This window comes from Gemella haemolysans (genome assembly GCF_028308085.1).
GTDB classification, from domain to species: Bacteria; Bacillota; Bacilli; order Staphylococcales; family Gemellaceae; genus Gemella; species Gemella haemolysans_D.
Genome location: NZ_JAQMFS010000055.1, coordinates 57672 through 115342, shown reverse-complemented (window position 1 = coordinate 115342; position 57671 = coordinate 57672). Strand labels below are relative to the sequence as shown.

Here is a 57671-nt window from a genome sequence, read left to right as displayed (position 1 = left end):
ACGTTTTACATCATCGATTGTTTCTTCTTCTATTTCGCTATTCCATAATCCTTTTTTCTCAAGATATTTTCTTAATCGAATTAGTGGATCTTTTTTCTGCCATGATGATACTTCTTCATCAGTACGATAACGAGTTGGATCATCTGACATAGTGTGTGGTCCTAGACGATAAGTAAATGCTTCGATTAGAACAGGTCCATGTTCAATTGCATATTCACGTGCTTTAGATACAGCGGCATACATTGCCAATGGATCCATACCATCTACTTTTATACTAGCGATACCAGCAGCAACCCCTTTTTGTGCTAGTGTAATTGACTTAGTCTGTTTAGATATAGGAGTAGAGATACCATAACCGTTGTTTTGCAAAATAGTAATTAAAGGAGCATTATACACTCCAGCAAAATTTAATCCTTCATAGAAGTCCCCTTGAGAAGATCCACCATCTCCACAAAATGCTAGTACAACATTTTTTTCACCTTTTAGGCGTTTTCCAAAAGCAACACCAGCAGCATGTGGCATTTGTCCACCAACAATAACTTGAGGAGAGAAGGCGCATAATGATTCAGGATATTGGTTAGCTTTTAAATGACCTTTATACCATAAAAAAGCTTGTTCTATTGTTAAGCCGTGAATAAGTAGTGGAGGGATATCGCGATAGGTAGGAACAAGAAAATCATTTTTTTCAAGGGCGAATGTTGTCGCTAATTGACTAGCTTCTTGACCACCGGCAGGTGGATAGTTACCTAGAGCCCCTTGTCTATTTAAAATAATTACTCTCTCGTCATATGTTCTACCGAAAACTAGAACTTTCATTAATTCCACTAGTTTTTCATCACTAATATCAGGAAACAAATCTGGATTAGTAACTTCACCATCTTCGTTTAGAACTTGATACATAGGAAACAATTCAGCTGGTTTCTTTATTGAATCTTCGAATGTGAATGGTCCTTGTTTAACAATTTTCATAATTTATCACTCCTTAAATTTTGTATTATTGAAAACGATTTCTACACTTTAATTATAATGGATTTACACAAAATTTACTAATTGTATTTTTTTATAGTAATATTAAAAAAATTTATATTAATCAATTGCTACTTAATGATACAGATTAATATTTTTGAGGATATAGCTTTGAATTGTCTTTGATATTTCAATAGATGAATAGAGTGTGGTATAATATTTAAGTGAAACAAATAGGAATGATTTAAGAGGTTTGAACTATTAAAATTATATAGTTTATATCTAAGTTGATAGCGAGGTGATTGAATGAGTAAAGTTTCAGGTAAGGTAACAAAGGTTGAAAGTAAAGGACTGTATATAAAACTAGAAAATGGTAAAGATGCATTTTTACCAAAGGAAAATATGTTTATAGGTAAAAAGAAAAAGTTAGAGGAGATTTTTTCTGTTGGTTTTGTTATTAAAGCAGAGGAGAAAAGTACGAAGGATTCTTTAGTGATCTTAACACAAAAAGAGTTAAAACAAGCTGAAGTTGAGAAGAAAAAAGTAGAGAAAAACTCTAAAGAAAAACAGAATAAAAAGAAAAACAAACCGAAGACACCGATTAAAAAAGAAGTCAAAGAGCAACCAGAGGCTCAGAAAAAGCAAGAAGTACAGGAAGAAAAAGAAGAGCCTAAGCAAGAGACAAAAACTCTAAAAGATTTGAAAAAACTTCAATTTATAGGTAATATGAAGATTTCAGTAGGAAAAGGTAAGAAGAGCAATATTACCGAGCTGTCTGAGGAAAAAGAAGAGAAAAAAGAAATCCCCCCAGCACCAGAAGGACTACTAGAAAATATAATCTTAACGACGAAGCAAGCTGAAGATAAGTTTGAGAAAATCAAAAAAGGTCTTCAAGAGAGAGGTTATCTAGATGGACATTAATCTTTTATGGCAAAAAACTGATAAAATAGCACTAGGTCTGTCAGGAGGGGTAGACTCTATAGTTTTATTTCATCTACTTGTAACGAAGTATAAAGAAAGTTATAAGGAACTAGTGGCATTTCACATAAATCATGGACTAAGAGAAGAATCTTACGAAGAAGCTGAATTTGTAGAGAATTTTGTTAAAAACTATAACGTGAAATTTTATAAAAAAGAGCTAAATATGAATGGCTTAGCAAGGGACAGCCACACATCAGAGGAAATGCTCGCAAGAAAACTGCGTTACGAAGCATTTGAGGAGATGTCTTCGTTTGAAGGTGGAGTGAAGTTAGTAACTGCTCATCACAAAAATGATCAGGTAGAAAATATTCTTATGAGACTACTTAGCGGACGTAGTATGGATTATAACTTGATGATAGAAGAGCAGACTACTATCGGAAACTTAGAAGTTTATCGTCCGTTATTAAATATATTAAAAATTGATCTTGAGCAGTATGCTGATAAAAATAACTTGAAATACTACGTTGATTCAACAAACTTAGATACTGACTACACTAGAAATAATATAAGGCACAACATTGTACCATTGTTGAACGATGTAAATGCTGCGAGTTTTGATAATCTGATTAATTTTTCTAGTTATTATCAAAATATTAATACGGAGCTAAAAAACAAAGTATTAGAAGCTAAAAATGACTATGTAATTTCTGAAGAAGAAGGTAAGGTTGAATTAAACAAAGAAAAGCTATTAAAAAATACTAAAGAAGAAGTTTATTTTTTACTAAGAGATATATTAGCAAATAATTTTGGTATTTTTGATGTGAAACAAAGAGCCCTATTTACAATAATAGATGACTTAAAAAACAGAAATAACAATAAAAGTTATGATTTGAAAAATAATTTAAAAATAATTAGCGAATATAATAGTATTTATATTCATAAAATCGAAAAAAAATGTTATAATGATAGGATAGAATTAATAATAGATGAAGTGGATATAAATAAAGTTTATACGTTTCATCAGAGTAATTTTCTAATAACGACAATGAATAATTCATCTGAAGTAGGATTTAACAGGGAAGACTTGCCGCTTGTAGTTACTACTAAGAGGGATGGAGATAGGATTCAAAGAGGTAAAGTTAGTAAAAAACTTTCCCGTCTTTTTATCGATGAAAAAATCCCTAGAGAACTTAGAGATAAACTTCCAGTAATTCGCAATAAAGATGGGGTTTTAGGAGTTTTAGGAATAAATACTAAAGTCAACAAAAATAAAAAATATGATTATTATATAAACATGAAAGGATAAAACAGTGGAAAATTTATTAAAAGATATCGAGAAAGTTCTATTTACACACGAGGAAATCGTAGTTGCTAGTAAAAGAATCGCTAAACAAATTGAAGAGGATTATAAAGATAAATCTCCTGTTCTAATTTGTACATTAAAAGGTGCATTACCTTTTATGGCAGAACTTATGAAGCATATTGATATTCATATAGTTACTGACTTCATGGATGTGTCTAGTTATCACGGAGGAACTGAATCTTCTGGTGTAATTAAAATCAAAAAAGATTGTGGAATGGATATCGAAGGTCGTCACGTAATTATCGTTGAAGACATCGTAGATACAGGAAGAACTCTTAAAGCTCTTATTGAAAACCTAAAAGGAAGAAATGTTGCTTCTGTAGCATGTGCTTCACTAGTAGATAAACCTGAAACTCGTGTAGTTGATGTTGAAGCTGACTACATCGGAATAGTTTCACCAAATGAATTCCTAGTAGGGTTTGGTTTAGACTATGATGAGAGATATAGAAACTTACCTTATATCGGTGTTCTAAAAGAAGAAATTTACTCATAATAATATTTTAATCAAAAAAGGTCAAAATATTAGTCAAACTTTAGTTACATATGGTAAAATAAATTATGTTTAGAAAAATGATAGGAGGAAGATTGTCTATATGAATAATAAAAAAAGGCAAAACCCTATCCTTGGTATGCTTGCGTTAATCGTTATTGCGATTGGATTATTTGCTTATTGGCAACAAGATTTACCTGGGACAACTGAAAAAATAGACTATGCTAAACTTGTTCAGACTATTAAAGATGACAAAGTTAAAGAAATAAGTCTACAAAGAAAAGATGAGAACTACAATGTTAAAGGTACTTATACAGATGGTAATAAGAACTTCGAGAGTGTAGTAGCGGCATCTGATTCTGAAGTACAAAAACAAATTAATGAAAAAGCTAAAGATGGAAAGCTAAGTGTAGTAGAATATAAACCAGCTGAAAAAACTGGAGCAATCTTATCATTCTTAGGTAATATTATTCCATTTATCTTAATGATGGGACTATTAGTTTTCTTTATGTCACAAATGCAAGGTGGCGGTGGAGGCAAAGTAATGAGCTTCCAAAAATCTAAAGCTAAAAAAATAGATGGCGGAGAAGCGAAAGTTACATTCAAAGATGTAGCTGGAGCTGATGAAGAAAAACAAGAACTTGCAGAAATGGTTGAGTTCTTAAAAGATCACCGTAAATTCACTAAGATGGGTGCTAGAATCCCTAAAGGTGTCCTACTTGAGGGTCCTCCAGGGACTGGTAAAACTTTACTAGCTCGTGCTGTAGCTGGTGAGGCGAAAGTACCATTCTTCTCAATCTCAGGATCTGACTTCGTTGAGATGTTCGTAGGGGTAGGGGCAAGTCGTGTTCGTGACCTATTCAAAGAAGCTGAAAAAAATGCACCATGTATCATTTTCATCGATGAGATTGATGCTGTAGGACGTAAACGTGGAAGCGGAGTAGGTGGAGGAAATGACGAACGTGAACAAACTCTTAACCAACTTCTTGTTGAAATGGATGGATTCGATGGTGAAAAAGGTATTATCGTAATTGCAGCTACTAACCGTGCTGATGTATTAGATAACGCCCTTAGAAGACCAGGACGTTTCGACAGACAAATTAAAGTTTCTACACCTGATGTAAAAGGTCGTGAAGCTATTCTTAAAGTGCATGCTAAAAACAAACCACTTGCTAAAGGTGTTGAACTTCGTTCATTAGCAGAAAAAACTCCAGGATTCTCTGGTGCTGACCTTGCTAACATTCTTAACGAAGCAGCATTATTAGCAGCTCGTGAAAACAAATCTAGTATTGATAAAGAAGATCTAGATGAAGCTATGGACAGAGTAATTGGTGGTCCAGCTAAACGTAGTAGAGTATATACTCCAAAAGAAAAACGTTTAGTAGCTTACCACGAAGCAGGTCACGCAATCGTAGGTATGGTACTTGATAGTGCTGATAAAGTGCAAAAAGTTACTATTATCCCACGTGGTGATGCTGGTGGATATAACTTAATGATTCCGGAAGAAGAAAAATACTTCCAAACTCGTACAGATTTAATCGACAAAATCTGTGGATTACTTGGTGGACGTGCTGCAGAGCAAATCTTCTTTAATGAAGTATCTACAGGAGCTCATAACGACTTCGAACGTGTAACAGCTATTGCTCGTGCGATGGTTACAGAATACGGTATGAGTGAAGCTGTAGGTCCAATGCAAGCTCCATTCCACGATCCATACGGTGGACGTCAACTTTCAAGTATCGGTAACTACTCAGAAGAAATGCTGAAAGAAATCGATAAAGAAGTTCGTAAAATTATTAACGAATGTTACTCAAAAGTTCTTCACATTATTGAAACTCACAGAGAACAATTAGAACTTATTGCACAAACTCTTATCGAAGTTGAAACAATCGATAGAAAAGAAATCGTTGCTCTTTACCAATTTGGAAAAATGCCAAAAGACTTAGATGAAAGAGAAGCAGAACAACTAGATAAAGTAGTTAATAAGAAATATTACGAAGAACAAGCTCGTAAAGCCAAAGAAGAAGCTGAGAAAAAAGCTCAAGAAGAGGCCGAAGTAGAGAAAGAAAAAACTGACTCAAACGACGATAAATCTTCAGCCGAAGAATAATAAAGAAACCCTAGATTTGGAACTAACCAAGTCTAGGGTTTTTGTTATACTCTTTTAGTACTATTATAGTAACGTTCAGTGAATGCTCATACTCAAAAATGAGCGATAAATGAGCGATAAATGAGCGATAAATTGTTATTTATGATATAATAATAAAAAGAACTTGATAGGAGAATGCTATGAAACCACCATTTACCATTACGAGTACAATTCTTAATTATCTTATAGAGATTTCTAAAGTATTAGGTAATCTTGAAATAGAAACAAAGAAAAATTTGCATCTAAGAAAAGAAAATAGAATCAAGTCTATCCACTCATCTTTAGCAATTGAGAATAATAGTTTGTCAATAGAACAGATTACAGCAATTATCGATGGAAAGAGAGTTCTGGGAGATCCAAAGGAAATTAAAGAAGTAAAAAATGCATATGAAGCATATGAAAAAATATTGAACTTGAATCCATATAGTGAGAAAGATTTTTTACTCGCTCATAAATTATTAACTACAGAAATAGTGGGACAATCTGGAAAATATAGGAATTCAGATGTAGGGATTTTTGATGAACAGGGGAATATGGTTCATCTAGGAGCAAGACCCCAGTTTATTGGTCATCTAATGGGAGAATTATTTGACTGGGGACGTAAAGATGATACTCCAGAACTTGTAAAGAGTTGTGTATTTCACTATGAAATAGAGATGATTCACCCTTTTGAAGATGGAAATGGTAGAATGGGAAGGTTATGGCAAAATGTTATTTTAGCTAATTGGAATCCATTATTTAGTTGGATTCCCATTGAAACTATAATATATGAAAATCAACAGCGATATTATAAAGTTTTAGCGCAGGCAGACAGAAACAATAATTCAACAATATTCATTGAATTTATGTTAGGTGTCATATTAGAAACGCTACTAGCATATAAGGAACCTGATGATAAGATAAAAGAACTGTCTAAAGCAGAACAGGATGTTTTTGAAAAAATAAAAGAATACTTGAAAAATGAGAAATATATTACTGTGACAATAGCTTGTAAATTAATCGAAAAATCTAAGCCAACTGTTAGAAGATATATTTCGAAATTTGTTGAGTATGAGCTATTAGAATCTCATGGAGAAAATAAGGATAGAAGATATTCGTTGAAAAAATAAATAAAAAGATATCAGAGAGAAGTATGAAAATAGATGCTAGATTCTATTAATGCTCTGATATCTTCTATTTTTTATTTGATTTTTCTTCTCGTAAAGAAGTGGACTGTTGAGATTACTATTGCAAGTATAATTATATAAATTATTTGAGAAAATACTAATGGTGTAAAGTGATTTTTCAGGATAAATATATTAACTCCCACACCTATAATTGCAGCGATACTTAACATAGAAAGTAGTGCAACTTTATATTTGTTAAGAGGTAAGCTGACTTTTGCAACCATACATAATCCATTTATTAACGCAAGAAGGAAACAGATGAATTTTGCTTGTGAATTATCTGTGATGGCAAAGTTTGTCAGTAGTACTGTAGCTACTAAAATACCACCCCCGATTGCAGCGTTTGTCAGTATATCCTTCATGAAGTTATTGCTTACTTTTTCCTTATTCGCTTCAAAAGTTAGGAAGAATGATGGAATACCGATTGTTATCGCTGAAATAATCGTAAATTGAATCGGTATAAATGCAAACTCCAAGGCGAAGATTACACTAAGTATTGAGAAGACAATCGAGAAGAATGTCTTTGTTAGGAATAGAGAAGCTACCTTTTGAATGTTATTAATAACACGACGTCCTTCCATAAGTATATCGTAAAATACTCCGAAGTCATCTGTTAAAAATACGATATTTGATACACTTTTTGCAGCGCTAGTAGCACCATTCATAGCAAAACTAATATCAGCCTTTTTCAAGGCAAGAACATCGTTAACACCGTCACCACTCATAGCGACAGTCTTACCGGCTTTTTGTAATACGTCCACCATTCTTTGTTTTTGTTCAGGAGTAACACGTCCGAAAATATCATTCTCAAGAACAGTTTTTTCGAAATGCTCGTCAGTTACTTTAGTCATATCGATAGCCTTAGCATCTTCTTTGAAACCAGCTTTCTTAGCTACACCGTAAACAGCTATATGGTTATCTCCGCTGATTATTTTCACTTCAACACCTTGTGACTCGAAGTATTTGAATGTTTCTTGTGTATTTTCTTTAATTTCATCCGATAGAACTACATGTCCCACAAGTTTCATATTAGTAGGGACGTTTGTACTGTCTTCAGTATAGGCTAACGATAAAATTCTATAACCTTCTCTTTTTAGATTTTCGTAATATTCATCCATTTTATCTGAGAAACCTAAAAATTCATATGCCCCGAAGAAATATGTTCCACCATTTTTTAGCTTTATAAATGAATATTTATTTTTACTAGAAAAGGCTCCTAATTCCGCTATATCCCACTGTTTTTCACATGTTAAATAATTTTTTAAAGCCTTAGATGTCGCATTTTCATCATCGAAGTATGCAAGATAGCTTGATAGTTTTTCTGCAACTTCTTCATTAATTTCTACCACATTCATATTACCTGTAGTGATAGTTCCTGTTTTATCGAAACAAAGAACATCAACTCTAGCAAGAGTTTCCACGCAGTATAATTCCTGAACTAGAACTTTCTTTTTAGCGAGTTTCATCGCAGCAACTGCAAGAGAAACGCTGACAAGTAGGATTAAACCTTCAGGAATCATACCTACTAAAGCTCCAGCACTACGCAAGACTATTTCTACATAACCACGTCCCAGACTAGCTCCACGCATATACAGCATAATTGCGACAGGAACTAATAGAATAGATATAACTTTTAAGATTTTATCCATATAGTCACGAAGTTTAGATGGATATTTCTTAAACTCTTTAGTGCTTTTAGCAAGCTTATTGATATAGCTATCTTCACCAACAGCAATAGTTCTTACTAAACAACTACCACTTACTACGTTGCTACCACTCATTACTTTATCACCAGCAGTTTTAAAGATATTGTCACTTTCACCAGTTAGCAGGGATTCATCGACCTCTATACTACCCTCAATGATTTCAGCATCAACAGGAATCTGATCACCGAGATTTAAGTGTAAATATTCTCCAAGGACGATTTCTTCAGAATCTATATTTATTATTTCATTATCACGATTTACTCGATATTTACTTCTCCCTAGCAAACTGAGCTTTTCAAGGGCATTTTTCGAACGAACTTCTTGAAAAATACCAATTGCAGTATTTATAGTAATTACACCTAAAAACAACATATTTTCAAATCTAAGTGTCGTGGCTATAAATGCTGCTAAAACTAAGTTCATAGCATTGAAAAAAGTAAAAATATTAGAAAAGATAATCTCTTTTGTAGTTTTATAAGGTTTTATATCACTAATATTTTTTTTCGCTTTAGTTATTTCTTCACTAGTTAAATATTTCATTCTACCTCCGCCATAACTATATTTTTTAATTAGTTTCTATTTTATCACACTTTAGTACAGTTTGGAAAATTAAAGGATGATGTATTAAAAAATATAGTGGTAGCTGTGGTTAACTGATATTGAGTCTATTAAAAAATAATAAGGAATAATTAAAAACATTATATCTATTAGTTAATTTTACTTGTATATCTGAATATTAATTTTGATTTTCAGAAATTATATGTTAAAATATAGAAATATACTTTAAATATACTTGAAAAGATAGGAGATGAAGAAATGACGCTGGCTAAGAAAACAGCAGTAAGTGTGCTAAGTGCAGCATTACTACTAGGAAATATCAGTACATTTAATTATGGAGTACCATCAAAGATAACACTAGCTCAAGAAGAAAAAAAAGACGAGCTATCAAATGTTTCAAAAAGTGAAGAACATAAGTTCCAGAATGATGATAAGGTAAAAGTTATTGTTAAGTTAAAGGGTGATGTTGATCCTAACAAGTTAAAAACCAAAGAAGGAATTAAAGAAGTTACAGAATCAACAAAAGCACCTAGAGAAAAGGCATTAAAAGATATTAAAGATAAAGGTATCGAGTATAAAAAACTGTTTGAGTACGATACATTGATGAATGGTTTTGCCTTAGAAACTACATTCTCGAATGCTAAAAAAATTCAAGAGTTAGACTTTGTAGATACTGTTGAAATGAGTGTTAGCTACAATAAACCAGAAAATGTAGCAAGTAAAGAAGAGAAGAAAGAAAGCACAGAAGCTAATGATTTTTCTAAAGCTTTAGACAGTTATAATCTTATTAATATACAACCTCTTTGGAATAAAGGATACAGAGGACAAGGAAAAGTTGTCGCTGTATTAGATTCTGGACTTGATCCTAATCATCCAGTGCTTAGATTATCAGATAATTCAAAATCTAAATACAAATCTAAAGATGAAATTGAAAAAATAAAAAAAGAAGCGGGTATAGACTACGGTAAGTGGTATAGTGAAAAATTACCATTTGCATTTAACTATAACGACTGGAATAATGATATTAAACAAAGTGCATATAAATCACATGGGATGCACGTTGCTGGGACTGCAGTAGGTAATCCTAAGGAGAAATTCACAAATGGTGATTACGTAACAGGTATAGCACCTGAAGCACAGTTAATTTTTATGCGTGTATTCTCAGATACTAAAAATGCTGGAACAGAGTCTTATATTTATACAAAAGCTATAGAAGATGCTATTAAATTAGGTGCAGATACTATAAATCTAAGTTTAGGTTCACCAGCTGGTTCAGTTGTAGAAGTGGGTGATGGTCTAGTTCGTGCAATGGATGTCGCGAAAAAAGCCGGGGTTAATATAGTCGCAGCGGCAGGGAATAATGCATTCTTTGCTAGTGGACAAACAAACCCAAGTGCAGCTAATCCTGATTATGGAACTGTAGGAAGACCATCGGTTTCTGAAGATGCGATTTCTGTAGCGAATATAAGCAACAGTGTTCTTAACAGAGAAATAGCGAATATCGAGCAGCTTAAAGATAATGCTGATTTTGATAATGGAAAAATGCCAATTTTTAGTTATACTAAACAATTTGAGAAAAAAGCATATGACTATGTATATGTTGGAGTTGGTAAAGCAGAAAACTATGCTGACAAAGATTTAACTGGGAAAATCGCCCTTATTCAACGTGGTGGTAATAGCTTTGAAGAAAAAGTTAAATTAGCTAAACAGTACGGAGCAGCTGGAGCGGTAATCTACTTCAATGAAGGAGACACAATCTACAACTTAACGTTAAATGGTCAGGATAAAGATTTCCCTGTAGTAACAACATACTATAAATTTGGTAATGAACTTTCTACTCATGAAGGAGAATATAAAATAACATTCAATGGAACATGGGATAAACAAGATAATCCTAAAAAAGGTGAATTTGATGAATCTACTGGTTGGGGAATGAGTGTTGATGGATACTTAAAACCTGACGTAACAGCACCAGGAGGAGATATACTATCATCTTATAATGATGGAAGATATGGTCTAGATAGTGGAACAAGTATGGCTTCACCACACGTTGCGGGAGCTATAACTCTTGTGAAACAAGTATTATCAGAAAGATTCCCGAACTTAAGTGCAGAAGAAATTCAAGGATTAGCGAAGAGATTAATCATGAGTACAGCAAATCCTCAGGTATACTCTGATGGTTACACAACAGCATATAGATCGCCACGTCTTCAAGGTGCAGGTTTAATAGATGCGAATAAAGCAGCATATGGAGATCTTTATGTGACTGGAGAAAACAACTACGGAAGTGTTTCTCTAGGAAATGTTGGAGATAAATTTACTTTTAAATTAGTATTACATAATCTATCAGATAAAGCTCAAAACTTACAATATGCAGCTCACCTTACTACAGATAATTATTATGGTGAAGATGCTGGAGTAGATTGGAATGGTAAACTTACAATGACTCCTAAGAAGTTGTTGACAACTGATTGGGCTACTGTAGAAGTTCCAGCAAAAGGTGAAAAAGAAGTAGAAATTACTGTTGATGCTGCAAGTTTCAAAGAAGAACTAGAAAAAGTATTCACTAATGGATATTATCTAGAAGGGTTTGTAACTTTCTATGATGAAGAAAGTGCATTAAAAGCTAATATTCCATTTGTAGGATTTAAAGGTCAGTTCCAAAATCTACCTGTACTAGAAAAACCAATTTATTCTATGAAAAATGGAGAAAAACCAACATATGAGTACGGTTATACTTCAAACCCTAATAACTGGGATTCATTAACAGAAATGAACTTCACAGGAATGTTAACAACTTATAAAGAAGATAAAAAAGATAAGAGAACACTAGCAGGAGCATATGTAAATCCTGTTACTGGTGAAAGATTCTTTACTGATAAAATTTTCTTTTCACCAAATGGTGATGAGAATTATGATGAAATAGGAATGAGAGGGGTATTCTATCGTAACTTCGAAAACTTAAAACTTTCAGTATATGCTAAGGATGATGTAGAACGTAAAAACCCACTTTACCAAAATGGAAATGGTTCTGGTAATAAAAACTTTTACAACAACACAAGTAAAAAATACACATCATTAACTATGACAAACTGGAAAGGTGTTGACAATAACGGTAACCCTCTTCCGGATGGAGAATATCAATATGTAGTTTCTTATAGCGCAGCAGTAAGTGGTGCAGATATGCAAGAGACAACATTCAATGTAGTAATCGATAGAAAAGCTCCGAAAATCACAGGTGCTAACGGTGGTTACTATGACGAAGTAACTCGTAAATTCACACCATATCCAGTACTAGAAGATGGAAGTGGAATATTCTACAAAAAATTAAGCTATGGTAAAAATACTATTGCAGCAAATGAAGATGGAAGTTATACAATTCCAGAAGGTGTAGAATTAAAAGATCTTACTTTTGAAGTTAAAGACTTTGCAGATAACAAGGATAGTATTAATTTATCAAATGTTGAAGGTAATGGTAAAGGAAGCCTAGAAGTAGAAGTTAAGAAAGGTGATGGAACTGGAAACAATTCACGTCGCTTGCGTTACAAGATCACTAATGAAAAAGGTGAAATTGTAGGGGAAGACTTCTCTAGAAATAAACGTACATACCAAGCATTACCATTCGGTAAATATACTGTTGAAGTAGTAATGGTAGATGGAGAGTACAAACTACTTACACCATCAAAAGTTGACTTCGAAATAACAAAAGATAAACCAACAAAAGAGGTTGAATTCAGGGTAGATGAAATTAGCAGAAATGCTACAGAAATCAGTTTCGACAAACAAGTTCCAGAAGGAACAAAAGTTTATGCAGTAGCTCAAGATGGCACTAAAGTATTACTTCCAAAAAGTTTATATGGAAAAAATGCCTTCCAGAAAAACTTAGAAAATGGAACATACACAATTCAAATAGTGACACCTGAAGGATATACTCCAGCAGAAAACAATTTTGAATTAGTAGTAAAAGATGGGCATAACAAAAAGCAAGTTGTTCTGAATGTTGCAGAAAAAGTAGTAAGTGTAGGGACTACTGAGAACTCTAAAGCACAAGGTACAGTAGATTTCACTGAGAAAAAACTTTATAATAATTACAAACTTGTTGTAACAGAACCAACTGCAGAAGAGAAAGCAAATATTCAAAAACAATTAACAGAAGGTAATGTAGACTTAAGAAAATATGATGTTGAATACTTTAACATTCATATTGTAGATGCAACAGGAAAAGAAGTTAAAGTTCCTGGTGATAGAGCGGTAACTTTAGATTTAGCGAAAGCTCCAGAGCGCTTCTTCCATGAAAAAGATGGGAAATTAACAGCTGTAAGCAGTGTTAATTATGCTGATGGTAAGCTTACATTTACTACTGATAGCTTCAGTAACTTCGTAGCATTGACTCCAAAAAATGCTCCAGTTGAGAAAAAAGCGGAAGTGAATAAAGCAGAGCTTCAAAAAGCAATAGAAGCGGATAAAGCGTTAGATGAAACTAAGGAATACAAAAATGCAACTATCGAAGCTAAAGATGCATATAATAAAGCATTAGAGGCAGCTAAGAAAGTTTTTGAAAACGAAAATGCAACTCAAGAGGAAGTAAACAGTGCAGTAGCGAGTCTAAATGAAGCTAAAGTAACATTAGCTAATTCACAACAACCAGAAGTGAAAAAAGAAGTAGATAAAGCTAAATTAATCGAAAAATTAAAAGAAACTGAAAAACTTCAAACTGAGGTTAAATTCAAAAATGCAGGACAAGAGAAAAAAGATAACTTTGTAAATGCTATAAAAGAAGCGACAGCAGTTCTTGATAACAAAGATGCAACTGTAGAAGAAGTTACAGCAGTGTTAGAAAAATTACAACAAGCTGAAAATACTCTTGACGGTAAAGAAGTAGAAGTTCCGAAAAAAGAAGATCCAAGACCAGCGACTGAAACACCGAAGAAAGAAGATCCAAAACCAGCAGTTGAAACGCCGAAAAAAGAAGAGCCAAGACCAGTGGTTGGAGAACCTAAGAAAGAAGAATCAAAACCAGCAGTTGAAACTCCGAAAAAAGAAGAGCCAAGACCAGTGGTTGGAGAACCTAAGAAAGAAGAATCAAAACCAGCGGCTGAAACACCGAAGAAAGAGGAGCCAAAACCAGCAACTGAAGAACCTAAGAAAGAGGAGCCGAAACCAACAGCTGAGGAACCTAAGAAAGAAGAAGGCAACAAACCTCAACCTGAAACACCAAAAGTAGATAAGAAAAAATTAAATGAACAATTAAGTCATTTAGCAGAGGTTAAAGAGAAAGATAGTTTTGAAAGTGCAAGTTCAGAAGATAAGAAAGCTTATTTAGATGCAGTTCAAAAAGCACAAGAACTATTGGCTTCAGCAACTTCTACTCAAGAAGAAGTAGATAAAGCATTAGAAGCATTAAAAGAAGCTGAGAAAAAAGTCTATAAAAAATCAATAAAAGATATTCTAGGTGGTTTTGTTGGAAAAGAAGCTAAGAAGGAAAATACATTTAATGTAGATGAAGATTTCGGAAAAGTTTCAAAATCTAATTCACTATTAGCAAAAACAGGATTAGATAATAATGCGACAGCTTACGCTGGAATAGCAGTTCTAGCCTTAGTAGGATTAACTGTTTATGTAAAACGTCGTAAACAAAAATAAAATAAAATATATCGACTTCATAAGTTAGGATTTAAACCCTGGCTTCTGAAGTCGAATTTTTATATCAATAAATCACTGTGTAAATGAGTTCTCATATAACATTTTTAAAATTTAGAGTTACCTACTAAGTCTATAAAAAATTATAGTGTGACTTTATAATAGACACGTATCTGGGTAGGGTATATAATAAAAACAAGTGACATGGAGGAAGCATTTAGAACATGGAAAAACTAGATTTTTTAATAAAAACACTAAATTCAGAAATAGAAATACCAGAAACGGAAAAAGAAAAGAAAGATTTATTTAGAACACTGATGAACACATGGAAAGTGTCGGAGCTACCGAGTGAATTCTACGAAGTTCAAGATGAGTACTTGCAAGGAGTTCTAAAAGTTAAAGGAATAACAAAGCTAGAAGAATTAACTGAGATTGAAGAAAATATTTACTTATGGCAAGGTGATATTACTACATTGGAAGTAGATGCTATAGTCAATGCGGCAAACAAAGCTTTATTAGGATGTTTAATTCCGCTACATAGATGTATCGACAATGCTATACACTCGCAAGCAGGATTACAACTCAGAAAAGAATGCGATGAAATAATAAAAGAGCAAGGAAGTTTTGAGAAAACGGGACAAGCGAAGATAACAGCGGGATATAACCTACCGGCTAAACATGTTATTCATACTGTTGGGCCGATAATATATCGTGTTGTTGAAGATGACGATAAGGAACTTCTCGCATCATGTTATAGAAATTCTTTAAAATTAGCTTTAGAGAATAATCTTAAGAGCATTGCTTTTTGTTGTATAAGTACGGGAGAATTTAGATTCCCGAATGATCTTGCAGCTGAAATAGCGGTAGTTGAAGTTAGGAAATTCTTTATAGAAAACCCTAATGTTAATTTAAAAGTAGTATTCAATGTATTTAAAGATTTAGATAAAAAATTTTATGAAAACATATTAGGTTAAGGGATAATAAAAAGAAGATTATAGGATTGTAATTCATCAAATTGATGTTGCTGTTCTATAATCTTCTTTTGTTTGTTTTATAATAAAAGAATGTTTAATTATTTCTACGTTTAAATATTGAAAGGCCAATAATTGATAAAATTATAGTTCCAATAGTAGCCACAGTTGAGCTTGATTCTATACCAGTATTTGGTAGAATTTTTTTATTGTCTGGTGACTTGTTTTCTTTTGGATTTAGTTTAGTTGGGTTAGTAGGTTTATCTAATTTTGGTTTTTCTGGAGTAGATTCTTTGGGAGCCTCTGGAGTGTTTGGTTTTTCCGGAGTTGGCTCCTTAGGAATCTCAGGAGTGTTTGGTTTTTCCGGAGTAGATTCTTTAGGGATGTCAGGAGTATTAGGAACCTCTAATTTTGGTTTGTCCAATACTGGAGGATCAATAGGATTGACTCCACCATTAAATTCAGGCTTTTCTAATACTGGAGGATCTATAAGTTTGTATCCAAACTCAAACTCTGGTTTTTCCAATACCGGAGGATCAATAGGCTTAGCACCACCATTGTATTCTGGTACATCATTAACTGGAGAGTCTTTTGGAACCTCGTGTACAGGTGCGCCGTAGAATCTAACATATTGATAAATTCTGTTAATTACAGTCCCAGCTGCTCCTTGTTTGTAGTTGATGACCCTAACAATTTCTTTAGAATACCCCTTTTCTTTGTTAACTAAAGGTACGTCGGGACTCTTCATTCTTACTGCTGTAATTCCATCTTTATCAGTGAATTTTTCAGCAAATGGGAACTGTTCGATGAAACTTTTGTTTATAGTTTCGCTCGTAGTTCCTGTAGTGTTATCTGCTGCCTCTACTACAGTAAGAGAGTTAAGGCCAAAACCTAATGCAATTGCCAATGTGCATTTTGTAAAATTATTTATCTTCATAAAACCACCTCTATCTATATAATTGTAACTTTAAAATAGTTTAACAATCTAGAAGCGAACGTTTTCACTCCTATCTTTAATTATATCACTGTAAAAATTTGAATTCAAGAAATTGGCTATACTACTTATATAAATAGTGAAATATGTTAGATAAAACTTACTAGTACGTGTCTTTTTTTATGTATAAAAAATATGATATAATAGTAAGCGTAATAGATATTGTAAAAGTAGTGAAGGAAGGGAATAATTAAAATAAACTAACTAGAATTAGATAGTTAGTCGAAAGGTTATTAAGAAATAAGACATGAATAGAATAAGAAAAAAGTATAATAGAATAGGTAATAGTCCCCAAAATTTATCCAAATTTTGGGGATATTTATTATGAAATTAACAGATGAAAATAAGATAGAAATGTATAGACTTAAGAAAGAAGGGTACTCAAACAAAGAACTATCTAAAAAGTTTAAAATAAATCTTAGTAATGTGAACTACATAATTAGATTAGCTGATTTACATGGTGAGCTAATACTGATTAAAGAGAAAAATACATATTATCCACCACGATTAAAACTAGATATAATCAATGAAGTGTTAATATTTGGAAATTCTATACACGCTACTTCATTAAAGTACGCATTACCAAATCATGGTTTACTATGTAATTGGATTTTAAAGTTTAAAGAAAACGGGTATACTATACTAGAGAAACCGAAAGGAAGACCTAGTAAGATGAAGAAAAATAATAAAAATATTGAAAATAAAGAATTATCAAAAGTTGAACAATTAGAGAAGGAACTTGAGTACTTACGTGTAGAAAATGCAGTTTTAAAAAAGTTGAGGGAGATAAGGTTAAAACAATCTCAAACGAAGAGAAAACAAAAATAGTAGAAGAATTAAAGAAAACATATAAATTAAATATACCATTAGAAATTTTAGGCTTATCTCATTCATCATATTTTAAAAAATTCTTGACTAAATAGTTTGAAAAATTTAAAATAACTGTAAGGAATGAAAGTCACTAAAAGTAATAAAATTTACTGACTTTAAAGTTTAAAACACTAAACAAAAATAACTTAATATTTTGTCCAATTTTTTGGGTGCAGGACCCACTCATTATGAGTAAAGATGCTTCTTACTATATATAAATAAAAGAGGAGTGAGAATTATTATCTATTTTGTATATTTTAGTTTAGGAGATTTGTAATTCTTTTAATTAATTTTTAATAAATGGGAGTATAGTTATAATATCAATTTACATAAGGGTGTAATATAATAATTTAAAGATAATGGAGGATTTTCCAATGAAAAGACATAGCATTTTAAATGATCCGTTCCTTAATAAAGGAACTGCCTTTACACAGGAGGAGCGAAAGGAACTAGACCTTATTGGGTTATTGCCCCCTTATATTCAAACTATTGAAGAACAAGTGGCACAAACCTATGCGCAAATGCAAACAAAAGTAAACGATTTAGAAAAACGTCTATTTTTGATGGAGATTTTTAATACAAATCGCACGCTTTTCTATTATTTATTTTCTCAACACTTAGAAGAGTTCAATCCAATTGTGTATGACCCAACAATTGCAGATACTATCGAGGGTTATAGCGATCTTTTTGTTGAGCCACAATATGCAGGATATCTAGATATTAATCATCCTGAAAATATAGAAGAAACCCTTAAAAATGCAGCAGATAACCGTGATATACGTCTAATAGTAGTTACTGATGCAGAAGGTATATTGGGGATAGGAGATTGGGGTGTTAATGGAGTAGATATTTCTGTAGGTAAACTTATGGTCTACACAGGAGCGGCAGGAATTGATCCTTCTATGGTTCTTCCGTTAGTTATTGATGCAGGAACAAATCGTGAGGAATTACGTAATAATCCGAATTATCTAGGTAATCGTCATGAACGTGTACGAGGAGAGCGATATTATGAGTTTATTGACCAATTCGTCCAAACTGCTGAACGTTTATTCCCTAAACTTTATTTACATTGGGAAGACTTTGGACGAATGAATGCGGCGAATATACTGGAAAAATATCGAAAAAACATCCCAACATTTAATGATGATATTCAAGGGACAGGTATCGTAACTCTAGGAGGTATTTTTGGAGCTATGGATATTACAGGTGAAAAATTAGTTGACCAAGTATATCTTTGTTATGGTGGGGGAACCGCAGGTGCAGGAATTGCATCACGTGTGCTATGTGAGATGGTAAGTCAAGGGTTATCTGAAGAAGAAGCATATGAACGTTTCTTTATGGTAGATAAACAAGGGCTTCTCTTCGATGATATGGATGATTTAACTCCTGAACAAAAACCGTTTGCTAAAAACCGTGCTAATTTTCCAAATGCTGATAAATTAACAGATTTATTAGAAGTTGTTAAAACTGTTAAACCAACTATTCTAGTAGGAACTTCGACACAGCCGAATACTTTTACTAAGGAGGTAGTCGAAGCTATGTGTCAAAATACTGAGCGTCCATGTATATTTCCGTTATCAAATCCTACTAAATTAGCAGAAGCATCAGCAGAAGATTTGATTGTTTGGTCTGATGGTAAAGCGTTTGTAGCAACAGGTATTCCTTCTGATAATGTTATGTATAAAGGTGTAGAGTACATTATTGGTCAAGCTAACAATGCCCTTATATATCCAGGGTTAGGGCTTGGAGTGTTGGCATCAGAAGCTAGCCTTTTAACAGATGAAATGATTGGTGCAGCGGCACACTCATTAAGTGGAATTACAGATATTACTAAACCTGGAGCTCCAGTGTTGCCTCCGTTCAAATATGTTGCAGATGTTTCTATTAAAGTAGCAGAAGCGGTCGCTAAAAAAGCACAAGAACAAGGATTGGCTCGTGCTCAAGAAAAAGATATGGCGAAAGCGGTTCGAGATTTTAAATGGATTCCAAAGTATAAATAATTAAAAAGAAGTATCTTAACTCATTATGAGTAAAGATACTTCTTTTTAAAATATAGATTTGTAAAATTCTCCCCAGTCATGCATACTCTTAATAATGGGGTCTAGAGTTTTCCCTAAATCTGTAAATCTGTATTCGACGCGAGGTGGCACTTCTGGGGGCACTTCTCTTTCTATAATTCCTTTCTCCTCTAACGAGTAAAGGTTAGCAGTTAATACTTTTTGGCTGACTCAATTAAGTGATTTTTTTTATTTTCCAAAACGTTTAGTACTGGTAAATAAATCTCTTAAAATTAGTATCGTCCATCCGCAAAAATCTGTGTAGCTCTTACTGCGCGTTTCCAACCTTTATATAGTTTTTCTCGTTCTTCTTTTTCCATAGTAGGAATGAATAGTTTCCCTGCTGTATTTAGGTTTTTTAGTTCATCTAAGTTTTTCCAGTAACCAGTAGCAAGACCTGCTAAAAATGCAGCACCTAATGCCGTTGTTTCGAGATTTTCTGCACGAGCTACCTTAACACCTAGTATATTAGCTTGGAATTCTAACAAGTAATCGTTGTTAGCAGCTCCTCCATCAACTTTAAGAAGGGGTATTTCTACATTCGCATCAATTTTCATAGTATCGATAATATCGCGTACTTGATAAGCGATAGATTGTAACGTAGCTTTAACTAGATCTTCTTTTGAAGTAGCACGTGTTAGACCAAAAATAGTTCCACGAGCATTTGGATTCCAATAAGGAGCGCCTAATCCTGTGAAAGCTGGCACTAGGTATACTTCGTTGTTATTTTTAGAATTGTATGCTAATGATTCTGTTTCAGATGATTTTTTAATTAAACGTAAACCATCTCGTAGCCATTGAATAGCACTTCCTGCAATAAAAATAGATCCTTCTAAAGCGTAATAAACTTTACCATTTATTCCAAAACCAATAGTTGTTAGCAGGTTATTTTTAGAAAGTTCCATATTTTCTCCAGTATTCATAATAATGAATGATCCTGTACCGTATGTATTTTTTATCATTCCTTTATCAAAGGCAAGTTGTCCGAAAAGAGCAGCTTGTTGGTCTCCGGCAAGCCCGCTAATCGTAACTTCCCCACCGTAGAAATGATAGTCTATGGTTTTTCCGTATACTTCTGAGTTAGATTTTACTTCAGGTAATAGAGATTCGGGTATATTAAGAATTTCTAAAATTTCTTTATCCCAAGTTAAATCTTTGATATTAAATAACATCGTTCTAGCTGCGTTTGTATAGTCGGTAACGTGAGTTTTCCCACCTGTAAGTTTCCAAACTAGCCATGTATCGATAGTTCCAAACAGTAGTTCGCCATTTTCAGCTCGTTGTTGAGCTCCAGGAACATTATCTAAAATCCAACGTATCTTAGTAGCTGAGAAATATGCATCAACTACTAATCCAGTCTTTTGATGTATCATGTCTTTATAACCATCGTTAACAAGCTTACTTGCTATATCAGCACTTTGTCTACTTTGCCAAACAATTGCATTATAAATAGGTAACCCAGTATTTTTATCCCAAATTACAGTTGTTTCGCGTTGATTTGTAATACCGATACTGTCAATTTGATTCGGTTTTATTCCACTTTCGATAAATACTTCTGCGATTACTGATTGAACAGAGTTCCAAATTGCATTAGCATCATGTTCAACCCATCCAGATTGAGGGAAAATCTGAGGAAACTCTTTTTGACTACTCGCTATTATTTCTGCTTTCTTATTAAAAATTATCGCTCTAGAACTAGTAGTACCTTGATCTATTGCCATTATGTATTTTTTCATACTCCACCTCGAAATAGTTATGTCACTAATATTATATCATTTTCTAATAATGTTTAAAAGCTGAAGACAATGTATAATTGTATATTGAAAGTGGGGGATAGAACAAAGAGAATAGATTATTATATAGCGTATTATTAGCGTTTTTCGTATTTTTCTTATAAAATAGAGAATGATAGTTTTTAAAATAATTTATTATAAAATAAAGGAGAAATACAATGAATAGTTTACACAAATCTTTAACAGCATTATTAGAGAAATTAGAGGAAAATGGTGTTTTACAAAAAGAAAAATTTAACACAGTAGCGCTTAAAACAGAGGAGCTTGCAAAACATATTCGCGATCGTTTCGCAAAAGAATATGCCGATTTAGAAATTCGTAGACTTTTAGAAAAAGTTCATTATGCGAATACTTATGAGGATAAAGTACTAAAAGAAACAGCATTTTTAGTCGATGAAATTAGTGAGTATATGTTCAAACTTGAAGTTGCTAATCGTGATTTTGTAGTTGGGTACTTCAATACATTAATTATTAATCCTGCAATAGAGGCAACAGAATACAATTTCGTATTAATGGAAGTAGAAAGTTTAATCGAAAACAGCTTCTTAGAGTTACCTGAAGAAGAGGAATAATAATGAAAATTTTAATACCGACAGCTAAAGAACTAAACAAAAAAGCAACGCCGCAAGAAGCGTTAGAACTTAGTGAAAAAAGTAATGAAATAGTTGCTGAATTTGCTAAGTTTAGTGCACAAGATTTAGCTAAAGTTTATAAAATTAAAGAAGATAAGGCGATGGAAGAATTCTCTCGCTGGCAAGATATAAAAAACAACACAGCAAAAAGTTATAAAGCATTAGACTTATTCAATGGACTAATGTATAGAAATATAAATCGAGATAATTTTGATGAAGCAGATAAAGAGTATATAGAGAAAAATGTATTTATTACAACGTCGTTATATGGTATAATTGGTGCTTATGATTTGATCCAAGAACATAGACTAGATTTTTTACAAAATGTAAAAATCTCAGGAGAGTCTTTAAAGAATTTCTGGCGAGCTAGTTATGATGAAAGTATTAAAGGTGAAGAGTTTGTTGTTTCATTATTATCTAGTGAATTTGAAGAAGTATTTTCAAAAAATCAAAAAGAGAAATTTATTAAAATCAGCTTTATGGAAGAAAAAGAAGGAAAATTAAAAGTACACTCTACGATTTCTAAAAAAGCAAGAGGTAAATTTTTAACAGAACTTGTAAAAAACAAAGTTTCATCAGTAGAAGAGATGAAAAAAATAAAGTTCGATGGATTTGAATTTAGTAAAGAACATTCAGAAGAAAAAGTATTAGCTTTCATAGCTAAGAGATAGGATAAATAAGGAAGAGTATACTATGAAAGGAAAAAATAAAGAGGATAGAGGAAGATGAAATTAGAAACTAAAACCAGTAAGTTATATTACGGCTTTCCAGTAATATTAATAGGATATAAAGATAAAAAATGGAGATACAATGTGACAGCTTGTAGTTCATCATATTCTTTAGGTGATATGATTACAGTTGGACTTTCGACAGATAGTAATGCGGTCGATAACATTAAAGAATATGGAGAATTTACTGTTAACGTACCGTGTCAACAAATACTTAGCAAGGTTGAAATTGCAGGTTTCCATTCAGGTCAGAATAAAATTGGAATGGCGGATATGACGTATGATCCAGCAAAATACATTGATGCACCGGTAATGGATGAATGTATTTTGTCACTTGAATGTAAAGTAGAAAATATTTCAGAATATGGAAAGTATACGAATTTTGTAGCTTCTATAAAACGTAGAGTAGTCTGTGAGAATCTTTTAGACGAAGAAGGAAATATGAAATATACACAGTTTAACCCAATTTACTTTATGGGTGATGATAACAAACGAGTATATCGATATTTTAATGAACAAAGTAAAAATTATGGAGAAAATATGGGATGTTCTTCAGAAGAAGATGAGTATAATCCACTTTGCGGATAATATCGATTAAACAGAACTAGAAATATTGAGGAAAGGAGGATATTAGTATGTATTACAATTTGCAGGTGCATAGTGCGTATGATCTTTTGAACAGTACTATAAAGTATGAAAGTATGTTTTTAAAATTAGCAAGAGATAATCAAAGAGCTGTTGTTATCGTTGATCCGAATATGTACGGAGCGATAAAAGCTCATAAAGAATCTAAGAAAGCTGGAATTAACCTTATTCAAGGATTAGAAGTAAGCTTAGGATACGGGATTGGTTTTCTAAAATTCAACATACTGTGTAAATCTGAGAAGATGTTCTATAAATTATTAGAGATTTCGACTAAGTTTATGAATGGAGAAGAGTGGACTATAGAAGATTTTTCTAGCGAGATGAAAGAATATAGCGAAGACTTTGTTTTAATAGTTGTTGATGAACTTAGAGACAGTATGGAATTTTCATACTTAAACAATCTTTTTAGCAATTATGATTTTTACTTCGGTTTTAATGAAAGTTTTCAAGTAAGCCCGTATAGTTTTTATGAAAATGTTGTTTATACGAAGCCTAGTTATTATCTTAATAAAGAGAACTATCAGCAAGTCATTGTTAGTCGTGCTATTCGCGATAATAAAAAATTAAATATACAAGAACTGACAACTATTTCAGGAGATGAATTCGTAAGAGAACAGAAGGATTTTGAAGAAATATTAGCACCCGGTGATGAAGAATTACATTTGATTTTTAAGAAGTCATTTGTAAATCAGCAAAATATTGTTGATAAATGTCAATATGAGCTGAACTTTTCGGGCTATCATCTTCCTAAGTATGTTTATGGAGAAAAAGAAGACATATATTCTAAGTTTTCTTCTAAAGAGTACCTGCATTACTTGGTTCAAAAAGGTGTAAAAGAAAAGCTAGTTGGCAAAGATTTATATCCTTATAAAAAACGCTATAGTTATGAGCTTAAGATTATTGATGAGATGGGGTTTAACGATTATTTCTTAATTGTTTATGATTTTGTGAAATATGCGAAAGATAATGGAATCCTAGTAGGAGCAGGACGTGGTAGTGCTGCGGGAAGTTTAGTCTGTTATTTACTAGATATAACTGAGGCCGATCCACTAGAATACAATCTTCTATTCGAAAGATTTTTAAACAAAGAGCGTATATCTATGCCCGATATCGATATTGACTTCCAAGATACTAGACGTGATGAAGTTATAAAATATGTAGAAGAGAAGTACGGTCAGGATAAGGTTGCACAAATTATTACTTTTACAACATTCCAATCGAAAAGTGCTGCACGAGAATCGGCGAGAATACTGCAGTTTGATGAACAGACTTTAAAATTTATTAGTAGTAATATTAGCTCGACAAGAACATTGAAAGAATGTTATGAAATATCAGAAGAATTAAGGGCGTTTATTAACCAAAGTAATATTAATAAACGTTGGTTTAGTATAGCGCTGAGTTTAGAAAACTTACCGAAGAACCCATCGGTGCATGCAGCTGGGATAGTAATAAGTGATGATAAACCTTTGGTTAACTATGCACCACTTGCTGAATCAAATATGACGAAGTATTTAACACAATGGACGATGGATGATGTTGAGAGTGTTGGTTTATTAAAAATAGATTTCTTAGGTATTAGATATCTTACGATGGTATCGAGTATTGTTGAAGAGATAAAAAAAGAAAATCCGACATTTGATATAACAAAGATAAATTACCAAGATCCTAAAGTGTATGAATTATTTGCTAAAGGTAAAACAGAAGGTATCTTCCAATTTGAATCTAGTGGGATGAAAGAGAAATTAAATCTTTTGAAACCTACGGAGTTTAATGATATTGTTGCGATGAATGCTCTCTATAGACCGGGGCCAATGGCTCAGATAGAAGTCTATGTACGAAGAAAAAATAAAGAAGAGCAAGTAGTATATCCGCATCCTCATTTAGAGAAAATATTAAAAGATACTTACGGGGTAATAGTCTATCAAGAACAGATTATGCTGATTGCGGTGAATTTCGCTCATATGAGTTTGAATGAAGCGGATAATATGAGAAGAGCTGTAAGTAAAAAGAAAAAAGAAGACTTAGAGTACTATGGACGTATCTTCGTAGAGAAGAGTGTTGCTGCAGGATATGATCTGCAAGTTGCCAAGAAACTTTTTGATCTTATTGTAACATTTGCGAATTATGGTTTTAATAAGAGTCACGCGGTTGTATACAGTATGCTTGCGTATCGCTTGGCATATTTAAAAGTTTATTATACTAAGTATTTTATGACGGCTTTATTAAACAACGTAATTAGTAGTGAGAAAAAAATTAACGAGTATAAACAAGAGCTTAATAACCTAGGAATAAATCTGGTAAAACCTGATGTGAATCGAAGTTTGTCGAGTTTTAGTGTTTATAAAAATGATATTGTATTTGCTCTAACTGCGATTAAGAATGTTGGATATAGAAGTGGGTATGAAATAGTACAAGATAGAATAAATTTTGGACGCTACTTAGATATAGATGATTTCTTAAAACGTATGAATAAAAAAGTAGACTATCAAGCGGCGGTTTCTTTAGTTAAGGCAGGAGCAATGGACACTTTTGGATATAATCGTGCTACGTTAATGAAAAAAGTCGACGATTATTATTCAGATAATAGGCAGTATATAAATAATGTTCGAGTTGCCTTATCCGCTGAAAGTGGATTAACACTGAAAGTCGAAGAGGTAGAAGATTATTCTATTACTGAAAGAATCCAAATGGAAAAAGAAGTGACGGGTACGTACTTTTTAAAACATCCCGTTCAAGTTGAAAAAGAGAAATATTCTTATCTGCCATTACAGTATATAGGAGCTGAACTTAGTGATAGTTATGTTGAAATAATTACAAGAAAAGAAATTAAGACTAAAAACGGTGATTATATGGCATTTTTAACTGTAAATGATGGGAAGAATGATTATGATGTTACTGTGTTCCCAAGTGTTTATAAGTACGCTAATGTATTTATAAAAGTAGGGAGTTTTGCGGTAATGACATTGAAAAAACAGATTCGAAATGGAAGAGAACAATATATCTTAGAAAAAATTGCAAGTCTTAGAAATTATAGAGAGTACTGCCTTAGTAATATAAAAATTATCTATACGATAGTTGATGAAGAAATACTTAAATTTTTAAATGAGTATAAGTCGGAGGTAGGTAAAGTCAAGGTTGTAGCTTTGCTGAACAATGATACTAACAGAGGTAAAACGATATCAATAGAAAACGAACAGGAATTTGTTCATAAATTTTTTGAAAATTTCCCAGGAAAACGTATCAAAATAGCATACTCTTAAAAAAACAAAAAAAATCGAACAAAAATTAAACAAAATTATGTTTTTACTAGAAAAAATAACAAAAATATGATATTGTTGATAAGTAAATTAAAAAATAATTAATAACAAATACGAGGAAGGTAAGACTACATGAAAAAAATAGCAGTTTTAACAAGTGGTGGGGATGCACCAGGAATGAACGCAGCTGTGCGTGCCGTTGTAAGAACAGCAATCTATAATGGATTAGAAGTTTATGGAGTATATCAAGGATACAAAGGATTAGTAGAAAACAACATTAAAAAACTTGAAGTTGGAGATGTTGGTAACATCATTAACCGTGGAGGAACAATGCTTTACTCAGCTCGTCTTCCAGAATTCGCTAACCCAGAAGTTAGAAAAGGTGCTATTAAGAACTTAGAAGCATTAGGAATTGATGGACTAGTAGTAATCGGTGGAGATGGTTCATACCGTGGAGCTATGGCTTTAAGTAATGAAATGAATATCCAAACTATCGGAGTTCCAGGAACAATCGATAACGATATTTGTTGTACAGATTACACTATCGGATTTGATACTGCGCTTAACACAATCGTTGACGCTATTGACAAAGTTCGTGATACAGCATCAAGTCACGAGCGTGCATTCATTATCGAGGTAATGGGGCGTAATGCAGGGGATTTAGCATTATTCGCTGGTATTGCTGGAGGAAGTGAAAGTCTTCTAATTCCAGAGAAAAAAGAAGATATCGAAGAAGTTGTTGCACGTATTAAAGCTGGTGAAGATCGTGGTAAAAAACACTCAATCATCGTACTTGCTGAAGGTGTAATGGGTGGACAAGAACTAGCTGCAAAACTTAAAGAACTTACAGGAGAAGAAGTAAGAGCAACTATTTTAGGACACATTCAACGTGGTGGTACTCCAACAGCTCAAGACAGAGTATTAGCATCTCGTCTAGGTAACTATGCTGTTCAACTATTATTAGCTGGAGAATCAGGACGTGCAGTAGGTATTCAAAACAACAAACTTGTAAGTACTCGTTTTGAAGACGTATTTAGTGATGTTCATAATGTGGATCTTTCTATCTACGAGGTTTCTAAACAACTTTCAATTTAGTTTAAAAAACGTTTTCTTTAGATAAAAATAGTATTTTTCGAGAAAATATTTGAAAACATAATGAAAATGAGTTAAAATATTAAAAGATAAAAAATTAAGAGGTATATTTATGATACAGAAAAAAACTAAAATAATTTGTACAATTGGACCTAAGTCTGAAGATAAAGCAAAACTTACTGAAATGGTAGAATTAGGGATGAACGTATGTCGTCTTAACTTCTCACACGGTGACTACTCAGAACACGGAGCAAGAATTCAAACAATTAAAGAAGTAAGAGAAGCTACAGGAACTAACTTAGCTATCCTTTTAGATACTAAAGGACCTGAAATCAGAACTAACAACATGGAAAATGATGCAATCATGTTAGAAACTGGAAAAGACGTTATTGTTTCTATGACAGAAGTTCTAGGAACTCCAGAAAAATTCTCAATCACATACGGAGAATTAGTACACGACGTTAAAGCTGGAGACACTATCTTACTTGACGACGGATTAATCGGATTAACTGTAAACAGCGTAGATGCTGAAGCAGGATTAATCTACACTACAGTACAAAACGGTGGAGTACTTAAAAACAAAAAAGGAGTTAACGTTCCAGGTGTATCTACAAAATTACCAGGTATTACTCCAAAAGATGAAGAAGATATCCGTTTCGGATGTAAAAATGATATTGACTTCGTTGCTGCTTCATTCGTTCGTACTAAAGAAAACGTACTAGAAGTTAGACGTATTCTTAAAGAAGAAGGATGTGAACACGTTCAAATCATCCCTAAAATCGAATGTCAAGAAGCCATCGATAACATCGACGAAATCATTGAAGTATCTGACGGTATCATGATCGCTCGTGGTGACCTTGGGGTTGAAGTGCCAGCAGAAGAAGTACCAATTATGCAAAAAGACATCATTGCTAAATGTAATGCAGCTGGTAAATTCGTAATCACAGCTACTCAAATGTTAGACTCAATGCAAAAAAACCCACGTCCAACACGTGCCGAAGTATCTGACGTAGCTAACGCAATCTACGATGGAACTGATGCAATCATGTTATCAGGAGAATCTGCAGCAGGTGCATACCCAATCGAATCAGTTCGTACAATGGCTACAATCGCTAAACGTACTGAAGAAATGCAAGATTACTCTCGTATCTTAAAAGATCGTTCTAAAAAAATCGTTTCTAAAGATATTACAAACGCAATTGGAGTATCTGTAGGATACACAGCTCTAAACTTAGACTTACACACAATCGTAACTTACACTGAATCAGGACAAACAGCTAGATTAATTTCTAAATACCGTCCAAACGCAGCTATCTTAGCTGTAACTCCAAGTGAAAAAGTTGCACGTGGATTAAGCTTAGTATGGGGTGTAGACGCTCAAATTTCTGAACAAGTTAAATCAACTGACGAAATGTTAGATACAGCTAAAAACATCGCAGAAACTTCAGGATATGCTAAAAAAGGTGATGCTATCGTAATCACTGGAGGTATCCCAGTAAACACTTCAAGAAGTAATGTTGGATCAACTAACTTCTTAAAAGTTTCAGTAATCGACTAATAGTAAATAAAATAAGAAGAAGTAGGATAAATTCTTACTTCTTCTTTTTCGTTATACAATAAACGTAGAAAATTAGAATGCGATATTGAATAAATAATGCGTTAAAAACAAAAAGTGGCCCGTAATGGACCGCTTTTCGTTATATGAACACAAAATAAGAATTTAGGGTAAATTGTTATTTTGTAGTAATCGGAATTTCTTCCGATATTAAATTAAAAGTTTTATTGTTAAATAAATTTAACAATCGAAAGGAAATTATGACTATAACGAGTATAGCCGTAAAAATGGAAGAATAATATACTTCCACAGTTTTAAGAACAATCTAGACGATTGTATGAGGCATATAGACATATCCTCTTCTATCTATTAACTCATATAATGCTTATCATATGCTATTAAGAAATTTTTCAAAATTTACGTTTAAGATGATGTGGATTTTTTGAAGAACTTCTGAAACGATATTTTAGTAATAATTAATATCAAAATGCAACAAATAGTATAATCGAAAAAAATATAAATAATATTAATTATACTAAGATATTTTAATGATGAAATTATCCTACTAACTGTTTACATCTTTATTGTAACAAAATGTCGATGGTTGTCAAATAAAACAAGATTTTATAAAATTTATTGAATAGAATATTTTTCTATATTAAATCCTGTATATACAATATTGAATGCTGTTAAACAAAGAATTAGTAAAAATATTTAGGTTATGCAAACTTACAGATAATATCATTTGAATAGTCACAAAAATATAAAAAGGAATAACCGATAAACATTATCAAGTATATTCCTTTTTATGAAAAGATTTAGAATCAATGAATATAATATAACAAACTATCTGTTGACAATATTAGGAGAATCTCCAGTTGTAATCACTTCGACAGCAGCGTTTAATGCACCTTCTACAAGATTTTTAACAGCTGTTTCTGTGTAGAATGCAGTATGTGGAGTGTAGATGATATCATCTCTATCGATTAATTCTTGCATTAATTTATCATCGAAGTCTTTATTTGTGAAGTCTTTAGGAACGTAGTTTCCTTCGTTTTCGTATACATCAAGACTAGCTCCTAATAATTTTCCGCTATCTAGAGCGCGAATAACAGCTTTAGTATCAACAAGAACACCACGAGCAGCATTAGCGAAGATAGAGCCATCTTTCATTTTACTGAAGAAATCATCATTTACCATATGAGTATATTCTTTTGTAGCAGGTACATGAATAGTCACAACATCAGATTGAGCTAGTAATTCATCGATGCTGTCAACATACTCTAAAACTTCACGAGCAGCGTCAGAAGGATATAAATCATAACCAATAACTTTGCAACCTAGTCCCTTAAATAGTGTTGCAGCTTGGCGTCCAATGTTCCCTGTTCCTAGGACACCTACAGTAAGAGTTTTTAATTCTCGAGAAATTATATTTTTATTCCATGTGAAATCATGTTTCTCAACATTGTTAAGTATTTTTTTAATATTTCTACTGATATATAAGACAGTAGTAACAACATGTTCTGCAATTGCGTTAGGAGAGTAACGAGGAACGTTAGTCATGCTAATTCCTAATTCACGCATATATTTAATATCATAAATATCGAATCCTGCCATTCTGTTTGCGATAACTTTAACACCTTGTTCTTTTGCATAATCGTATACTTCTTTAGCAAATGGTCTATTTTGGAACATTACTGCTCCTTGTTTCCCTTCTAATAAGTGTTTTGTTTCTGCTTGAAGTTCTCCTTCATGAAGATCAATCTCTACTTCAGGATGTTCTTTTAACCAGGCATCAACAAATGGTCTTTCATCTTCTCTCAAGTTAAAAAGTGCTAATTTCATAATATAATCTCCTTTTAATTTTTTTATATTCTAGATGAATAGTAGATTAAAATAACGTATTAAATTATCATTTTTGGCATCTAGTATTCATCTAAAATATAATATATAAAGATAGTACAACAGACTATAGATAACGCTTACAATTATTATTTTAAAGAGAATAACAAAGTTTGTCAACAGTGTTAAATGTATAGTACAGATAATATATTCCATAAAATTAATACGCTTTCAAAGTTGTTGTTGTAATATTTGCTTGAAAATTTCAAATGAAAACGTGTTTGATGTAGAGTGTAATTGTATAATAGATATTAATTATAATATCATATAGATAAATATAATCTTATTATTAAAAAAAATAATCATAAAAATATTGTAATTTATAGTACAGTTAATAGAGTGTGTTAAACAAACTATAATAACTATTTAGAAAAATTTCTAAATAGTTATTGACTTAAAAAAATAATAGAGTTATAATCTATTTAGAAAGATATCTAAATAGAATTGCAGTTCGTTATATAAAGGAGTGATATACATGGGATGAGTGAAACTTTAAAGGCGATATCTGATCCGGTAAGAAGAAATATTTTGGAATTGTTGAAAGAAGAGAAGAAAAGTGCAGGAGAGTTAGCTTCAGAATTTAATCTATCTGGGGCGACTGTATCGTATCATTTAACTCAATTAAAAAAAGCGGGTTTAATATTAGAATCTAGACATAAAAATTTTATATACTATGAATTAAATGCCAGTGTATTCGAAGAAGTGCTTGTCTGGATCTATGGTTTAGGAGGAAAAAACGATGAGAGTAGATAAAAAAAGTTTGTTTCTAAGTGTTGGTATTTGTCTATTGCCGATATTAATAGGAGTTTATTATTTTAATGTATTACCCGAACAAATAGCTGTACATTTCAATGCTAAAGGAGAGCCTAATAATTTTGTGAGCAAAACTTGTGCGATTATTGGTATTCCTATATTTTTAGCGATAGTTCAGATTGTTATTTCGCTAGTAGTAGATTTTGATAAAACTCCTAAAAAAGGTGCGCTAATAATTAGGGGAATTATACCTTTGATAAGTGTTCTAGTTCAAGGTGGCTTAGTAGCATATGCTTTAGATAATAATTTCAATGTACCACAATTAGCAGTGTTTATTATCGGAATAGTGTTTATTATACTTGGTAACTATCTGCCTAAAAAAGAATTTTGGGGAAAATACAATTTCAATCTTTTTGGTTTAGAAAAAGGTGTCAATGAGCAAAAAGTGATTAGAGCTTACGCACTGCATATGACCTTTAGTGGGGTTGCTATATTCATTAGTGGATTCTTTAGTTCTGTAGTAGCGTTAGTTTTAATAGTTATTTTTGCAATTACCTCTGCAGTTTTACCTTTTTACTTGGTTAAAAAATATAAAGGTTAGTAATCATCATATATAGCATACATGTATTCTTAGAGGAGAGTATTCTTTCAATAGGGATATATTGTATGCTATAATTACATACACGAGAAATTTTATGTAAAGAAAAGTTTAAGTTTGTCTAATATTTAAATTAGGAGGACATAGAGTGCTAGAACTTAAAAATATAGTTAAGAAGTATAATACTGGTGGTAGTGAAGTAGAAGTACTAAAATCTGTAAATATTCATTTTAGAGAAAATGAGTTTGTATCGATTTTAGGAGCAAGTGGAAGTGGAAAAACGACGTTATTAAACATTATAGGCGGTTTGGATAAATATACATCTGGTGATATGGCGCTTATGGGACGTTCTACTAAAGAGTTTAAAGATAGAGATTGGGATAGTTATAGAAATGGGACTATAGGTTTTGTCTTTCAAAGTTATAATTTAATATCTCACTTAAGTGTAATTGAAAATGTAAAATTAGCTTTGTCTATCTCAGGGCATTCTAATTCAGAAAATCATGAAAAAGCTAAGAAAGTATTAGAAGATGTTGGCTTAGCGGAACATCTTTATAAAAAACCTAATCAGCTTTCTGGTGGTCAGATGCAAAGGGTGGCGATTGCTCGTGCATTGGTTACTGATCCAAAGATTATTCTTGCTGATGAACCAACAGGGGCTTTAGATAGTAAAACTAGTGTTCAGATTATGGAGCTTATTAAAGAAATAAGTAAGACGAAGTTAGTTATAATGGTAACGCACAATCCAGAATTAGCGAAAGAATACAGCGATAGAATAGTACGAGTTAAAGATGGTGAGATTCAAGAAGATACAAATCCATATGTAGCTGGAGAAGTTGCTGATAATGGTTTTGCTTTAAAGAAAACTGCGATGGCATTTAGTAGTGCGATTAAATCTAGTTTTAAAAATCTTCTTACGAAAAAATTCCGTACGCTTATGACGGTTATTGCGAGTAGTATAGGGATTATTAGTATTGGTTTAGTATTAGCTATTTCATCGGGGATGGATAAGTATATTCAAACGATGCAAAATGAGAATTTATCGTCAATGCCAATTATGATAAGTGCGAATCAAGTGAATTTTGGATTAAGTGTTGATGATGATAACTCGGAAAAAGACTCTAATGGTTCTGAATTGGTGCCAAAGTCACGTCGTGATGTGCATAGAAATTTATATTCAGTTGATTCATTAGGGAATGGAGAAACATTTATAAATTATATTCAAAACAATGCGAAGGATTATTACTCTGCGATTGATTTTGCAGAAGGTTATAAATTACAAGCATTAACTAAAAATGCAAAAGGTGATGTAGTAGCTGTAAAACAAGAACAGACTTCATTAAATGATAGTATTTTTGGTGTATTACCAGAAGATAAGAACCTAATTATGAATCAATATGAAGTGGTAAAATCATCTAAAGATAATTTCGAATATCCTAGCGATAATGAGGTTGTATTATTTACTGCGAAAAATAACGAAATCGATAAAGCTACGATAAAAGCTTTAGGGTTTGATGAAAATACAAAGGTTAAGTATGAAGATGTTATCGGAAAAGAGTTTAGTGTAATAGAAAATAACAACTATTACAGAAAATTAGGTGATAGATTTGTTCCTCGTGATGTTGATGCAAAAATGTATGATGGAGGAACTAAGGTTAAAGTCGTAGCTATATTAAAAGCTAAAGATAGTTTTACTAGACCCCAGATGACGATTGGTTACACAAGAGCTTTACAAAAGTCAATGATTGAAAGAGAAGTGAAGTCAGATATTGTAGTGGCTCAACAAAAAGATAAAACTAGAAATGTTATAACTAATCAGAAGATGGATAGTGATACAGCTGAACAACTGCTTGCTACATTAGGGGCAAAAACTGCACCGAGTGCAATTAATATTTATCCGAAGTCTTTCAATGATCGTGATAAAATAGCTGGGGTTATAAATGACTTTAACAAGAAAGTAGCAGAGAAATATGGTTCAGATAGCTCAGATTATCATAAATATAGTATTACGTATGCGGATTTAGCAAAGCAAATGACGACGATTATGTCACAAATGATTAATACAATTTCATTGATCTTATCGGCATTTGCAGGAATATCGTTAATTGTATCATCTATTATGATTGGGATACTAACGTATGTATCTGTGGTGGAAAGAACGAAGGAAATTGGTATTTTACGTGCAATTGGTGCTCGAAAAAAAGATATTACAAGAATCTTTATCGCAGAAGCAGGGTTAATCGGATTTATTTCCGGTACTGTAGGTGTAGTGGTGACTATGCTTTTATCAGTTCCAATAAGTGGAAGTATTGCTAAGGCGCTAAAAGTCGAAGCATTCACAGCGTCATTGAATGCTCAATCATCAATTGGATTAATAGCTCTTAGCTTAGTGCTAACACTTATCGCAAGTATTATTCCATCGAGAATAGCTGCGAAAAAAGATCCAGTCGAAGCGTTAAGAACTGAATAATAAAAAATATGAGGAATAGTGGATTGTGTTATAATCAGAGGTTGCTGAAAAATGTAACGTTCGGAGGTTAAATCGAATCTAGTATTCCTTATTTTTATATTTTTTACTAAGAAATTGGCTAATTTGATTCTTTTGTAAGATTGACACGTATCTTGGTTTGCAATATAATTTATATTATAGATATATTAAGTAGGAGTTTTTTATGATAATAGGTTCGTTTATAGTTTTTATGATATTCCTTTTATTGTTCTTATCTGTTTTGTATTTTGACAGAAGGAACTTGTTTTTAGGGATATTTTTTATAGCGACAGGTTTAAGTTTTATTTTCTGTGTAATGGCTTTTATTACTAATCAGGCACAAGACAATAGATTTTTATACAATTTAGGTGTAGTATTACTTGTTATAGCGGTGGTAATATTCACTTTGCTTCCAATGGTGGTAGTCATTATGTTTTTATACAATTCGTTTATGCTTATTAGAAGAGAAGGGTTAAGAGTAGGTAACCTACTGAGCCTAGCTGTATTTTTCTTTCTGGTAGGTTATTTTACATATTGGCCACGTGTTGCTACCTACACACGTGACAATATTCTGTTAAATATATTTTATGTTTATATCAGTTTAGTAGTCTTATATTTTTTATGTATAGCGATGTCTTATTTAGTATCTAGTGTTTTAAATTTTATTAATATCTTACCAAGAAAGATTGATTATGTAGTGGTCTTAGGTGCAGGATTGATTGGTGAAAGGGTAACGCCTCTTTTAGCTAGTAGAATTAGAAAAGGGATAAAGGTTTATAAAGCTAATCCTGGGAGTAAGCTAATCATGTCGGGTGGACAAGGTCCTGATGAAGTAGTATCTGAAGCATTTGCGATGAAAAATTATGCTCTTGAGCAAGGTGTTGATGAAAAAGATATAATCTTAGAAGAAAAATCGACTCGAACTGAAGAAAATATTATTTTTTCAAAGAAATTTATTCCAGCTGATAAAAGTTTTGCTGTGGTGACGAATTATTATCACGTTTATCGTGCGTTGGTTCAAGCAAGAACTTTAGGTTTTAGATGTATTGGCTATGGAGCGCCGACTAAGTTCTATTTCAGTCTCAATGCTTTCATTAGAGAATTTATAGGGTATCTATATTTCAAAAGAAGAATACACGCTATAGTCCTAGGTGTGCTGACATCCTTATTTATAGCAGCTGTCCTAGTGGAAATATATTTTTGGGCTAATAATAGCTAGAATTTAAGAGGATCGACTTAACAAAATTAGTTTTGAAATTAGTTTTGTTAAGTCTTTTTCTATCTAATTATTATATGTAATTTTGCAACTTACTCCCCTAATGATTTCTAAATATGATATAATTAATTGAAAAAATATTTGCGGAAGGATGTAGTGGTGTGAAAGATCATTCTTATTATATGGAGTTGGCATTAGAAGAAGCGCGGAGAGCTTACGCTAAAGGTGAAGTACCTATTGGAGCTGTGCTAGTTATTGATGATAAGGTTGTTGCGAAGGCTCATAATACTCGTGAAGAAAATCAACAGGCATTGAATCATGCAGAAATGTTAGTTATTAAAGAAGGTTGTGAAAAACAGGGTTTTTGGAGACTTGATAATAGTTATTTATATACTACTGTAGAGCCGTGTGTTATGTGTAGTGGAGCAATTGTTCAAGCTAGAGTTGAAAATGTTATTTATGGAGCGAGTGATCCTAAATATGGTTGCTGTGGTAGTTGCATTGACTTAGTGGGTGAGAATAAATTCAATCATCAAGCTAAGGTTATCTCTGGGGTGCACGAAGAAGAGTGTTCCATGCTAATGAAGAACTTTTTCAAAGAGTTAAGAGAACGAAAGAAGAAATAAACATTCAATATATTTATAAATTTAAAAATTTTTAAATTATAAATATAAAATAATTAAAGATAATAATATATAAATATAATGACGATAAAAACAATTCAGAGGATTGTGTCGTCATTTTTTGTTTTAATATATAGTAATAAAATAAATAGTTACTTATTAAAAATAAACTTAGGAAGAAATCTAAAAAAGACGAAAATTTCTAATTTTTCAACTGTTTTTCGCTATCATTATTAAAAAAAATTTGATACAATTATCTTAGAAAGTATAGAGGAGCTTCAATGAAAATAGAAAATGTAATAAAAAAGTTTAATCAAGAGGAAATATACCTTTGTCCAAAGTGCTTATCAGAATCTCATATAGAGGGTATCAGTCTTGTTTGCAATGAAAATCATCGTTATGATTTTTCAAAAAAAGGCTATATTCATCTGATAAACAATTATAAACCGACGAAATACAGTGAAGATTTATTTAAAGCTCGTAGTGAAGTTTTTAGTAATAGTTTTTATGAAAATATATTAAAGAATATTCAAAATTTAATTGAAGAGTATGCTGACGATGTTGTATTGGATATTGGTTGCGGAGAAGGATATTATATTAAAAAGTTAAAAACAGTATTTCCTGAGAAATATTTTTATGGGCTAGATAATAGCAAGGATGCGATCGAGTTAGCTGTTAAAGAGGATAAATTGAATCCTTATATGGTGGCTAACTTAGCTAATCTTCCGTTTAAAGATGGAAGTGTCTCGTGCATTCTTAACATATTAACACCTGCTAATTATGAGGAGTTTTTCAGAGTATTAGGTGATGATGGATATTTGATAAAAATTATTCCGAATACAAATTACCTAAGAGAGATTAGAGAGTTGATTGGTGGGAAGGAATACACAAATAGTGATACTGTAAAATTGATTGAAGAAAATTGCAAGATTGTGGATAGGATAACGGTAAGTGATACTTTCCAATTGACTAAAGAGCAAGCAGCGAGTTTTCTTAAGATGACACCTTTAACATTTTCTAAAGAAATTACAGATTCTGATATTAATCAATTAAAAGAAATTACGATAGATCTAGAACTTTTAGTTTGCAAGAAGTAGGTTAAGTTGTAGTTGTAACAGAAGGAAAATTATGAAGGAGGATAGAGTGTGAATACTGAAAAATATGATCAAGTTGTTGAAGTGAAAAAATATGTAAAAAAACCGTGGACAACAAGTTGTCTTGATTTTTCTATAAAAGATGAAAATACATATCTTATGAGAGAGGCTAGTATTCGTCAGACAAATTACTATTTATGTAAAAAAGACGATAGAGTATATCTAGTAGATAGTGATAATCATAAAGATGAAATAAGCTGGGTTAATCTAGATAAGTTTGTTGAAATAGAAGAAGGTGATGCAACCTATAGAAGGTATAGGGTATTAAAGTAAAATGACAATTGAATAAGACGCTGTTAGATGTAGTTTGCAAGTGTAGTACAGAAAAAAAGGAGAAACATTATGTACGTGGCATACGATAGTAAGGATGAAGTTTTTAATGCTTTGGATAGTGAAGTTGAAAAAAATAAAGAGTATCACTGTCCGATATGTGGGGGAAAAGTAATTTTCAAAAAAGGAGTGAAAATTCAGTCGCATTTTGCTCATGCTAAGAATTGTTCATGTGAGTTTGAAACATACAAGAAAGAGAGTAGTGAGCACCTTGAAGCGAAGAAGGATCTCTATGAGCATTTTAGAAGAAAATATCGTAATGTGGAAGTCGAACATATTTTTAAAACTGGGGAGAATGATATTCAGATAGCCGATGTATTTATTAAAGATAACAGCATCGCTTTTGAGTATCAAAGATCGGTTATTCCATTTGATCTTATTAAAGCAAGAACAAGAGGATATATGAAAGCTGGATTGAAATTAATCTGGCTAATTGATACAAACAAATTTATAAAAGAATTGAAGAGTTATGATGGTATAAGTTATATTAGGTATGCGCCATTTGTGGATAATTTTTTAAATTATTATCAAGGAAAAGTATTCTTTTATGGTTGGGATAATATAAATAAAAAATTTGAATTTTATCAAATTTGGGCTCATAATTTGAAAAAACGAAATGCTGTTTGTATAAAAACTAGTTTGAGTATTGATGAGTTTGATGTACCACTTGATTTGAAACTACTGGATAAAGATTTAACGTCTAAGTTATATCCAGAAGATGTTGAAAACTATGTCTACGAGCAAATTAAATATGATAAAACTGTAAAAAATAAAGTGTTGAGTATGTTTTATAACCAACATATAGAGTTAAATAATATACCTGAAATTATTGGTGTGAATATGTTGGAACAAGTTCTTATTAGAACTCCACTTGTTTATTGGCAAGGGTTGATGTATAGATTTTATAAAGAGGGTAAAAGTTACTCAGAACTTATAAGAATAATGAGTAATATTATAGAGTTTAAAGATAGTATCTATATTAACAATGTTCAACAAGGGGAGATTTTCTTAAAAGTATTTAAAGCATACTATGCTTTATTGGTTGAGAATGAAAAGTAAGAGGATAAAACTATGGGGGAGTATAGTAGTAGTTTTACAGAAAAAGAAAAAAAGGTATTGCTTTCGTTAATAGCGATTGAGAGGATTACAACACTCAAGCTACATAAAGTTTTTATGGATTTAAATAGTATAGAGAAGATTCTCGAATTATCTATACCTGAGTTAGCTGTATATTTTGGAGATAATGTTGAAGAAATTTATACTAAGCTTCATAATAATATGGAGTTCGATTTCGAGAGTTATTTTGAGTTTTATAATGTAAAGTATATTTTTTGCGATGATATCTATTATCCGAAAGAATTATTTAGGACTTATGATTATCCATATGTTATATTTTACAGGGGGAATAAAGATTTGCTTCTATTTAAAAGAAAGATATCTATAGTAGGAAGCAGAAACAATACCGCATATTCAAATGATGCCTTGCAGAGCATAGTACCATATTTAACTATGAATAATTTTGTTATAGTTAGTGGTCTTGCGATTGGTGTCGATAGTCTTGCTCATGAGGGCGCTATAAAAAGTAAGGGGTACACCATCGGTGTAATAGCTCATGGGCACAATATAATTTATCCGGAAAAAAGTTATAAACTTTATAAGGAATTAGAACGAAACCATCTTATTATATCTGAGTATTTTCCAACTTCACCTATAAGGAAATATAAATTTTTAGAACGAAATAGGATTGTCGCTGGTCTTTCCAGTGCTCTTTTAGTAACTGAAGCGGCAAAAAGAAGTGGGACGCAAAGGACGGTGGATTTCGCCTTGGATGTAGGTTCTGATGTATTCTGCCTACCAGGGAAATTTGGCGATAAGATGAGTTATGCAATGAATGAATACATTAAAGAGGGGGCGATACTTGTAAATAAATTAGAGGATTTTGGTGACGAATTAGGATTTTAGTGTAGATATTTGAGAGGATGATTAGTATGACAGATATCTTATTTATTAATCCACTAGGTTGGGATAGATGTATTTGGGCGAGAGTCTTAGAAAATATGCCAGACCAAACCTTTGATTTTATTGAATTTACCGAAGAGAGTTTTAAATCTATATCAAAAAAAGAAATTGAGAAGGTACTATTAAATAAAATGACAAAAGTAAGAAGAGGTGGTTTTATAGTTGCTGCTTCTTACGGTACGGTCGTTTTGCTTAACGGTTTAGAGATTTTTAGTGAGTACCTTGATGGTGTTAATTTAATCATCATCGAGGGCTTAGAACCTATACCTCCTGAATCGGTGTTAAAAACATATTTTGAACCAGAGATAAAGTTCACTAGTAAAGAAGAATATCTATCAAAGACACTTAGTGTAGAAGAGATGCAAGATGAGTTTTTAGTGGAGTTAATTTTAAGAAAACTCAAAAAAGAAGGTAGTGAATATATGGTAAGACCGAACTCGCAAATAGAGTACAATTATTTATCTTTATATGCGGGGGTAGATAATTTAGAACTATTAAAAAGAAGCAGGAATATTTTTAATAAACTTGTAGTTTTTTCTTACTTCAAGTTAATAGGGATGAATTATACACAAATAGAGGAGTCGGATCATCTTCTTATGGTTACTAAACCGCAGATGATCTTGGATATATTATTAGGGAAATAGAGAATAATGAAATATTTTATAATGGAAAGTTTATTAATGTGTAAGAGGAGCACATTATTGTTGCGATATAAAATAATTATATAAAACGAGTAGTTAATTGAAATATTATTAACTACTTGTTATTATAGATAGATAAAGTATTTAATTAGGAGGAATATTATATTGAGGAAAGTATTAGTATATTTATTAGGTGTGCTGAGTATTAGTGGTATTATTTTTTCGTGTATTTATTTTTTAACAGCATCCGATAAAGAAGGGGGAACTTCAAAAAAGGATAGCGATTCGAGTGTGAGAACTGCGCGAGTTGTAGCTAATGGAGATATTCTTATTCATGATGCACTTTATTATACTGCTAAAAAAGAAGATGGGAGTTATGATTTTAATCCATTTTTTGAATATGTTAAACCGTGGATTGAAGGTGCTGATTTAGCGATAGGGGATTTCGAGGGTACTATTAGCGATCGTTCTCCACTAGGAGGATATCCATTGTTTAATGCTCCTGTTCAAATTGCAGATACAATGAAAGAAGTAGGATATGATGTTGTTGATTTAGCTCATAATCATATATTGGATACAGGTTTGTATGGATTGAAGTATACGGATAAAGTCTTCAAAGATAGAGGTTTGGATACAGTTGGAGTTCACGCTGATAAAAAACGTTCGGAAGATAAGATTCTTATTAAAGAGGTTAATGGAATTAAAATAGCAATTCTAGCCTATGCTTATGGTTATAATGGAATGGATGCTAATTTAACCGCAGAGGATAGAACTAATCATTTATCGGATCTTGATGAGGAAAAGATGAAAGAAGAAATCCAAAGAGCTGAGAAAGAAGCGGATGTTACAGTAGTGATGCCTCAGATGGGTGTTGAGTATAAGTTAGAGCCTACAGAAGAACAAAAAGCTCTTTATCACAAGATGATAGAATGGGGTGCTGATGTAGTATTCGGAGGGCATCCTCATGTTATAGAACCTGCTGAGACTGTAGAAAAAGATGGAGATAAGAAATTTATAATATACTCTATGGGGAACTTCGTTTCAAACCAACGTATGGAAAGAATGGAAAACAAGTGGCCTGAGAGAGGTTTACTAATGGATGTTACATTTGAAAAAGCAAACGATAAAACAACTGTTAAAACTGTAAAAGCTCATCCAACACTAGTTTATTCTAAACTTAACGGTAGAAATATAAATGGAGCTCCATTATACGACTATAAAATTATGGTGTTAGAAGATTTCATTAATGGCGGAAAACTTAGAGATCAGCTTGATGATAAAATGAAGGAAAAAGTAGATGTTTCATATAAAGAAATAATGGAACACGTAAACTTGAAGTGGGAGTAAAAGACTATATGGACTAAGAGATAGTTGACATTTTTATAAATTATTTCTGTTTGAGCCTTTTGTTTGATAATAATTCTCAAGTATAGTAAAATTATTGAGTTAATTATTTAAAGAAGGAGGAAATCTAGTGAGGAAATTTTTTGGTACTCTATTAGGTAAGAAAAGGCCAGAGTTTTTTGATGTAATTAAAGGAAGAAAATCGGTTAAGTATTTTGACCCGAATGTTAAAATTAAACGTGAAGAAATAATAGAAATGTTAAATGAAGCTAATCTTGCTCCATCATCATGTAATTTACAACCTTGGAGATATATTGTTGTAGATACACCAGAAGGTAAAGAAAAATTAGGAAGTGCTAATTATAATAAAATTCAAAATGATACCTCGGCCGCTATGATTATAGTCTTAGGAGACTTGAATCACTACGGGAAATTTGATGAAATTTACGGAGAGGCTGTTGAAAAAGGTTATATGACTGAAGAGGTAAAAGATGGTTTTGAAAAAGGGATGGGACCTCAATTAGAAAACTTGCCAACTGACAAAAATAGAGAAGGTGTATATTTTGATTGTGGATTGTGGACTATGCAATTTGCAAACATTGCGTATGCTAAAGGATACGATACTAATATTATTGGCGGATTTGTTAGAGAGAAGGTAGCTGAATTATTTGAATTAGAAGAAAACTTGATTCCTGTGATGCTTATAGCCCTAGGTAAAAAGGAAAAAGATGCAAGACCAACTGTAAGAATGAAGGCAGAGAATCTTGTGAGATTTGAATAATAGTTTTCAACTGAAGCAACTAATGGTTGGTGATGTGTTAGTTAAACCGAGATAAATAAAAATATACAGAAAGAGTGCTTAATCATAATTATTTGTGGTTATGGTGCTTTTTTTTATCCAAATTATTTTGAATTTTGAGTATTACATTATAAAATAGTAAATATATGTATAAATAATAAAAAGGAGAAATAAAGTGGAAAAATTAGAGGCGGTTATTTTTGATTTTGATGGAACGATAGTAGATACAGAGAAAGTATACTATGAAAATATGCGTGATTTAACAAAAGAAGTGTTAAATGAAAAGCTAGATAAGATGGATTATATAAAAAACGTTTCTGGAACGAATGAAGAAACGAGTAGAAAATATTATAATGATACATATGGTATGTCTAGTGAAGATTATGATAAGTTCGAAGCGGAGATTACAAAGCGTATATTAGATAATTATCATAATGCCCCAGTATTACCAGGAATTGCTGAGGTAATGGAGTATCTATATAATCACGGAATAAAGATGGCTGTTGCTTCAAATGGAAAGAGAGAACATATTGAGACAGGACTTCGAAGAAAAGGTTTTGAGAAATACATCTCAGCAATTGCAACAAAAGAAGAGGTAAAGAATCCTAAACCTGCCCCAGATATCTATTTACTAGCGGCAAAAAAACTAGGTGCAGATATTAATAATACAATTGCTGTCGAAGATTCGCGTCCTGGTGCTTTAGGTGCTGCAGCTTCAGGTGCAACGTTAATACTTCAGACAAATGATATTACTAAATATATGGATTTCACTGGTGTAAACTATAAGTATAAAGATGTAGATTTAGTAGAAACAGTTAGAAGTATAGTCGAGAAATAATAGTATACAAAAATAATATATGATAGTATAATAAATTTATTAAGAGTAATCTTAAAATCAAATATATACGGGGAGACAGTTATGTATACGTCTAATTTAAAAATTAAAGAAGGTTTTACTTCTCATGCAACTACACCACTTGGTGGAGAATATAAAATGTTTATAGAAGAAAGTAAAGATGGTCCTATGGATTTATTTGCTACTGCATACAATGGATGTGTTAGTATGTGTGCAAAAGGATATTTCTTCAGAGCATATGAACTAGTAGATCTAGCGGTAGAAACTGAACTAGTGGTAGATTATGATAATAGAAAAATTGTAGCGAATGTTCATGTAGATCGAACTGAGGAACAACTTGCTGCTGGAGATAGACAAGGGGTATTAGATAATATTAAACTTCGTTGTAAAGTTTCTCATTTATTATCTTCTGATTTAGATATTCAATATAATATTTTACCTTTAAAATAAAATAGAAATTAAAAATACTTGGGGTGTAAAAACTCTAAGTATTTTTAATTTTTTTGTAGAAAAATAAATTTTTTCTTCTATATAATATAGGTAAAATTAGAAAGTGAATTAAAGATTAAAAAGTAAGTAAAAAATAGAAAACATATTCATAAATTTTTTTAAAAATTTTTCGTTAAAATACTTGCAATATATGCTTTTACCATGTATAATAATAAATGTTGGTCTTGCAAAAGACTTGCGTTGAAGCGAAAGGTTACTGACACGCCCGGCCGCTTTGCCATGGCATGGCGTGCTGGAGAACTTTCGTGGAGAAGTTGCTACTAGATAGCAGCGAATAAATGTATAGGAGGAGAAATGATGGCAAAACAAAAAATTCGTATTCGTCTTAAAGGATATGATCACAGATTAGTAGATCAAAGTGCAGAGAAAATTGTTGGAACTGCAAAACGTTCTGGAGCAAAAGTTTCTGGACCAATTCCATTACCAACAGAAAAAGCAGTTTATACAATCTTACGTTCAGTTCACATTTACAAAGACAGCCGTGAACAATTCGAACAACGTACACACAAACGCCTAATCGATATTATTGAACCAACACAAAAAACAGTTGACGCTTTAATCAGCTTAAACTTACCATCAGGTGTTGACATCGAATTAAAATTATAATTATAGGAGGTGACTTTCGATGACCAAAGGTATCTTAGGAAGAAAAGTAGGTATGACTCAAATCTTCGCTGAAAATGGAGAATTAATCCCAGTAACAGTAGTTGAAGCGAAAGGTAACGTCGTATTACAAAAGAAAACAGAAGAAGTTGAAGGATACAACGCAATCCAATTAGGATTCGACGATAAACGTCCTTACGATAAAGAACGTAAAGATCGTTTAGTAAAAGTTGCGAACAAACCTGAACAAGGTCACGCAGATAAAGCTAACACTGCTCCAAAACGTTTCGTACGCGAAATCAGAGATGCAGAAGTTGCTAATTATGAAGTAGGTCAAGAAGTCCAAGTTGATATTTTTGCAGCAGGGGACTTAGTTGACGTAACAGGAGTAAGTAAAGGTAAAGGATTCCAAGGGGCAATCAAGCGTCATGGACAAAGCCGCGGACCAATGGCTCACGGTTCTCGTTACCACCGTCGTCCTGGGTCAATGGGACCTGTAGCACCTAACCGTGTATTCAAAGGTAAAGCATTACCAGGTCAAATGGGTGGAGTTACAGTTACTACTCAAAACTTAGAAATCGTAAGCGTAGATGTAGAAAATGGATTAATCCTAGTTAAAGGATGTATTCCAGGATCTAAGAAAAGCTTCGTAAAAATCCAATCAGCAGTTAAATCTGGTAAATAATCGGAAAATATACGGAAGGAGGAAAATAGATAATGCCACAATTAGATTTATTTAAACAAGACGGTACTAAAGTTGGTGCAGTTGAAGCTAGTGAAGCAGTATTCGGGATTGAACCAAATCAACACGTTTTATTCCAAGCTGTAACATTACAAAGAGCATCACTTCGTCAAGGTACACACAAAACAAAAGGACGTTCTGAAGTTTCAGGTGGTGGTCGCAAACCATGGCGTCAAAAAGGAACAGGTCGTGCTCGTCAAGGATCTATCCGTTCACCACAATGGCGTGGAGGTGGAATTGTATTCGGACCTACACCACGTAGCTACAGCTTCAAAATGCCTCGTAAAATGCGTCGTTTAGCATTACGTTCTGCTTTATCTTCAAAAGTAGCAGCTAACGAAGTATTTGCATTAGAAAGCTTATCATTTGATACAATTAAAACTAAAAACTTTAAAGAAATGTTATCAAACCTTAGCCTAGAGAAAAAAGTATTATTCGTAGTTACTGAACTAGAAGAAAATACTGTTTTATCAGGAAGAAATATTCCAGGAGTTGAATTCGTTGAAACAACTGGTCTTAACGTATTAGACATCTTAGGAAGCAACAAAGTTGTATTCACTAAAGATGCAGTAGAAAAAGTTGGGGAGGTATTAGCATAATGGAAGCACGCGATATTATCAAACGCCCAGTACTAACTGAAAAAAGTTATTTATTAATGCAAGAAAATAAATACACTTTCCTAGTAGACACACGCGCTCACAAAACTCAAATTAAACAAGCTATCGAAGAAATCTTCGGAGTTAAAGTTGAGAAAGTAAACGTAATGAACTACAAACCAAAATTCCGTCGTGTTGGAAGATACGGTGGTTACACTAACAAACGTAGAAAAGCTATCGTTAAGTTAGCAGAAGGACAAACAATCGAAGGATTATTCGCTTAAGAATAACAAATACCACTAAGGAGGAAAAATGACAAATGGCAATTAAGGTATATAAAGCTATAACTAACGGTCGTCGTAACATGACATCATTAGATTTTGCAGAAATTACAACTAACAAACCAGAAAAGTCATTATTAGCGCCGCTACCGAAAAAAGCGGGAAGAAATAACCAAGGTAAAATTACTGTTCGTCACAACGGTGGAGGACACAAAAAACAATACCGTATTATTGACTTCAAGAGAAATAAAGACAACGTACCAGCAAAAGTTGCTACTATCGAGTACGATCCAAACCGTTCAGCGAACATCGCTCTATTACACTATGTAGATGGAGAAAAAAGATACATCATCGCTCCTAAAGAACTTAAAGTAGGACAAATCTTAGTATCTGGTGAAACTGCTGATATTAAAGTTGGTAATGCATTACCACTAGCAAACATCCCTGTAGGGACATTAATTCACAACATCGAACTTAAACCTGGTAAAGGTGGACAATTAGTACGTTCTGCTGGAGCAAGTGCTCAAGTACTTGGTAAAGAAGGTAAATACGTATTAGTACGTCTTAAATCAGGAGAAGTAAGAATGATCTTAGCAACTTGCCGTGCTACAATCGGTGAAGTTGGTAACGAACAACACGGACTAGTAAATATCGGTAAAGCCGGTAGAACTCGTTGGTTAGGTAAAAGACCAACTGTACGTGGATCTGTTATGAACCCGAACGATCACCCACACGGTGGTGGTGAAGGACGTACTTCAATCGGACGTAAATCACCTATGTCACCATGGGGTAAACCTACTCTTGGTAAGAAAACTCGTTCTAAAAAAGCTCGTTCAAACAAATTTATCGTACGTGCTAGAACTAAATAATAAAATTAATCAAAGGTTAGTTGGTGAGGAGCAAGAGCTCTTTACCACACCCTTAAGTATGCAAAGTATCGGAAAGGAGATAACACAATGGCTCGTAGTTTAAAAAAAGGACCATTCGCTGATCACCACTTATTAGCAAAAGTTGAAAAAATGAACGAACAAGAAAAGAAACAAGTAATTAAAACTTGGTCTCGTCGTTCAACAATCTTCCCAACATTCATAGGACTTACTTTTGCAGTATATGACGGAAGAAAACATGTACCTGTATATGTGACTGAAGATATGGTAGGACACAAATTAGGTGAGTTTGCACCAACAAGAACTTACAAAGGTCACGCTGCAGACGACAGAAAAACAAGAAGATAATTTAGAAATTAGTAAAATCAAGGAGGCACATTCATGGAGTCAAAAGCAATCGCTAAGACAGTCCGCATCGCTCCTCGTAAAGTAAGACTAGTATTAGACTTAGTACGTGGAAAAAAAGTGGGCGAAGCATTAGGAATTTTAGAATTCACAACTAAATCAGCTTCTTTACCAGTAGCTAAAGTTATTAAATCAGCTGCTGCTAACGCTGAACACAACTATGGAATGAATGTAGAAGACTTAGTAGTATCACAAGCATTTGCAAATGAAGGACCAACTCTTAAAAGATTCCGTCCAAGAGCAAAAGGTGCTGCAAGTTCAATCAACAAAAGAACAAGTCACATCACTATCGTTTTAAGTGATAACAAATAATAAAAATTAAGAAATTATAAAAGCTAAACTAGTTAAAGGAGGCTACAAACTGTGGGTCAAAAAGTACATCCAATAGGCTTACGTGTTGGAGTTATTCGTGATTGGGATTCAAAATGGTATGCGGAAAAAGATTTCGCTGCTAACTTACACGAAGATTTCAAAATCCGTGAGTTCATCAGTAAACAATTAAAAGACGCTTCAGTTTCTAAAGTAGAAATTGAAAGATTTGATAAGAAAGTAAACATTTCAGTACACACTGGTAAACCAGGTATGGTTATCGGTAAAGGTGGTTCTGAAATCGATAAATTAAGATTAGAATTAAACAAATTAACTGGAAAAAGAGTACACATTAATGTAGTTGAAATCAAAAAAGTTGATATCGACGCTAAATTAGTAGCTGAAAACATTGCTCGTCAATTAGAAGCTCGTGTATCATTCCGTCGTGCTCAAAAACAAGCTATCCAAAGAGCTATGAGAGCAGGAGCTAAAGGAATCAAAACTCAAGTATCAGGACGTCTTGGTGGAGCAGATATCGCTCGTGCAGAACACTACTCAGAAGGTTCAGTGCCACTACACACATTAAGAGCAGACATCGATTACGCTCACGAAGAAGCAGATACAACTTATGGTAAACTTGGAGTTAAAGTTTGGATTAACCGTGGTGAAGTATTACCAACTAGAAAATCTGAAAAAGGAGGTAACTAATTTATGTTAATGCCTAAACGTGTTAAATATCGTCGTCAACACAGACAATCAACAAAAGGTAAATCTAAAGGCGGAAACGTAGTAGATTTCGGTGAATATGGATTACAAGCGACTACTGCAGCAAGAGTTACTTCTCGTCAAATAGAAGCTGCTCGTATAGCGATGACTCGTTATATGAAACGTGGTGGTAAAGTTTGGATTAAGATCTTCCCTCACATGCCTTACACTAAAAAACCATTAGAAGTACGTATGGGATCTGGTAAAGGTGCAGTAGAAGGATGGGTTGCAATCGTTAAACCAGGTAGAGTGATGTTCGAAGTTGCTGGAGTAAGTGAAGAAGTTGCACGTGAAGCTCTAAGACTTGCATCTCACAAGTTACCTGTTAAATGTAAATTTGTAAAACGTGAAGAAACAGGTGGTGAAGCATAATGAAAACAAATGAATTCAAATCAATGATTAGAGAATTAACTTCACAAGAGTTAGAAGCAAAAATCAAAGAATTAAAAGAAGAGCTTTTCAACTTACGCTTCCAATTGGCAACTGGTCAATTAGAAAATACAGCTCGTATTAGTCAAGTTAGAAAATCAATCGCTCGTATGAAAACTGTTATTCGCGAAAGAGAATTAGCGAATAAATAATAATAGGAGGCAAACATGACTGAGAGAAATGATAGAAAAGTTTACGTTGGAAAAGTAGTTTCTGATAAAATGGACAAAACAATCACAGTTTTAGTAGAAACTTACAAAAAACATCCTCTATACGGTAAACGTGTAAAATATTCTAAAAAATTCAAAGCACATGATGAAAACAATGTTGCTAAATTAAATGATATCGTTAAAATAATGGAAACTCGTCCATTATCTGCAACTAAAAACTTCCGTTTAGTAGAAGTAGTAGAAGAAGCAGTTATAATCTAATAAAACTAGGATAAACCCTAAGAAGGAGGCAAAAAGCGCATGATTCAACAAGAAACACGCTTAAAAGTGGCTGATAACTCAGGAGCAAAAGAAGTTTTAACAATTAAAGTTCTAGGTGGTTCAGGACGTAAAGTTGCTAACATTGGTGACGTAATTGTATGTTCTGTTAAAAAAGCAACACCAGGTGGAGTTGTTAAAAAAGGTGAAGTAGTTAAAGCCGTAATCGTTCGTACAAAAACAGGAGCTCGTCGTAACGACGGTTCATATATTAAATTTGATGAAAATGCTTGTGTAATTATCCGTGATGATAAGAGCCCACGTGGTACACGTATTTTCGGACCAGTTGCTCGTGAATTAAGAGACGGTAACTACATGAAAATCGTATCACTAGCTCCAGAAGTATTATAATATAAAAAAAGTACAGTAAAGAAGGAGGTTAACAAGAAATGTTCATTAAAAAAGGTGATAAAGTTGTAGTAATTACTGGTAAAGACAAAGGTAAAGTTGGTACAGTAATCGAAGCACAACCTAAAAAAGATCGTGTTGTTGTAGAAGGTGTTAACATCATTAAAAAACACGTTAAAAATTCTCAAGATGCACCTCAAGGTGGAATCGTTGAAAAAGAAGCAGCAATTCACGTATCAAACGTAATGTTACAAGATCCTGAAACTGGAAAAGCGACAAGAGTACGTTTCGAAACAAAAGATGGTAAGAAAGTACGTATCGCAGTAAAATCAGGAAAAGAAATATAATAATAGTTGAAGAAAGGAGGCACTATTTTAGATGGCTCGTTTAGAAGATAAATTTAAATCTGAGATAACAAAAGAATTAATGACAAAATTTGAGTACAGCAGTGTAATGCAAGTACCAAAAATTGAAAAAATCGTAATTAACATGGGTGTAGGTGATGCTGTGCAAAACTCTAAAGCCCTAGACAACGCAGTAGCAGAATTAGCTTTAATTTCTGGTCAAAAACCATTAGTAACAAGAGCTAAAAAATCAATCGCTACTTACAGACTTCGTGAAGGTATGCCTATCGGGGCTAAAGTTACTTTACGTGGAGAAAGAATGTATGAATTCTTCGACAAATTAGTAACTGTAGCACTTCCACGTGTACGTGACTTCCACGGTGTTTCTAAAAAAGCATTCGATGGTCGTGGTAACTACACACTAGGTGTTAAAGAACAATTAATTTTCCCTGAAATTGATTACGATAAAGTAAGTAAAGTACGTGGTATGGACATCGTTATAGTAACTACAGCTAACACTGATGAAGAAGCTCGTGAGTTATTAACACAATGTGGAATGCCATTCGCAAAATAAGAAAGGTGAGGTAAAAGACACATGGCTAAAAAAGCAATGGTAGAGCGTGAATTAAAACGCCAAAAATTAGTTGACAAGTATGCAGCTAAAAGAGCGGAATTAAAAGCTAAAGGTGATTACATCGGACTTAGCAAACTTCCAAAAAACTCAGCTCCAGCTCGTTTACACAATCGTTGTAGCATAACTGGACGTCCTCACGGATACATTGGAAAATTTGGAATCAGCCGTATTAAGTTCCGTGAATTAGCTTACAAAGGACAAATTCCTGGAGTTAAAAAAGCAAGTTGGTAATATATTAGTAGAAGAAAGGAGGATTTATCCTAATGACAATGACAGATCCTATCGCAGATATGCTAACACGTATTCGTAATGCTAACATGGTTAAACACGAAACATTAGAATTACCTGCGTCAAATATTAAAAAGCAAATTGCAGAAATCTTAAAACAAGAAGGTTTCATCAATGATGTAGAATACATCGAAGATAACAAACAAGGAAAACTTAAACTTACTCTTAAATACTCAAAAGGTGAAAGAGTAATTAAAGGAATTAAAAGAATTTCAAAACCTGGTTTACGTGTATACGCTAAAGCAGATGAACTGCCAAGAGTATTAAACGGACTAGGAATAGCAATCGTATCAACTTCAACTGGAGTTGTAACTGATAAAGTTGCTCGTAAAAATAACACAGGTGGAGAAGTATTAGCTTACATCTGGTAATATTATAAGGAGGTGCCAATTAAATGTCACGTATAGGTAATAAAGTTATTACAGTACCTGCAGGAGTTGAAGTTAGCATCGTTGATAACTTCGCAACAGTTAAAGGACCTAAAGGTGAATTAAAACAACAATTTGATAAAGAAATGACTTTCAACATTGAAGGAAGTGAAATCACAGTAGTACGTCCATCTGACTCAAAACGTCACCGTACAGTACACGGAACAACTCGTGCTATCTTAGCAAATATGATTGAAGGTGTATCAACTGGATTCAAAAAAGAACTTGAATTAATCGGGGTTGGATACCGTGCTCAAATGCAAGGTAAAAAATTAGTACTAAGTGTTGGATACTCTCACCCAGTTGAATTCGAAGAAATCGATGGAATTAAATTAGGTGTTGAAGGAAACACTAAAGTTAGTATCGAAGGTATTAACAAAGAAGTAGTAGGACAATACGCAGCTAAAGTTCGTGCAGTACGTCCTCCAGAACCTTACAAAGGTAAAGGTATTCGCTACGTTGGTGAATATGTTCGCCGTAAAGAAGGAAAAACTGGTAAATAATAGATAACAGAAAGGAGTGTTTCAAATATGATTACGAAACTTGATAAAAATAAAGTTCGTAAAAAAAGACACGCAAGAGTACGTGTTAAAGTTCAAGGAACTACAGAAGTTCCACGTTTAAACGTATACCGTTCAAACACAAACATTTACGCACAAATTATTGATGACACTAAAGGTGTTACATTAGCATCAGCTTCTTCATTAAAACTTGAAAATGTTTCTAAATCAAGTGTAGAAGCAGCTAAAGAAGTTGGAAAATTAATCGCAGAAGTAGCTAAAACTAAAGGAATTGAAAAAGTTGTTTTCGACCGTGGAGGATACCTATATCACGGACGTGTTAAAGCATTAGCTGAAGCAGCACGTGAAAACGGACTTGTATTCTAATAAAGGAGGGAAATAAGTAGATGCGTCAAGAAGAAATCAAAAAAGAATTTGAAGAACGCGTAGTTGCCATTCGTCGTGTAGCTAAAGTTGTTAAAGGTGGACGTCGTTTCCGTTTCTCTGCTTTAGTAGTAGTAGGTGACAAAAATGGTCGCGTAGGATTTGGTACTGGTAAAGCTCAAGAGGTACCAGATGCAATCAGAAAAGCAGTTGAAGCTGCAAAACACAACTTAATTACTGTACCAGTAGTTAACGGAACAATACCTCACGAAATCATCGGGCAATTTGGAGCAGGTTCAGTATTAATCAAACCAGCTGCACCTGGTACAGGGGTTATCGCTGGTGGACCAGTTCGTGCCGTATTAGAATTATCAGGTATTTCAAATATCTTATCAAAATCTCTAGGTTCAAACACACCAGTAAACATGGTTCGTGCTACAATCGAAGGATTAACAAGATTACAAACAGTTGAACACGTAGCAGCTTTACGTGGTAAATCTGTGGAAGAATTATTAGGATAAGAGGAGGGAAAAGAACATGACATTAAAAGTAACCCTAACTCGTAGTACTATTGGTCGTCCAAAGAATCAAAGAAAAGTAGTTGAAGCTCTTGGTCTTAAAAAAATGCACCAAACAGTTGAACACAAAGACAACGCTGCGATTCGTGGTATGATTAACAAAGTTTCACACTTAGTAACAGTAGAAGAAAAATAAGAATTATTAATACAAGGAGGTGCTAGTCTAAATGAAATTACATGAATTACAACCAGTTGAAGGTTCTCGTAAAGAGCGTAACAGAGTAGGTCGTGGGATTGGATCAGGAAATGGTAAAACTTCAGGACGTGGTCAAAAAGGACAAAAAGCACGTAGTGGTGGTGGAGTTCGCCCAGGATTTGAAGGTGGACAAAACCCATTATTCAGACGTATTCCAAAACGTGGATTTAACAATGTAAATAGAAAAGAATTTGCAGTTGTAAATCTTAACGACTTAAACAAATTTGAAGATGGTACTGTAGTATCACCTGCTCTATTATTAGATACTAAAGTTATTAAAAAAGAACTTTCAGGTGTTAAAGTATTAGCTAACGGTAAATTAGAGAAAAAATTAACTGTACAAGCTCACAAATTCTCATCTTCAGCAAAAGAAGCTATCGAAGCAGCTGGAGGAGTTTGCGAGGTGCTATAATATATGTTTAGTGCATCACTAAATTTATTTAAAGTTAAAGAAACTCGTAACAAAATCTTATTTACCCTATTTGGTATATTATTATTCCGTATCGGTTCTTATTTACCGGTACCTGGGGTAGATGCAGATGTCCTAAAAAACCAAGACGCATCTGGACTATTCGGAATATTTAACACATTTGCAGGAGGAGCTTTACAACAGTTTTCTGTATTCGCTATGGGTATTATGCCCTACATTACAGCATCTATCGTAATTCAACTTATGCAAATGGATGTTATTCCTTCATTAACAGAGTGGTCTAAACAAGGTGAAGTTGGACATAAAAAAACGCAAAAACTAACAAGAGTCTTAGCAATTATCTTAGCATTTATCCAATCGCTTATTATGTCTTATGGATTTAATAATGCATATCAAGGATTAATTAAAGATACTTCAATTCTAGGATTCATTACAGTAGCCGTAGTATTAACAGCTGGTACAGCATTATTACTATGGATTGGTGATCAGATATCTCAATATGGTGTTGGTAATGGTGTATCTATCATTATCTTAGCGGGTATTATTGCCCGTTTACCAATGGAATTCATACAAGTTTATGAATCTCAAATTAAAGATGCTGAGAACTTAACATTAGCAATTTTAAAAATTGTTATTGTAGCAATTATTGTAATAGGTATCGTTGCTGCTGTAGTATATATACAAGAAGCAAACCGTAAAATTCCTATTCAATACTCTCAAGCGAGAGCAGGTCGTAGAATGTTAGGAGCAAGATCAACTTACTTGCCTCTAAAAGTGAATAGTGCAGGGGTTATCCCAGTAATCTTCGCTATCGCATTCTTACAATTACCTAGAACTATTGCGATATTCGCACCTAATAACGAAAAGTTACAAAGAATTGTATCATATTTCGATTTCAGTCATGTTCTAGGATTAACATTATACGTAGTATTAATTATTGCGTTCTGTTACTTCTATGTAATGGTGCAAGTTAACCCAGAAAAAATGGCTGATAATTTAAGAAAACAAGGAAGTTTTGTTCCAGGGGTTAGACCAGGTAAAAAAACTGAACAATACATTACAGGTATTTTATACAGACTAACGTTTGTAGGTTCAATATTCCTAGCAGCTGTTTCGGTTCTTCCGACAATATTCACCAGCATTGCAAAATTACCAGCATCTGTTCAAATTGGTGGTACAAGTTTAATAATTGTTGTCAGTGTAGCGCTAGAGACAGTTAAACAACTTAATACTCAATTAACAGAGAAGAACTATAGAAGTTTCATTACAGGACGAAAAGGTGGTAAATAATTATGATGAATATTATTTTAATGGGATTACCAGGAGCGGGTAAAGGTACTCAAGCAGAGCAAATTAAAGCGAATTATCCAATTCCACATATTTCAACTGGAGATATGTTTAGAGCTGCTATTAAAAATGAGACTCCGCTTGGAAAAGAAGCAAAAAGTTATATTGATAAAGGACAACTTGTTCCTGACAGTGTAACTATAGGATTAGTTGAAGAAAGATTGAATCAAGAAGATGCAAAAGAAGGCTTTTTACTTGACGGTTTTCCAAGAACAGTAGAACAAGCTGAAGCCCTTGATCAAATTTTAGCAAAAACTAATAGAAAAATCGATAAAGTATTAAACATCGATGTAGATCCAGCTATTCTGTTACCTCGTTTAACAGGTAGAAGAATCTGTAAACAATGTGGAAACACTTATCACTTGATTTTCAACCCTCCAAAAGTTGAAGGTGTTTGTGATAATGATGGTGGTGAACTGTACCAAAGAAGTGATGACAACGAAGAAACAGTTGGAAATCGCTTAGAAGTTAATATTAAACAAACAAAACCGTTATTAGACTTTTATAGTCAAAAAGAAGGTGTAGTTGAAAATATTAATGGTGACCAAGACATCAAAGTAGTTTTCCAAGACGTACAAAATATATTAGATAAACTGAAATAGTCAGGGAGGAAAAGTATGGCAAAAGATGTCATTGAAGTAGAAGGTTTAGTAGTAGAAAACTTGCCGAATGCAATGTTTAAAGTAGAATTAGAAAATGGTCATATTATTTTAGCTCATGTTTCTGGAAAAATCAGAATGAATTATATAAGAATTTTACCAGGTGATAAAGTTACAGTAGAAATGAGTCCGTATGACCTGACAAAAGGTAGAATAACTTATAGATTCAAGTAAGTTATAAACTCAAGGAGGAAATAACGATGAAAGTAAGACCATCAGTAAAAAAAATCTGTGACAAATGTAAAGTAATTCGTCGTGGTGGTAAAGTATTAGTGATTTGCGAAAACGCAAAACATAAACAAAAACAAGGATAATTAATTAGGAGGTGCAAACTTAATGGCACGTATAGCAGGAGTCGATATTCCACGTGAAAAACGCGTTGTTATATCACTAACTTATGTATATGGTATAGGTTTAAAAACTTCTCAAAAAATCTTAAAAGAAGCTGGAGTTTCTGAAGATGTGAGAGTTAAAGACTTAACAGGTGAACAACTAGATAAAATTCGTGAAATCGTAGATAACTATAAAACAGAAGGTGACTTACGTCGTGAAGTTTCATTAAACATCAAACGTCTAATGGAAATCGGATGTTACAGAGGAATCCGTCACCGTCGTGGACTACCAGTAAGAGGGCAAAATACTAAGAACAACTCTCGTACTCGTAAAGGTCCTAAGAAAACAGTTGCGAACAAGAAAAAATAATTAGGATAGGAGGAGAAACACAACTATGGCTCGTAAACAACAATCACGTAAACGTCGTGTGAAAAAAAATATACAAAATGGTGTTGCACACATTCGTTCTACATTCAACAACTCAATCGTAACAATTACAGATGAACATGGTAATGCAGTATCATGGTCAAGTGCAGGAGCGCTAGGATTCAAAGGTTCTAGAAAATCTACTCCATTCGCAGCACAAATGGCAAGTGAAGCAGCAGCTAAACAAGCTATGGAACACGGAATGAAATATGTAGATGTAACAGTTAAAGGTCCAGGTGCAGGACGTGAAGCAGCAATTCGTGCATTACAATCTGCTGGATTAGAAGTTACATCAATCAAAGACGTAACTCCAGTTCCTCACAATGGATGTCGCCCACCTAAACGTCGTCGTGTATAATAATAACATAGACAAAATTTAGGAGGTTTAACATAATGTTAGCAATAGAAAAACCAAAAATTCAAATCATTGAAGAATCATCAGATAAAAGATTTGGTCGCTTTGTAGTTGAACCACTTGAACGTGG

The 57671-nt window shown here is 33.0% G+C and carries 62 protein-coding genes and 1 pseudogene (2 of these 63 cut by a window edge); 57 read left to right on the top strand and 6 right to left on the bottom strand.

The window, feature by feature from the left end; all coding sequences use genetic code 11:
- Window positions 1-969 carry the 5' portion of a pyruvate dehydrogenase (acetyl-transferring) E1 component subunit alpha gene (gene pdhA, locus PNO30_RS04285; protein ID WP_271966258.1) on the bottom strand. Its footprint begins 138 nt before the window's first position, so only the first 969 of its 1107 coding nucleotides appear in the window; the start codon lies at window positions 967-969; the stop codon falls past the left edge of the window.
- Between the two features lie 303 nt (window positions 970-1272).
- On the opposite strand from pdhA, the gene PNO30_RS04280 reads away from it, so the two are divergent.
- The 5 genes from PNO30_RS04280 (at window position 1273) to PNO30_RS04260 (ending at window position 6998) form a co-directional block, all read left to right on the top strand.
- The gene (locus tag PNO30_RS04280; protein ID WP_271987273.1) at window positions 1273-1887 is read left to right on the top strand and encodes a S1 RNA-binding domain-containing protein; all 615 of its coding nucleotides are present in this window, start codon (window positions 1273-1275) and stop codon (window positions 1885-1887) included.
- Window positions 1877-3193, top strand: a complete 1317-nt coding sequence (tilS, locus tag PNO30_RS04275) for a tRNA lysidine(34) synthetase TilS (RefSeq protein ID WP_271987272.1) — start codon at window positions 1877-1879, stop codon at window positions 3191-3193. Before PNO30_RS04280 ends, tilS begins: the two co-directional genes overlap by 11 nt.
- Before the next feature lie 4 nt (window positions 3194-3197).
- Window positions 3198-3743 (top strand): hypoxanthine phosphoribosyltransferase, encoded by a 546-nt coding sequence (hpt, locus tag PNO30_RS04270; RefSeq protein ID WP_271966255.1) that lies wholly within the window; start codon window positions 3198-3200, stop codon window positions 3741-3743.
- A gap of 100 nt (window positions 3744-3843) precedes the next feature.
- Entirely contained in the window at window positions 3844-5850 is a 2007-nt protein-coding gene (gene ftsH / locus PNO30_RS04265; RefSeq protein WP_271966254.1) for an ATP-dependent zinc metalloprotease FtsH, read from the top strand.
- A 179-nt stretch (window positions 5851-6029) separates the two neighbouring features.
- A complete protein-coding gene (locus PNO30_RS04260; RefSeq protein ID WP_271966253.1) occupies window positions 6030-6998 on the top strand; it encodes a Fic family protein in 969 nt (322 codons plus the stop codon).
- 71 nt (window positions 6999-7069) lie between these two features.
- On the opposite strand, the gene PNO30_RS04255 is transcribed toward PNO30_RS04260, so the two are convergent.
- Window positions 7070-9301 carry an HAD-IC family P-type ATPase gene (locus tag PNO30_RS04255; RefSeq protein ID WP_271966252.1) on the bottom strand — a complete coding sequence of 744 codons (2232 nt, stop codon included), beginning with the start codon at window positions 9299-9301 and terminating at the stop codon, window positions 7070-7072.
- Between the two features lie 276 nt (window positions 9302-9577).
- On the opposite strand from PNO30_RS04255, the gene PNO30_RS04250 reads away from it, so the two are divergent.
- Window positions 9578-14962 carry a S8 family serine peptidase gene (locus tag PNO30_RS04250; RefSeq protein WP_271987271.1) on the top strand — a complete coding sequence of 1795 codons (5385 nt, stop codon included), beginning with the start codon at window positions 9578-9580 and terminating at the stop codon, window positions 14960-14962.
- Between the two features lie 221 nt (window positions 14963-15183).
- Window positions 15184-15933, top strand: coding sequence for a protein-ADP-ribose hydrolase (locus PNO30_RS04245; protein ID WP_271966250.1), 750 nt, complete (start codon window positions 15184-15186; stop codon window positions 15931-15933).
- Between the two features lie 94 nt (window positions 15934-16027).
- On the opposite strand, the gene PNO30_RS04240 is transcribed toward PNO30_RS04245, so the two are convergent.
- Window positions 16028-16867, bottom strand: coding sequence for an SIALI-17 repeat-containing surface protein (locus PNO30_RS04240; RefSeq protein WP_271966249.1), 840 nt, complete (start codon window positions 16865-16867; stop codon window positions 16028-16030).
- A 381-nt stretch (window positions 16868-17248) separates the two neighbouring features.
- Between PNO30_RS04240 and PNO30_RS04235 the strand changes: the two genes are divergently transcribed.
- Both PNO30_RS04235 and PNO30_RS04230 read left to right on the top strand, forming a co-directional pair.
- Complete coding sequence (locus PNO30_RS04235) at window positions 17249-17752, top strand: hypothetical protein (RefSeq protein WP_271966248.1); 504 nt, start codon at window positions 17249-17251, stop codon at window positions 17750-17752.
- 416 nt (window positions 17753-18168) lie between these two features.
- Entirely contained in the window at window positions 18169-19794 is a 1626-nt protein-coding gene (locus PNO30_RS04230; protein ID WP_271966247.1) for a malolactic enzyme, read from the top strand.
- 45 nt (window positions 19795-19839) lie between these two features.
- Here the strand turns inward: PNO30_RS04230 and PNO30_RS08975 are convergent.
- Both PNO30_RS08975 and glpK read right to left on the bottom strand, forming a co-directional pair.
- Window positions 19840-20010, bottom strand: a pseudogene (locus PNO30_RS08975) (winged helix-turn-helix transcriptional regulator); the annotation flags it as partial.
- A gap of 74 nt (window positions 20011-20084) precedes the next feature.
- Entirely contained in the window at window positions 20085-21587 is a 1503-nt protein-coding gene (gene glpK / locus PNO30_RS04225; RefSeq protein ID WP_271966246.1) for a glycerol kinase GlpK, read from the bottom strand.
- A gap of 215 nt (window positions 21588-21802) precedes the next feature.
- Here glpK and PNO30_RS04220 point away from each other — a divergent pair, with 215 nt between their 5' ends.
- The 6 genes from PNO30_RS04220 to pyk all read left to right on the top strand — a co-directional run bounded on the left by PNO30_RS04220 (window position 21803) and on the right by pyk (window position 29556).
- Window positions 21803-22216, top strand: coding sequence for a hypothetical protein (locus tag PNO30_RS04220; protein ID WP_271966245.1), 414 nt, complete (start codon window positions 21803-21805; stop codon window positions 22214-22216).
- A 2-nt stretch (window positions 22217-22218) separates the two neighbouring features.
- Complete coding sequence (yaaA, locus tag PNO30_RS04215; protein ID WP_271966244.1) at window positions 22219-22947, top strand: peroxide stress protein YaaA; 729 nt, start codon at window positions 22219-22221, stop codon at window positions 22945-22947.
- Between the two features lie 54 nt (window positions 22948-23001).
- Window positions 23002-23592: a flavin reductase family protein gene (locus PNO30_RS04210; RefSeq protein WP_271987270.1), complete on the top strand. Its 591-nt coding sequence runs from the start codon at window positions 23002-23004 to the stop codon at window positions 23590-23592.
- A gap of 47 nt (window positions 23593-23639) precedes the next feature.
- The gene (locus PNO30_RS04205) at window positions 23640-26909 is read left to right on the top strand and encodes a DNA polymerase III subunit alpha (RefSeq protein ID WP_271987269.1); all 3270 of its coding nucleotides are present in this window, start codon (window positions 23640-23642) and stop codon (window positions 26907-26909) included.
- Between the two features lie 129 nt (window positions 26910-27038).
- Entirely contained in the window at window positions 27039-28001 is a 963-nt protein-coding gene (gene pfkA / locus PNO30_RS04200) for a 6-phosphofructokinase (protein WP_271966241.1), read from the top strand.
- 109 nt (window positions 28002-28110) lie between these two features.
- Window positions 28111-29556, top strand: coding sequence for a pyruvate kinase (gene pyk / locus PNO30_RS04195; protein WP_271966240.1), 1446 nt, complete (start codon window positions 28111-28113; stop codon window positions 29554-29556).
- A gap of 843 nt (window positions 29557-30399) precedes the next feature.
- Here pyk and PNO30_RS04190 read toward each other — a convergent pair.
- Window positions 30400-31398 carry a D-2-hydroxyacid dehydrogenase gene (locus PNO30_RS04190; protein WP_271987268.1) on the bottom strand — a complete coding sequence of 333 codons (999 nt, stop codon included), beginning with the start codon at window positions 31396-31398 and terminating at the stop codon, window positions 30400-30402.
- Window positions 31399-31935: 537 nt separating this feature from the next.
- On the opposite strand from PNO30_RS04190, the gene PNO30_RS04185 reads away from it, so the two are divergent.
- The 42 genes from PNO30_RS04185 to PNO30_RS03980 form a co-directional block, all read left to right on the top strand.
- The gene (locus tag PNO30_RS04185) at window positions 31936-32208 is read left to right on the top strand and encodes an autorepressor SdpR family transcription factor (protein WP_271987267.1); all 273 of its coding nucleotides are present in this window, start codon (window positions 31936-31938) and stop codon (window positions 32206-32208) included.
- Window positions 32195-32809, top strand: a complete 615-nt coding sequence (locus PNO30_RS04180) for a DUF1648 domain-containing protein (RefSeq protein ID WP_271987266.1) — start codon at window positions 32195-32197, stop codon at window positions 32807-32809. The genes PNO30_RS04185 and PNO30_RS04180 overlap by 14 nt, the downstream gene beginning before the upstream one ends.
- A 145-nt stretch (window positions 32810-32954) precedes the next feature.
- Entirely contained in the window at window positions 32955-35276 is a 2322-nt protein-coding gene (locus tag PNO30_RS04175) for an ATP-binding cassette domain-containing protein (RefSeq protein ID WP_271987265.1), read from the top strand.
- Between the two features lie 202 nt (window positions 35277-35478).
- On the top strand, window positions 35479-36513 hold the full coding sequence (locus PNO30_RS04170; RefSeq protein ID WP_271987264.1) for a YdcF family protein: 1035 nt from the start codon (window positions 35479-35481) through the stop codon (window positions 36511-36513).
- 158 nt (window positions 36514-36671) lie between these two features.
- Window positions 36672-37136, top strand: coding sequence for a tRNA adenosine(34) deaminase TadA (tadA, locus tag PNO30_RS04165; protein ID WP_271966234.1), 465 nt, complete (start codon window positions 36672-36674; stop codon window positions 37134-37136).
- Between the two features lie 278 nt (window positions 37137-37414).
- Complete coding sequence (locus tag PNO30_RS04160; RefSeq protein ID WP_271987263.1) at window positions 37415-38230, top strand: methyltransferase domain-containing protein; 816 nt, start codon at window positions 37415-37417, stop codon at window positions 38228-38230.
- Window positions 38231-38278: 48 nt separating this feature from the next.
- Entirely contained in the window at window positions 38279-38560 is a 282-nt protein-coding gene (locus tag PNO30_RS04155; protein WP_271987262.1) for a hypothetical protein, read from the top strand.
- Between the two features lie 69 nt (window positions 38561-38629).
- Window positions 38630-39676, top strand: a complete 1047-nt coding sequence (locus tag PNO30_RS04150) for a competence protein CoiA (protein WP_271987260.1) — start codon at window positions 38630-38632, stop codon at window positions 39674-39676.
- 12 nt (window positions 39677-39688) lie between these two features.
- Window positions 39689-40579 carry a DNA-processing protein DprA gene (gene dprA / locus PNO30_RS04145; RefSeq protein ID WP_271987259.1) on the top strand — a complete coding sequence of 297 codons (891 nt, stop codon included), beginning with the start codon at window positions 39689-39691 and terminating at the stop codon, window positions 40577-40579.
- 26 nt (window positions 40580-40605) lie between these two features.
- Window positions 40606-41280: a hypothetical protein gene (locus PNO30_RS04140; RefSeq protein ID WP_271987257.1), complete on the top strand. Its 675-nt coding sequence runs from the start codon at window positions 40606-40608 to the stop codon at window positions 41278-41280.
- Between the two features lie 162 nt (window positions 41281-41442).
- Window positions 41443-42624, top strand: coding sequence for a CapA family protein (locus PNO30_RS04135; protein WP_271987256.1), 1182 nt, complete (start codon window positions 41443-41445; stop codon window positions 42622-42624).
- 127 nt (window positions 42625-42751) lie between these two features.
- Window positions 42752-43402: a nitroreductase family protein gene (locus PNO30_RS04130; protein WP_271987255.1), complete on the top strand. Its 651-nt coding sequence runs from the start codon at window positions 42752-42754 to the stop codon at window positions 43400-43402.
- Between the two features lie 193 nt (window positions 43403-43595).
- A complete protein-coding gene (locus tag PNO30_RS04125; protein WP_271987254.1) occupies window positions 43596-44258 on the top strand; it encodes an HAD family hydrolase in 663 nt (220 codons plus the stop codon).
- 81 nt (window positions 44259-44339) lie between these two features.
- Window positions 44340-44726 carry an OsmC family protein gene (locus tag PNO30_RS04120; RefSeq protein ID WP_271966225.1) on the top strand — a complete coding sequence of 129 codons (387 nt, stop codon included), beginning with the start codon at window positions 44340-44342 and terminating at the stop codon, window positions 44724-44726.
- 357 nt (window positions 44727-45083) lie between these two features.
- Window positions 45084-45392 (top strand): 30S ribosomal protein S10, encoded by a 309-nt coding sequence (gene rpsJ / locus PNO30_RS04115; RefSeq protein WP_271987253.1) that lies wholly within the window; start codon window positions 45084-45086, stop codon window positions 45390-45392.
- Between the two features lie 19 nt (window positions 45393-45411).
- A complete protein-coding gene (gene rplC, locus PNO30_RS04110; protein WP_003144195.1) occupies window positions 45412-46074 on the top strand; it encodes a 50S ribosomal protein L3 in 663 nt (220 codons plus the stop codon).
- A gap of 32 nt (window positions 46075-46106) precedes the next feature.
- A complete protein-coding gene (gene rplD / locus PNO30_RS04105) occupies window positions 46107-46730 on the top strand; it encodes a 50S ribosomal protein L4 (protein WP_003147625.1) in 624 nt (207 codons plus the stop codon).
- Window positions 46730-47011, top strand: a complete 282-nt coding sequence (gene rplW / locus PNO30_RS04100) for a 50S ribosomal protein L23 (RefSeq protein WP_003144216.1) — start codon at window positions 46730-46732, stop codon at window positions 47009-47011. The genes rplD and rplW overlap by 1 nt, the downstream gene beginning before the upstream one ends.
- Before the next feature lie 35 nt (window positions 47012-47046).
- Window positions 47047-47877 (top strand): 50S ribosomal protein L2, encoded by an 831-nt coding sequence (gene rplB, locus PNO30_RS04095; protein WP_271987252.1) that lies wholly within the window; start codon window positions 47047-47049, stop codon window positions 47875-47877.
- A gap of 87 nt (window positions 47878-47964) precedes the next feature.
- Window positions 47965-48243 carry a 30S ribosomal protein S19 gene (rpsS, locus tag PNO30_RS04090; protein ID WP_003147627.1) on the top strand — a complete coding sequence of 93 codons (279 nt, stop codon included), beginning with the start codon at window positions 47965-47967 and terminating at the stop codon, window positions 48241-48243.
- A gap of 33 nt (window positions 48244-48276) precedes the next feature.
- Complete coding sequence (gene rplV, locus PNO30_RS04085; protein ID WP_003144105.1) at window positions 48277-48612, top strand: 50S ribosomal protein L22; 336 nt, start codon at window positions 48277-48279, stop codon at window positions 48610-48612.
- Between the two features lie 51 nt (window positions 48613-48663).
- Window positions 48664-49317: a 30S ribosomal protein S3 gene (gene rpsC, locus PNO30_RS04080; protein WP_003144348.1), complete on the top strand. Its 654-nt coding sequence runs from the start codon at window positions 48664-48666 to the stop codon at window positions 49315-49317.
- A gap of 3 nt (window positions 49318-49320) precedes the next feature.
- A complete protein-coding gene (rplP, locus tag PNO30_RS04075; RefSeq protein ID WP_003147629.1) occupies window positions 49321-49746 on the top strand; it encodes a 50S ribosomal protein L16 in 426 nt (141 codons plus the stop codon).
- On the top strand, window positions 49746-49955 hold the full coding sequence (gene rpmC / locus PNO30_RS04070; protein WP_003147630.1) for a 50S ribosomal protein L29: 210 nt from the start codon (window positions 49746-49748) through the stop codon (window positions 49953-49955). The genes rplP and rpmC overlap by 1 nt, the downstream gene beginning before the upstream one ends.
- Before the next feature lie 15 nt (window positions 49956-49970).
- A complete protein-coding gene (gene rpsQ / locus PNO30_RS04065; protein ID WP_003144356.1) occupies window positions 49971-50234 on the top strand; it encodes a 30S ribosomal protein S17 in 264 nt (87 codons plus the stop codon).
- 39 nt (window positions 50235-50273) lie between these two features.
- Window positions 50274-50642, top strand: coding sequence for a 50S ribosomal protein L14 (gene rplN / locus PNO30_RS04060; protein WP_003144098.1), 369 nt, complete (start codon window positions 50274-50276; stop codon window positions 50640-50642).
- Window positions 50643-50680: 38 nt separating this feature from the next.
- Window positions 50681-50986, top strand: a complete 306-nt coding sequence (rplX, locus tag PNO30_RS04055; RefSeq protein ID WP_003144415.1) for a 50S ribosomal protein L24 — start codon at window positions 50681-50683, stop codon at window positions 50984-50986.
- Window positions 50987-51017: 31 nt separating this feature from the next.
- A complete protein-coding gene (rplE, locus tag PNO30_RS04050) occupies window positions 51018-51557 on the top strand; it encodes a 50S ribosomal protein L5 (protein ID WP_003144426.1) in 540 nt (179 codons plus the stop codon).
- 21 nt (window positions 51558-51578) lie between these two features.
- Complete coding sequence (gene rpsN, locus PNO30_RS04045; RefSeq protein ID WP_003144337.1) at window positions 51579-51848, top strand: 30S ribosomal protein S14; 270 nt, start codon at window positions 51579-51581, stop codon at window positions 51846-51848.
- A gap of 32 nt (window positions 51849-51880) precedes the next feature.
- The gene (gene rpsH / locus PNO30_RS04040) at window positions 51881-52276 is read left to right on the top strand and encodes a 30S ribosomal protein S8 (RefSeq protein ID WP_204641669.1); all 396 of its coding nucleotides are present in this window, start codon (window positions 51881-51883) and stop codon (window positions 52274-52276) included.
- A 23-nt stretch (window positions 52277-52299) separates the two neighbouring features.
- Complete coding sequence (gene rplF / locus PNO30_RS04035; RefSeq protein WP_271987251.1) at window positions 52300-52836, top strand: 50S ribosomal protein L6; 537 nt, start codon at window positions 52300-52302, stop codon at window positions 52834-52836.
- 27 nt (window positions 52837-52863) lie between these two features.
- On the top strand, window positions 52864-53220 hold the full coding sequence (rplR, locus tag PNO30_RS04030) for a 50S ribosomal protein L18 (RefSeq protein ID WP_003147634.1): 357 nt from the start codon (window positions 52864-52866) through the stop codon (window positions 53218-53220).
- Window positions 53221-53240: 20 nt separating this feature from the next.
- Window positions 53241-53738, top strand: coding sequence for a 30S ribosomal protein S5 (gene rpsE, locus PNO30_RS04025; protein ID WP_003144191.1), 498 nt, complete (start codon window positions 53241-53243; stop codon window positions 53736-53738).
- Window positions 53739-53754: 16 nt separating this feature from the next.
- Window positions 53755-53931, top strand: a complete 177-nt coding sequence (gene rpmD, locus PNO30_RS04020; protein ID WP_003144406.1) for a 50S ribosomal protein L30 — start codon at window positions 53755-53757, stop codon at window positions 53929-53931.
- 31 nt (window positions 53932-53962) lie between these two features.
- Entirely contained in the window at window positions 53963-54403 is a 441-nt protein-coding gene (rplO, locus tag PNO30_RS04015; RefSeq protein WP_271987250.1) for a 50S ribosomal protein L15, read from the top strand.
- 3 nt (window positions 54404-54406) lie between these two features.
- Window positions 54407-55711, top strand: coding sequence for a preprotein translocase subunit SecY (secY, locus tag PNO30_RS04010; protein ID WP_271987249.1), 1305 nt, complete (start codon window positions 54407-54409; stop codon window positions 55709-55711).
- Window positions 55712-55716: 5 nt separating this feature from the next.
- On the top strand, window positions 55717-56370 hold the full coding sequence (locus PNO30_RS04005; RefSeq protein ID WP_271987297.1) for an adenylate kinase: 654 nt from the start codon (window positions 55717-55719) through the stop codon (window positions 56368-56370).
- Window positions 56371-56385: 15 nt separating this feature from the next.
- On the top strand, window positions 56386-56601 hold the full coding sequence (gene infA, locus PNO30_RS04000) for a translation initiation factor IF-1 (RefSeq protein WP_003144387.1): 216 nt from the start codon (window positions 56386-56388) through the stop codon (window positions 56599-56601).
- A gap of 26 nt (window positions 56602-56627) precedes the next feature.
- A complete protein-coding gene (gene rpmJ, locus PNO30_RS03995; RefSeq protein ID WP_003144208.1) occupies window positions 56628-56741 on the top strand; it encodes a 50S ribosomal protein L36 in 114 nt (37 codons plus the stop codon).
- A 22-nt stretch (window positions 56742-56763) separates the two neighbouring features.
- Window positions 56764-57129 (top strand): 30S ribosomal protein S13, encoded by a 366-nt coding sequence (gene rpsM / locus PNO30_RS03990; protein WP_003147638.1) that lies wholly within the window; start codon window positions 56764-56766, stop codon window positions 57127-57129.
- A 25-nt stretch (window positions 57130-57154) separates the two neighbouring features.
- A complete protein-coding gene (gene rpsK / locus PNO30_RS03985) occupies window positions 57155-57544 on the top strand; it encodes a 30S ribosomal protein S11 (RefSeq protein ID WP_003144405.1) in 390 nt (129 codons plus the stop codon).
- A 35-nt stretch (window positions 57545-57579) separates the two neighbouring features.
- On the top strand, window positions 57580-57671 hold the beginning of the coding sequence (locus tag PNO30_RS03980) for a DNA-directed RNA polymerase subunit alpha (RefSeq protein WP_271987248.1). The gene runs 850 nt beyond the window's last position; 92 of the gene's 942 nt are visible here — the first part of the coding sequence; it begins with the start codon at window positions 57580-57582; its stop codon lies beyond the right edge, outside the window.

Coding starts and splice junctions, on each gene's coding strand:
- PNO30_RS04280 (WP_271987273.1), top strand. CDS start 1,273: ATGAGTAAAGTTTCAGGTAAGGTAACAAAGGTTGAAAGTAAAGGACTG.
- tilS (WP_271987272.1), top strand. CDS start 1,877: ATGGACATTAATCTTTTATGGCAAAAAACTGATAAAATAGCACTAGGT.
- ftsH (WP_271966254.1), top strand. CDS start 3,844: ATGAATAATAAAAAAAGGCAAAACCCTATCCTTGGTATGCTTGCGTTA.
- PNO30_RS04260 (WP_271966253.1), top strand. CDS start 6,030: ATGAAACCACCATTTACCATTACGAGTACAATTCTTAATTATCTTATA.
- PNO30_RS04255 (WP_271966252.1), bottom strand. CDS start 9,301: ATGAAATATTTAACTAGTGAAGAAATAACTAAAGCGAAAAAAAATATT.
- PNO30_RS04250 (WP_271987271.1), top strand. CDS start 9,578: ATGACGCTGGCTAAGAAAACAGCAGTAAGTGTGCTAAGTGCAGCATTA.
- PNO30_RS04245 (WP_271966250.1), top strand. CDS start 15,184: ATGGAAAAACTAGATTTTTTAATAAAAACACTAAATTCAGAAATAGAA.
- PNO30_RS04240 (WP_271966249.1), bottom strand. CDS start 16,867: ATGAAGATAAATAATTTTACAAAATGCACATTGGCAATTGCATTAGGT.
- PNO30_RS04235 (WP_271966248.1), top strand. CDS start 17,249: ATGAAATTAACAGATGAAAATAAGATAGAAATGTATAGACTTAAGAAA.
- PNO30_RS04230 (WP_271966247.1), top strand. CDS start 18,169: ATGAAAAGACATAGCATTTTAAATGATCCGTTCCTTAATAAAGGAACT.
- glpK (WP_271966246.1), bottom strand. CDS start 21,587: ATGAAAAAATACATAATGGCAATAGATCAAGGTACTACTAGTTCTAGA.
- PNO30_RS04220 (WP_271966245.1), top strand. CDS start 21,803: ATGAATAGTTTACACAAATCTTTAACAGCATTATTAGAGAAATTAGAG.
- yaaA (WP_271966244.1), top strand. CDS start 22,219: ATGAAAATTTTAATACCGACAGCTAAAGAACTAAACAAAAAAGCAACG.
- PNO30_RS04210 (WP_271987270.1), top strand. CDS start 23,002: ATGAAATTAGAAACTAAAACCAGTAAGTTATATTACGGCTTTCCAGTA.
- PNO30_RS04205 (WP_271987269.1), top strand. CDS start 23,640: ATGTATTACAATTTGCAGGTGCATAGTGCGTATGATCTTTTGAACAGT.
- pfkA (WP_271966241.1), top strand. CDS start 27,039: ATGAAAAAAATAGCAGTTTTAACAAGTGGTGGGGATGCACCAGGAATG.
- pyk (WP_271966240.1), top strand. CDS start 28,111: ATGATACAGAAAAAAACTAAAATAATTTGTACAATTGGACCTAAGTCT.
- PNO30_RS04190 (WP_271987268.1), bottom strand. CDS start 31,398: ATGAAATTAGCACTTTTTAACTTGAGAGAAGATGAAAGACCATTTGTT.
- PNO30_RS04185 (WP_271987267.1), top strand. CDS start 31,936: ATGAGTGAAACTTTAAAGGCGATATCTGATCCGGTAAGAAGAAATATT.
- PNO30_RS04180 (WP_271987266.1), top strand. CDS start 32,195: ATGAGAGTAGATAAAAAAAGTTTGTTTCTAAGTGTTGGTATTTGTCTA.
- PNO30_RS04170 (WP_271987264.1), top strand. CDS start 35,479: ATGATAATAGGTTCGTTTATAGTTTTTATGATATTCCTTTTATTGTTC.
- PNO30_RS04160 (WP_271987263.1), top strand. CDS start 37,415: ATGAAAATAGAAAATGTAATAAAAAAGTTTAATCAAGAGGAAATATAC.
- PNO30_RS04150 (WP_271987260.1), top strand. CDS start 38,630: ATGTACGTGGCATACGATAGTAAGGATGAAGTTTTTAATGCTTTGGAT.
- dprA (WP_271987259.1), top strand. CDS start 39,689: ATGGGGGAGTATAGTAGTAGTTTTACAGAAAAAGAAAAAAAGGTATTG.
- PNO30_RS04140 (WP_271987257.1), top strand. CDS start 40,606: ATGACAGATATCTTATTTATTAATCCACTAGGTTGGGATAGATGTATT.
- PNO30_RS04120 (WP_271966225.1), top strand. CDS start 44,340: ATGTATACGTCTAATTTAAAAATTAAAGAAGGTTTTACTTCTCATGCA.
- rpsJ (WP_271987253.1), top strand. CDS start 45,084: ATGGCAAAACAAAAAATTCGTATTCGTCTTAAAGGATATGATCACAGA.
- rplC (WP_003144195.1), top strand. CDS start 45,412: ATGACCAAAGGTATCTTAGGAAGAAAAGTAGGTATGACTCAAATCTTC.
- rplD (WP_003147625.1), top strand. CDS start 46,107: ATGCCACAATTAGATTTATTTAAACAAGACGGTACTAAAGTTGGTGCA.
- rplW (WP_003144216.1), top strand. CDS start 46,730: ATGGAAGCACGCGATATTATCAAACGCCCAGTACTAACTGAAAAAAGT.
- rplB (WP_271987252.1), top strand. CDS start 47,047: ATGGCAATTAAGGTATATAAAGCTATAACTAACGGTCGTCGTAACATG.
- rpsS (WP_003147627.1), top strand. CDS start 47,965: ATGGCTCGTAGTTTAAAAAAAGGACCATTCGCTGATCACCACTTATTA.
- rplV (WP_003144105.1), top strand. CDS start 48,277: ATGGAGTCAAAAGCAATCGCTAAGACAGTCCGCATCGCTCCTCGTAAA.
- rplP (WP_003147629.1), top strand. CDS start 49,321: ATGTTAATGCCTAAACGTGTTAAATATCGTCGTCAACACAGACAATCA.
- rpmC (WP_003147630.1), top strand. CDS start 49,746: ATGAAAACAAATGAATTCAAATCAATGATTAGAGAATTAACTTCACAA.
- rpsQ (WP_003144356.1), top strand. CDS start 49,971: ATGACTGAGAGAAATGATAGAAAAGTTTACGTTGGAAAAGTAGTTTCT.
- rplN (WP_003144098.1), top strand. CDS start 50,274: ATGATTCAACAAGAAACACGCTTAAAAGTGGCTGATAACTCAGGAGCA.
- rplX (WP_003144415.1), top strand. CDS start 50,681: ATGTTCATTAAAAAAGGTGATAAAGTTGTAGTAATTACTGGTAAAGAC.
- rplE (WP_003144426.1), top strand. CDS start 51,018: ATGGCTCGTTTAGAAGATAAATTTAAATCTGAGATAACAAAAGAATTA.
- rpsN (WP_003144337.1), top strand. CDS start 51,579: ATGGCTAAAAAAGCAATGGTAGAGCGTGAATTAAAACGCCAAAAATTA.
- rpsH (WP_204641669.1), top strand. CDS start 51,881: ATGACAATGACAGATCCTATCGCAGATATGCTAACACGTATTCGTAAT.
- rplF (WP_271987251.1), top strand. CDS start 52,300: ATGTCACGTATAGGTAATAAAGTTATTACAGTACCTGCAGGAGTTGAA.
- rplR (WP_003147634.1), top strand. CDS start 52,864: ATGATTACGAAACTTGATAAAAATAAAGTTCGTAAAAAAAGACACGCA.
- rpsE (WP_003144191.1), top strand. CDS start 53,241: ATGCGTCAAGAAGAAATCAAAAAAGAATTTGAAGAACGCGTAGTTGCC.
- rpmD (WP_003144406.1), top strand. CDS start 53,755: ATGACATTAAAAGTAACCCTAACTCGTAGTACTATTGGTCGTCCAAAG.
- rplO (WP_271987250.1), top strand. CDS start 53,963: ATGAAATTACATGAATTACAACCAGTTGAAGGTTCTCGTAAAGAGCGT.
- secY (WP_271987249.1), top strand. CDS start 54,407: ATGTTTAGTGCATCACTAAATTTATTTAAAGTTAAAGAAACTCGTAAC.
- PNO30_RS04005 (WP_271987297.1), top strand. CDS start 55,717: ATGAATATTATTTTAATGGGATTACCAGGAGCGGGTAAAGGTACTCAA.
- infA (WP_003144387.1), top strand. CDS start 56,386: ATGGCAAAAGATGTCATTGAAGTAGAAGGTTTAGTAGTAGAAAACTTG.
- rpmJ (WP_003144208.1), top strand. CDS start 56,628: ATGAAAGTAAGACCATCAGTAAAAAAAATCTGTGACAAATGTAAAGTA.
- rpsM (WP_003147638.1), top strand. CDS start 56,764: ATGGCACGTATAGCAGGAGTCGATATTCCACGTGAAAAACGCGTTGTT.
- rpsK (WP_003144405.1), top strand. CDS start 57,155: ATGGCTCGTAAACAACAATCACGTAAACGTCGTGTGAAAAAAAATATA.